The sequence below is a fragment of the Hominilimicola fabiformis genome, from assembly GCF_020687385.1.
GTDB lineage: Bacteria > Bacillota > Clostridia > UBA1381 > UBA1381 > Hominilimicola > Hominilimicola fabiformis.
Map to the genome: position 1 here is coordinate 57,672 of NZ_JAJEQM010000006.1, position 57,671 is coordinate 115,342.

51 protein-coding genes (2 of these 51 cut by a window edge) are annotated in these 57,671 nt (G+C 39.1%); 38 read left to right on the forward strand and 13 right to left on the reverse strand.

Annotated features, from left to right (window positions below; translation table 11 throughout):
- From LKE05_RS05615 to LKE05_RS05625, 3 genes are all read left to right on the forward strand, one after another.
- Positions 1–512, forward strand: partial view of an imidazoleglycerol-phosphate dehydratase gene (locus LKE05_RS05615; RefSeq protein ID WP_022229878.1) — the 3' portion only. 106 nt of this gene lie to the left of the window's left edge; only the last 512 of its 618 coding nucleotides appear in the window; the start codon falls outside the window, past its left edge; its stop codon occupies positions 510–512.
- An 88-nt stretch (positions 513–600) separates the two neighbouring features.
- Positions 601–1,635: an HAD family hydrolase gene (locus LKE05_RS05620; protein ID WP_308456203.1), complete on the forward strand. Its 1,035-nt coding sequence runs from the start codon at positions 601–603 to the stop codon at positions 1,633–1,635.
- Positions 1,636–2,187: a Fe-S-containing hydro-lyase gene (locus LKE05_RS05625; protein WP_308456204.1), complete on the forward strand. Its 552-nt coding sequence runs from the start codon at positions 1,636–1,638 to the stop codon at positions 2,185–2,187.
- A 91-nt stretch (positions 2,188–2,278) separates the two neighbouring features.
- Here LKE05_RS05625 and LKE05_RS05630 read toward each other — a convergent pair whose 3' ends face one another.
- A complete protein-coding gene (locus LKE05_RS05630) occupies positions 2,279–4,360 on the reverse strand; it encodes a glutamine synthetase III family protein (protein WP_308456205.1) in 2,082 nt (693 codons plus the stop codon).
- A 675-nt stretch (positions 4,361–5,035) separates the two neighbouring features.
- The gene (gene glmS, locus LKE05_RS05635; protein WP_022229331.1) at positions 5,036–6,862 is read right to left on the reverse strand and encodes a glutamine--fructose-6-phosphate transaminase (isomerizing); all 1,827 of its coding nucleotides are present in this window, start codon (positions 6,860–6,862) and stop codon (positions 5,036–5,038) included.
- 182 nt (positions 6,863–7,044) lie between these two features.
- On the opposite strand from glmS, the gene LKE05_RS05640 reads away from it, so the two are divergent.
- The 4 genes from LKE05_RS05640 to LKE05_RS05655 are packed head-to-tail and all read left to right on the forward strand — an operon-like array spanning position 7,045 to position 11,889.
- Positions 7,045–7,701 (forward strand): YesU family protein, encoded by a 657-nt coding sequence (locus LKE05_RS05640; protein ID WP_308456206.1) that lies wholly within the window; start codon positions 7,045–7,047, stop codon positions 7,699–7,701.
- A gap of 15 nt (positions 7,702–7,716) precedes the next feature.
- Positions 7,717–10,113, forward strand: coding sequence for an endonuclease MutS2 (locus LKE05_RS05645; RefSeq protein ID WP_308456207.1), 2,397 nt, complete (start codon positions 7,717–7,719; stop codon positions 10,111–10,113).
- Between the two features lie 10 nt (positions 10,114–10,123).
- Positions 10,124–10,615, forward strand: a complete 492-nt coding sequence (ybaK, locus tag LKE05_RS05650) for a Cys-tRNA(Pro) deacylase (protein ID WP_308456208.1) — start codon at positions 10,124–10,126, stop codon at positions 10,613–10,615.
- A 14-nt stretch (positions 10,616–10,629) separates the two neighbouring features.
- Positions 10,630–11,889, forward strand: a complete 1,260-nt coding sequence (locus tag LKE05_RS05655) for a DUF1015 domain-containing protein (protein WP_308456209.1) — start codon at positions 10,630–10,632, stop codon at positions 11,887–11,889.
- Between the two features lie 324 nt (positions 11,890–12,213).
- On the opposite strand, the gene LKE05_RS05660 is transcribed toward LKE05_RS05655, so the two are convergent.
- From LKE05_RS05660 to LKE05_RS05670, 3 genes are all read right to left on the reverse strand, one after another.
- On the reverse strand, positions 12,214–13,545 hold the full coding sequence (locus LKE05_RS05660; RefSeq protein WP_308456210.1) for an MATE family efflux transporter: 1,332 nt from the start codon (positions 13,543–13,545) through the stop codon (positions 12,214–12,216).
- Positions 13,546–13,686: 141 nt separating this feature from the next.
- Positions 13,687–14,529, reverse strand: a complete 843-nt coding sequence (locus LKE05_RS05665) for a fumarate hydratase (protein ID WP_022229337.1) — start codon at positions 14,527–14,529, stop codon at positions 13,687–13,689.
- A gap of 17 nt (positions 14,530–14,546) precedes the next feature.
- Complete coding sequence (locus LKE05_RS05670) at positions 14,547–17,708, reverse strand: glycosyltransferase family 39 protein (RefSeq protein WP_022229338.1); 3,162 nt, start codon at positions 17,706–17,708, stop codon at positions 14,547–14,549.
- 195 nt (positions 17,709–17,903) lie between these two features.
- On the opposite strand from LKE05_RS05670, the gene hpf reads away from it, so the two are divergent.
- On the forward strand, positions 17,904–18,443 hold the full coding sequence (gene hpf / locus LKE05_RS05675; protein WP_117964834.1) for a ribosome hibernation-promoting factor, HPF/YfiA family: 540 nt from the start codon (positions 17,904–17,906) through the stop codon (positions 18,441–18,443).
- A gap of 28 nt (positions 18,444–18,471) precedes the next feature.
- Here hpf and LKE05_RS05680 read toward each other — a convergent pair whose 3' ends face one another.
- Positions 18,472–19,950 carry an oligosaccharide flippase family protein gene (locus LKE05_RS05680; protein WP_308456211.1) on the reverse strand — a complete coding sequence of 493 codons (1,479 nt, stop codon included), beginning with the start codon at positions 19,948–19,950 and terminating at the stop codon, positions 18,472–18,474.
- Between the two features lie 9 nt (positions 19,951–19,959).
- Positions 19,960–21,003 carry a glycosyltransferase gene (locus LKE05_RS05685; RefSeq protein WP_308456212.1) on the reverse strand — a complete coding sequence of 348 codons (1,044 nt, stop codon included), beginning with the start codon at positions 21,001–21,003 and terminating at the stop codon, positions 19,960–19,962.
- A 153-nt stretch (positions 21,004–21,156) separates the two neighbouring features.
- Here LKE05_RS05685 and LKE05_RS05690 point away from each other — a divergent pair, with 153 nt between their 5' ends.
- The 13 genes from LKE05_RS05690 to araA all read left to right on the forward strand — a co-directional run bounded on the left by LKE05_RS05690 (position 21,157) and on the right by araA (position 32,341).
- Positions 21,157–22,137 (forward strand): glycosyltransferase family 2 protein, encoded by a 981-nt coding sequence (locus LKE05_RS05690; RefSeq protein ID WP_308456213.1) that lies wholly within the window; start codon positions 21,157–21,159, stop codon positions 22,135–22,137.
- Positions 22,138–22,140: 3 nt separating this feature from the next.
- Positions 22,141–23,124 (forward strand): polysaccharide pyruvyl transferase family protein, encoded by a 984-nt coding sequence (locus tag LKE05_RS05695; RefSeq protein WP_308456214.1) that lies wholly within the window; start codon positions 22,141–22,143, stop codon positions 23,122–23,124.
- A gap of 110 nt (positions 23,125–23,234) precedes the next feature.
- Complete coding sequence (nadA, locus tag LKE05_RS05700; RefSeq protein WP_022229344.1) at positions 23,235–24,143, forward strand: quinolinate synthase NadA; 909 nt, start codon at positions 23,235–23,237, stop codon at positions 24,141–24,143.
- 11 nt (positions 24,144–24,154) lie between these two features.
- Positions 24,155–25,426: an L-aspartate oxidase gene (locus LKE05_RS05705; protein WP_308456215.1), complete on the forward strand. Its 1,272-nt coding sequence runs from the start codon at positions 24,155–24,157 to the stop codon at positions 25,424–25,426.
- Entirely contained in the window at positions 25,419–26,270 is an 852-nt protein-coding gene (gene nadC / locus LKE05_RS05710; RefSeq protein ID WP_308456216.1) for a carboxylating nicotinate-nucleotide diphosphorylase, read from the forward strand. Before LKE05_RS05705 ends, nadC begins: the two co-directional genes overlap by 8 nt.
- Positions 26,271–26,291: 21 nt before the next feature.
- The gene (locus LKE05_RS05715) at positions 26,292–26,804 is read left to right on the forward strand and encodes a transcription repressor NadR (RefSeq protein ID WP_022229347.1); all 513 of its coding nucleotides are present in this window, start codon (positions 26,292–26,294) and stop codon (positions 26,802–26,804) included.
- Between the two features lie 276 nt (positions 26,805–27,080).
- A complete protein-coding gene (locus LKE05_RS05720) occupies positions 27,081–27,296 on the forward strand; it encodes a hypothetical protein (protein WP_022229348.1) in 216 nt (71 codons plus the stop codon).
- A gap of 137 nt (positions 27,297–27,433) precedes the next feature.
- Positions 27,434–27,625, forward strand: a complete 192-nt coding sequence (gene thiS / locus LKE05_RS05725) for a sulfur carrier protein ThiS (RefSeq protein WP_118446196.1) — start codon at positions 27,434–27,436, stop codon at positions 27,623–27,625.
- 3 nt (positions 27,626–27,628) lie between these two features.
- A complete protein-coding gene (gene thiF / locus LKE05_RS05730) occupies positions 27,629–28,261 on the forward strand; it encodes a sulfur carrier protein ThiS adenylyltransferase ThiF (RefSeq protein ID WP_308456217.1) in 633 nt (210 codons plus the stop codon).
- A gap of 3 nt (positions 28,262–28,264) precedes the next feature.
- The gene (locus tag LKE05_RS05735) at positions 28,265–29,038 is read left to right on the forward strand and encodes a thiazole synthase (protein ID WP_117966978.1); all 774 of its coding nucleotides are present in this window, start codon (positions 28,265–28,267) and stop codon (positions 29,036–29,038) included.
- 18 nt (positions 29,039–29,056) lie between these two features.
- Positions 29,057–30,208: a 2-iminoacetate synthase ThiH gene (thiH, locus tag LKE05_RS05740; protein ID WP_022229351.1), complete on the forward strand. Its 1,152-nt coding sequence runs from the start codon at positions 29,057–29,059 to the stop codon at positions 30,206–30,208.
- Entirely contained in the window at positions 30,201–30,782 is a 582-nt protein-coding gene (locus LKE05_RS05745; protein WP_308456218.1) for a thiamine phosphate synthase, read from the forward strand. Before thiH ends, LKE05_RS05745 begins: the two co-directional genes overlap by 8 nt.
- A gap of 80 nt (positions 30,783–30,862) precedes the next feature.
- Positions 30,863–32,341: an L-arabinose isomerase gene (araA, locus tag LKE05_RS05750; RefSeq protein WP_117966968.1), complete on the forward strand. Its 1,479-nt coding sequence runs from the start codon at positions 30,863–30,865 to the stop codon at positions 32,339–32,341.
- 142 nt (positions 32,342–32,483) lie between these two features.
- Here the strand turns inward: araA and LKE05_RS05755 are convergent, their stop codons facing one another.
- The 3 genes from LKE05_RS05755 to LKE05_RS05765 are packed head-to-tail and all read right to left on the reverse strand — an operon-like array spanning position 32,484 to position 35,327.
- The gene (locus tag LKE05_RS05755; protein ID WP_308456219.1) at positions 32,484–33,815 is read right to left on the reverse strand and encodes a glutathionylspermidine synthase family protein; all 1,332 of its coding nucleotides are present in this window, start codon (positions 33,813–33,815) and stop codon (positions 32,484–32,486) included.
- Positions 33,790–35,016, reverse strand: coding sequence for a glutamate-cysteine ligase family protein (locus LKE05_RS05760; RefSeq protein WP_308456220.1), 1,227 nt, complete (start codon positions 35,014–35,016; stop codon positions 33,790–33,792). The genes LKE05_RS05755 and LKE05_RS05760 overlap by 26 nt, the downstream gene beginning before the upstream one ends.
- 11 nt (positions 35,017–35,027) lie before the next feature.
- Positions 35,028–35,327, reverse strand: coding sequence for a putative quinol monooxygenase (locus LKE05_RS05765; protein WP_022229355.1), 300 nt, complete (start codon positions 35,325–35,327; stop codon positions 35,028–35,030).
- 146 nt (positions 35,328–35,473) lie between these two features.
- Here LKE05_RS05765 and LKE05_RS05770 point away from each other — a divergent pair, with 146 nt between their 5' ends.
- The 11 genes from LKE05_RS05770 (at position 35,474) to LKE05_RS05820 (ending at position 45,348) form a co-directional block, all read left to right on the forward strand.
- Entirely contained in the window at positions 35,474–36,754 is a 1,281-nt protein-coding gene (locus LKE05_RS05770; RefSeq protein WP_308456221.1) for a methionine gamma-lyase family protein, read from the forward strand.
- Positions 36,755–36,758: 4 nt separating this feature from the next.
- Positions 36,759–37,424 carry a CpXC domain-containing protein gene (locus LKE05_RS05775; protein ID WP_022229357.1) on the forward strand — a complete coding sequence of 222 codons (666 nt, stop codon included), beginning with the start codon at positions 36,759–36,761 and terminating at the stop codon, positions 37,422–37,424.
- Positions 37,424–38,317: an RluA family pseudouridine synthase gene (locus tag LKE05_RS05780; protein WP_308456222.1), complete on the forward strand. Its 894-nt coding sequence runs from the start codon at positions 37,424–37,426 to the stop codon at positions 38,315–38,317. The genes LKE05_RS05775 and LKE05_RS05780 overlap by 1 nt, the downstream gene beginning before the upstream one ends.
- 88 nt (positions 38,318–38,405) lie before the next feature.
- Positions 38,406–39,257, forward strand: a complete 852-nt coding sequence (locus tag LKE05_RS05785) for a sulfide/dihydroorotate dehydrogenase-like FAD/NAD-binding protein (protein ID WP_117966948.1) — start codon at positions 38,406–38,408, stop codon at positions 39,255–39,257.
- Between the two features lie 19 nt (positions 39,258–39,276).
- The gene (gene gltA / locus LKE05_RS05790) at positions 39,277–40,668 is read left to right on the forward strand and encodes an NADPH-dependent glutamate synthase (RefSeq protein ID WP_308456223.1); all 1,392 of its coding nucleotides are present in this window, start codon (positions 39,277–39,279) and stop codon (positions 40,666–40,668) included.
- 146 nt (positions 40,669–40,814) lie between these two features.
- On the forward strand, positions 40,815–41,399 hold the full coding sequence (locus LKE05_RS05795; protein WP_308456224.1) for an XTP/dITP diphosphatase: 585 nt from the start codon (positions 40,815–40,817) through the stop codon (positions 41,397–41,399).
- 28 nt (positions 41,400–41,427) lie between these two features.
- Complete coding sequence (locus LKE05_RS05800) at positions 41,428–41,994, forward strand: DUF6106 family protein (protein WP_308456225.1); 567 nt, start codon at positions 41,428–41,430, stop codon at positions 41,992–41,994.
- A gap of 3 nt (positions 41,995–41,997) precedes the next feature.
- Positions 41,998–43,542, forward strand: a complete 1,545-nt coding sequence (locus tag LKE05_RS05805) for an NAD(P)H-hydrate dehydratase (RefSeq protein WP_308456226.1) — start codon at positions 41,998–42,000, stop codon at positions 43,540–43,542.
- A gap of 88 nt (positions 43,543–43,630) precedes the next feature.
- Positions 43,631–44,788, forward strand: coding sequence for an alanine racemase (gene alr / locus LKE05_RS05810; RefSeq protein ID WP_308456227.1), 1,158 nt, complete (start codon positions 43,631–43,633; stop codon positions 44,786–44,788).
- A 46-nt stretch (positions 44,789–44,834) separates the two neighbouring features.
- On the forward strand, positions 44,835–44,996 hold the full coding sequence (locus LKE05_RS05815; protein ID WP_308456228.1) for a hypothetical protein: 162 nt from the start codon (positions 44,835–44,837) through the stop codon (positions 44,994–44,996).
- Position 44,997: 1 nt separating this feature from the next.
- Positions 44,998–45,348, forward strand: coding sequence for a type II toxin-antitoxin system PemK/MazF family toxin (locus LKE05_RS05820; protein WP_022230485.1), 351 nt, complete (start codon positions 44,998–45,000; stop codon positions 45,346–45,348).
- A gap of 201 nt (positions 45,349–45,549) precedes the next feature.
- Here the strand turns inward: LKE05_RS05820 and LKE05_RS05825 are convergent, their stop codons facing one another.
- Entirely contained in the window at positions 45,550–48,189 is a 2,640-nt protein-coding gene (locus LKE05_RS05825; protein ID WP_308456229.1) for a transglycosylase domain-containing protein, read from the reverse strand.
- A 236-nt stretch (positions 48,190–48,425) separates the two neighbouring features.
- On the opposite strand from LKE05_RS05825, the gene LKE05_RS05830 reads away from it, so the two are divergent.
- The 3 genes from LKE05_RS05830 to groL all read left to right on the forward strand — a co-directional run bounded on the left by LKE05_RS05830 (position 48,426) and on the right by groL (position 50,933).
- Entirely contained in the window at positions 48,426–48,788 is a 363-nt protein-coding gene (locus LKE05_RS05830; protein WP_118446186.1) for a hypothetical protein, read from the forward strand.
- A gap of 217 nt (positions 48,789–49,005) precedes the next feature.
- Positions 49,006–49,290: a co-chaperone GroES gene (locus LKE05_RS05835; RefSeq protein WP_022230488.1), complete on the forward strand. Its 285-nt coding sequence runs from the start codon at positions 49,006–49,008 to the stop codon at positions 49,288–49,290.
- 20 nt (positions 49,291–49,310) lie between these two features.
- Entirely contained in the window at positions 49,311–50,933 is a 1,623-nt protein-coding gene (gene groL / locus LKE05_RS05840) for a chaperonin GroEL (protein WP_308456230.1), read from the forward strand.
- Positions 50,934–51,070: 137 nt separating this feature from the next.
- On the opposite strand, the gene LKE05_RS05845 is transcribed toward groL, so the two are convergent.
- Both LKE05_RS05845 and ptsP read right to left on the reverse strand, forming a co-directional pair.
- Positions 51,071–51,199 carry a hypothetical protein gene (locus LKE05_RS05845; protein ID WP_308456231.1) on the reverse strand — a complete coding sequence of 43 codons (129 nt, stop codon included), beginning with the start codon at positions 51,197–51,199 and terminating at the stop codon, positions 51,071–51,073.
- 228 nt (positions 51,200–51,427) lie between these two features.
- Positions 51,428–53,092, reverse strand: a complete 1,665-nt coding sequence (gene ptsP, locus LKE05_RS05850) for a phosphoenolpyruvate--protein phosphotransferase (protein WP_308456232.1) — start codon at positions 53,090–53,092, stop codon at positions 51,428–51,430.
- A 273-nt stretch (positions 53,093–53,365) separates the two neighbouring features.
- On the opposite strand from ptsP, the gene LKE05_RS05855 reads away from it, so the two are divergent.
- From LKE05_RS05855 to LKE05_RS05865, 3 genes are all read left to right on the forward strand, one after another.
- Complete coding sequence (locus tag LKE05_RS05855; RefSeq protein WP_022230491.1) at positions 53,366–54,538, forward strand: NAD(P)-dependent malic enzyme; 1,173 nt, start codon at positions 53,366–53,368, stop codon at positions 54,536–54,538.
- A 13-nt stretch (positions 54,539–54,551) separates the two neighbouring features.
- Positions 54,552–57,161, forward strand: coding sequence for an exo-rhamnogalacturonan lyase family protein (locus tag LKE05_RS05860; RefSeq protein ID WP_308456233.1), 2,610 nt, complete (start codon positions 54,552–54,554; stop codon positions 57,159–57,161).
- Between the two features lie 127 nt (positions 57,162–57,288).
- On the forward strand, positions 57,289–57,671 hold the beginning of the coding sequence (locus LKE05_RS05865; protein WP_308456234.1) for an S-layer homology domain-containing protein. Its footprint extends 1,774 nt past the window's final position; the window shows 383 of its 2,157 coding nt (coding positions 1–383); its start codon is at positions 57,289–57,291; its stop codon lies beyond the right edge, outside the window.

The following is a 57,671-nucleotide window of genomic DNA, read 5'->3' on the forward strand; positions in this document are numbered from 1 at the left end:
TACCGTTTTTAAATCATATGATTGAGCATATTGCATGGCGCGGTGAGGTCAATATTGATGTTGACTTAAAGCTTGATGAATTTGTTTTGACACACGTTATATGTGAAGATTTAGGTATTGCACTTGGTAAGGCGGCAAAGGAATATATCGACCGTACAGACGGTGCGAGAGGTTTCGGTGACGCAGTCGGTATTATAGATGAGGCAAAAGCGGAATGTGCGTTGAGCTTTGAATCAAGAGCATATTGCGATATTGATTATCACGGTATTGAGCTTAGTGAAAAAGTCGAGGGAATGGATACGGAGGATTTGGAAACATTCCTTGAAGGCTTTGCACAGGGGGCTATGTGTACACTTCATATTGACCTTGTAAAAGGTCATAACGGACATCATATTTGGGAGGCAATATACCGTAGTTTCGGAAGTGCTTTGAATAAGGTATTTGAAGTGTCTGAAAGCCGCAAGGGCAAAACAAGCGGTGTAGCCGGAAAAATTGATTGGGTAATAGAATAATATTAGGGACACTAAATAGGGACACTAAAATTTAGTGTCCCTATTTCTGAAAACAGATAAAATCTGAAAGGAACAAAGTATTAAAAATATGAAACTCGCAAAATTTCTTGATAAATACGATACCGTTATATTTGATATGGACGGTGTTATAACAAGTGAACAGAATTATTGGAATTGTGCGGCACTCACTGTCTGGGAATATCTGAATTACAACAGCGGTCAAAAAATTAATGCCACAGAGTGTATGCAAAATATTTCAAAAATCCGAAGCCACGTTTTTTCAGACGATGAGCTGATAAGCGTTTTAAAAGGCAAGGGTGTTAATTCAAATTGGGATTTGGGTTATGTGACGGTGCTTATAGCATGGATATGCAACGGAAAAAATGATTGGAATTATTTTGACAAAGTGCTTGAATATGCAAGGTCATTGTCAGACAATATTATTGATGAATACGATAATCTTGCAATTAAATGTGCCGAAAAAACAGGTTTTGATTATGAATGGCTGAAACGCAACGGAACTATGTGGACGACTATGCGAGATATATTTCAGACGTGGTTTCTTGGTGATGAACTGTTTAAAAAGACTTTTGGCTATATACCGATTAATACGGGCAAAACGGGGCTTTTATATAAGGAAGAACCGATTGTCGATAAGAATAAGCTTATTGCAATAATGAGTCTTTTAAGCCAAAATAAACGCGTGTGTACAGGTACGGGCAGACCGTATATAGAAATGCTGCCGCCGATTGAAAATTGGGGGATAAAGCAGTATTTTGCACAAAACGGACTTTGCAATTATGATAATGTTGTCGAGGCTGAAAAAGAGCTTAACAACAATGCACTTACAAAGCCGCATCCATATATGTTCCTAAAGGCGCTTTACGGCACTGATTACAGCAATAAACGCATTGTTGACGGCGATTATGATAAAGCGAAAATAAAGACTACACTTGTTGTCGGCGACGCAGGTGCGGATATTCTGGCGGCACAGACGATGGGTGCTGACTTTTGTGCGGTGCTTACGGGAATACAAGGCGAGAGAGCAAGAGGTTATTTTGAAAAACTTGGGGCGAACTATATTTTAAAAAGTGTAGAAGATTTTTTAGTGGAGGGAGAATAAATGGAAAAACGACTCACAACACCATTTACAAAGGATAAAATTAAAGACCTGAAAGCAGGCGACAGCGTGCTTATAACAGGAACAATATACACAGCGCGTGACGCGGCACACGAAAGAATGACGACAAATTTCAAAAACGGAATACCGTTCCCGATAGATTTGACCGACAACGTGATTTATTATGCAGGTCCATGTCCTGCTAAACCCGGCGAAGTTATAGGCTCTTGCGGACCGACTACAGCCGGCAGAATGGACGCGTATACGCCAATGCTTTTAGATAACGGACTTGGCTGTATGATAGGCAAGGGTGCAAGAAGCAAAGAAGTTGTTGACGTAATGAAACGTAATACAGTTGTGTATCTTGGCGCAATCGGCGGTGCGGGTGCATTGATTGCACAATCGATAAAAAAAGCCGAAGTTGTCGCATATGACGATTTGGGTACGGAGGCAATCAGAAAACTTGAAGTTGAAGATTTCCCGGCAGTCGTGCTTATAGATTGCGAGGGTAACGACCTTTACGAAATAGGTCAGGCAAAGTACAGAGAAATATAAAATATATATAAATATCAAAAAATCCGATGGTTTGTTCCATCGGATTTTTTGTTGCTACTATATTTATAACAAAGAAAGAAGTTTCTTTAGATTATACAAGATAAAGTAAATCTGTGTATGTTGGGAACGGCCAGTATTCTTTTGCAACGATTGTTTCAAGAGTATCGGCTGTTTCACGAAGTGCGTCCATAGCAGGAAGAACAGTATCCTTATAATACATACCCACTGCGTATACGTCAACGTCAGGAACGTCTGTAGCGGCGTCAAGAGTATCAATCTTAATCATAAGATCCTCTGTAAGCTCTGTAAGTCTTTGAGCCTTTTCAAGTTCCTTAGGAGCGTTAAGACCAAGTGCTTTCTTTGAAGCAATATCGTCTGTAACGAACTTTGTATATTTTAGGCAAGCAGGAAGAATTTCCTGTTTAGCCATTTCAAGCATTGTAAGCATTTCAAAATGAAGTGTATTGTTGTAATCCTCCATCATGATTTCGCCTCTTGTCTTAACTTCTACATCAGTAAATACTTCTTGCTTTGTGAACAAGTCGATTGACTTCTGAGTTACGAAGTAAGGCATAGCGTCAGGAGTTGTCTTTAAGTTGTACAGACCTCTCTTTTCAGCTTCTGCAACCCATTCATCACTGTAACCGTTACCGTTGAAGATAATTCTTTCGTGATCTTTGAAAATCTTGATTGCAAGTTCAAGAGCATCTTTTGAAATGTCCTTGCTACCATCAAGTTGATCTGCGATTTCTGTAAGTGTTTCGGAAACGATTGCATTGATAACGATATTAATACCTGCGATTGACTGCCTTGAACCCGGAGCACGGAATTCAAATCTGTTACCTGTAAATGCAAATGGGGAAGTTCTGTTTCTGTCTGTTGTGTCTTTTTCAATATCAGGAAGTGATTCAACACCTGTTTCGATTAGCTTACCTGCCTCATACTTAACACCCTTACCGCTCTTTAGCTGGTCAACAACTGCTGCAAGTTGGTCGCCAAGATACATTGAAATAATAGCAGGAGGTGCCTCGTTTGCACCAAGTCTGTGGTCATTACCTGCTGTTGCAACAGATACTCTAAGTAAATCTGCATAATCGTCAACAGCCTTGATAACTGCTGCAAGGAACAATAGGAACTGAACGTTTTCTTCAGGTTTTTTACCCGGCTTTAGAAGAAGTTCGCCGTCTGATGTACCGATTGACCAGTTATTGTGTTTACCTGAACCGTTGATACCTTCATATGGCTTTTCGTGTAGTAGGCAGTATAGACCGTGATGGTCGGCAACTTTCTTCAGAACTTCCATAGTAAGCTGGTTGTGATCTGAAGAAATGTTTGTTGTTGAGAAAATAGGTGCGATTTCGTGCTGAGCAGGAGCAACTTCATTATGCTTTGTCTTAGCAAGTACGCCAAGTTTCCAAAGTTCTTCGTCAACTTCCTGCATGAAAGCTGCAACTCTTTCTTTAATTTGACCGAAATAGTGATCGTCCATTTCCTGACCCTTTGCAGGCTTTGCACCAAATAGAGTTCTGCCTGTTAAAAGTAAGTCCTTACGCTTATTTCTAAGCTTTTTGTCAACAAGGAAATATTCCTGTTCAGGACCGACATATGAAACAACTCTCTTAGGAAATTTACCGAATAGAGCCAAAACTCTTCTTGCGGCCTTGTCGATTGCAGCCTCACTGCGAAGTAGAGGAGTTTTCTTATCAAGAACTTCACCTGTATACGAAACGAATGATGTAGGAATGTACAATGAGTGATCCTTAATGAATGCAAATGATGTCGGGTCCCAAGCTGTATAACCTCTTGCCTCAAATGTTGCTCTAAGTCCGCCTGATGGGAAAGAAGATGCATCCGGCTCACCCATAACAAGCTCTTTGCCTGAGAATTCCATAATGACAGTTCTGTCATCTGTAGGCTGAATGAAAGAGTCATGCTTTTCGGCTGTAAGACCTGTCATTGGCTGGAACCAGTGAGTGTAGTGAGTACAACCGTTTTCAAGTGCCCAGTCCTTCATTGCATTTGCAACAACTTCCGCAACGGATATATCAAGTTTTGAACCGTCATTGATAGTCTTTAGCAATGATTTGTAAATATCCTTAGGCAATCTTGCCTTCATAGTAGGAAGATTAAAAACCTTCTCACCGAAAATTTCTGCTACATTTCCGTTTTCCATAATAATACCTCCTGAAATTATTGATGCACATATATAATAAAAGTACAATCAAAATGTTTTGCTGAGCTAACAATAAGTATCTTACGAAAAAAGGGCATTTTATATTTAAAAATATAAAACACCCTTGTCTTATCTTCGCTCAATCTATGGGGTTAGTTGTCTTAACTAACTGTTTTCTATGCTTTAATTATACCACTAAATAAAGTTTTGTCAATATGCAACTTGCAAAATTTAGAATAGAATAACTTTTTTTTATTTATGCAAAATGATGAGTGACTACCACTACAATGGCGCCCCTTGAGGGGAGCTGTCGTGAAACGACTGAGGGGTGGTAAGTAAAATACGAATTAAGGGGCGACCAATGATCGCCCCTACGAAGAAAGTATGTGTGGTGTCATAGCATATTTGTAATGGTGGGAAGAATAGAGAAAGTAGGGGACGGCGCCTCGACGTCCCGCAAAACTGTGGATAAATGTTGCGATAAGCGTTATTGCAGGCACAATTAATGTGACTGTGAGCGACTGTATTAACAGCGTCATAAAAAAGATTATTTCTGTTCGGCATAAAACCGTCCCATCAAATTAAATATAAATAAAAAAACAGAGTGTCTGACATTCAAAGCCTGTCAGGCACTCTATCAATATTATTATACCACAAAAAATATTTCTGTCAGGATTATTCAACAGTAACCGACTTTGCAAGGTTTCTCGGCTTATCAATGTCACAGCCCTTTAATGATGCAACATAGTAACCGAATAACTGCAACGGAATAACTGTAAGTGACGGAAGTAACATTTCGTGCGTTGCAGGGATTTTTACAGTATAGTCAGCAACGTCGTCCATATGTTCATGTTCTTCGGTTGTTACGCCCATAACAACCGCACCTCTTGCTTTAACTTCCTTAACATTTGAAACTGTTTTATCAAACAAATTCTTGCCTGTTGCAAGCGCTACAACAAGTGTACCGTCCTCGATAAGTGAGATTGTACCGTGCTTTAATTCACCTGCGGCATATGCTTCACTGTGAATATATGATATTTCCTTTAGCTTTAGTGAGCCTTCAAGAGATACTGCATAGTCAAGGTTTCTGCCGATAAAGAATATTGAATGGCAATTATAGAACTTTGAGGCAAGATACTGAACATCTTCTTTAGATTTAAGAATTTCAGCAACCTTATCCGGAAGTGACTCAATTTCTTTAATAAAGTCTGCATATTCTTCTTTAGAAATTTTACCTAATTTATCAGCCATATATGCGGCGATAAGGTATATAACAGTAAGTTGTGTACTGTAGGCCTTAGTTGTCGCAACGGCGATTTCAGGGCCTGCCCATGTATAAATAACATCATCAGACGCTTTTGCAATGGCACTGCCGACAACGTTTACGATTGAAAGCACTCTTGCGCCGCGAGCTTTCGCCTCCTCAAGAGCGGCTTTTGTATCGGCTGTTTCGCCTGACTGGCTGATTACGATTACAAGATCGTCTTTGCCAACGATAGGGTCGCAGTAACGGAACTCTGACGCAACCTGTACTTCAACAGGAATACGGCACATCTTTTCGATTACATACTTGCCTACAACGCCTACATGGTATGCACTGCCGCATGCGACGATATAAATTTTATTGATATTCTTAATATCTTCTTCTGTAAGAGAAATATCGTCAAGAACGATTTTGCCGTCCTTAATTCTCGGACTGATGGTATCTCTGATAGCTTTTGGCTGTTCTTCGATTTCTTTCATCATAAAGTGTTCATAGCCGCCTTTTTCAGCCGCACTTACGTCCCAATCAACCGTGAACTTTTCTTTTTTAACTTCTTCTTTATCTGTATTGTAAACCTTTACGCTGTCCTTTTTAAGTACAACGATTTCGTTATCTTCAAGGTAGTAAATATCTCTTGTGTGCTTTAAAATTGCAGTAACGTCCGATGCGATAAAGTTTTCTTCGTCACCAAGACCGACAATCATGGGACTTGCTTTTCTTACTGCGATAAATTGGTCAGGGTAGTCAACGCAAAGTACGCCAAGAGCATATGAACCCTCAACTCTGTTGATAACCTTAATCATTGTATCCATTATGTCACCTTTGTAGTAATATTCAAAAAGGTGAGCGATAACTTCTGTATCTGTTTCAGAAATAAATTCAAAACCTTTGCTTTCAAGTTTTTTCTTTAATGAAATGTAGTTTTCGATAATACCGTTATGAACAACGGCAAAACGGCCTGATTGTGAAAGATGAGGGTGAGCATTTACGTCTGACGGCTCGCCGTGAGTAGCCCAACGTGTATGACCGATACCCATATTACCGCCAAGTTTTTTACCGCCGTCAATTTTTTCTGAAAGAACCGCTAATTTTCCCTTTGACTTAGCAACTTCCAATTCATTATTATTGTAAACAGCAATACCTGCACTGTCATATCCTCTGTATTCAAGTTTTGACAGCCCTTCAAGCAAAATAGGAGCTGCTTGATTTTTACCTATATATCCTACTATACCGCACATATTATAATGTACCTCCTTATCGTCCACTCGCAATATTATATTGCTTTACATAAAAATATATATACCATTCTATACTATTCTCACAGATTTTTCAATCCTTTTTTTTGATTTCGTGTTGTATTTAGTAAATATTGCTGATATAATATAGGTTAAGATGAGTTTTTTGTGGAGGATTAAAAACAATGAAGTTAGTTTATGAAAACAAATTGTCCTGCGAGAATGACGTAAAAGATTTCGTTCTTGAGGGCAGTGCCGAGATATATTTTGAAAACGGTAAAATGCGTATGAAAAATGCGTTGTCTGCCGATTTGGGACAAAAGTCAAACTTTGTGTATTGGTGCAACGAGGACTTCCCGTCAGATGTGCAGATAGAGTGGGACTTCAGACCGATTGAAGAGCCGGGATTGGCGATTTTGTTCTTTTCGGCAAAGGGTGTGAACGGTGAAGATTTGTTTGATCCGTCATTACAGGAAAGGGACGGACAGTATAATTTGTATCATTCGGGTGATATAAATGCGTACCATGTTTCATATTTCCGCAGAAAGTGGGACGAGGAAAGAGGTTTTCATACCTGCAATTTAAGAAAAAGCAAGGGCTTTCATCTTGTTGTACAAGGTGCAGACCCTATTCCGAATTGCGAGGACGCATTTGAAAGCTATCATATAAAGCTTGTAAAAAAAGACGGTAAGATTGATTTTATAATTGACGATTTGCCTGTATTTTCATGGCAAGACGACGGAAAGGAATATGGTCCTGTTTTAGGCGGCGGAAAAATAGGTTTCAGACAAATGGCGCCTATGATTGGTGAGTATTCTAATCTAAAAGTATATTCTATATAAAATAGGAGAGGTAAAATGGATAAACAGAATAAAGCGTTCAAGGTGCTTGAATTTGACAAGATACTTGAACGGCTTTCATCATATACGGAGAGCAAAGACGTAAAAAAACGCATTGAAGAAATAGTTCCGTATACGGAATTAGAGGACGCAAGGGCGGCACAGAAAGAAACGACAGAGGCAATGTCAACCTTATTAAAGCTCGGCTCACCGCCGGTAAATCTGTCTGTTGAAAATGTGCTTGGAGCAGTAAAAAGAACAGAGCGTGACGGTGTACTTCATACAAAGGAACTTATGAACATATCAAGACTTTTGTATGTAGCAAGACGTATGAAGTCGTATATAGACGAATCAGCCGAAGAATGTACAATTCTTCACGGTATAGAGGAGGCTATCATAACGGCAAAACAACTTGAGGACAAAATTAATTCGTGTATCGTTTCTGAAAATGAAATTGCCGACGATGCGTCACCTGAACTTAACACAATCAGAAGAAAAATAAGAAATCTAAACGGCAAGATTAAGGAAAATCTTAATTCTATGATTCACTCAACGCATTACAAAAAGTTTTTGCAAGACCCTATTGTAACAATGCGTTCGGACAGATACGTTATACCCGTAAAGAGTGAATACAGAGGTGAAGTAAACGGTATTGTACACGATACGTCCGCGAGCGGTGCAACTCTGTTTATCGAGCCTATGAGCGTTGTAAACAACAACAACGAAATCCGTGATTTGCATACAAAAGAGCAACAGGAAATTGAGCGAATACTTGCGGAACTTTCGGCACTTGTTGCAGAAAACAGTCATACAATTTTTGTGGATTATAAGTATGTCACGGAGCTTGATTTTATGTTCTGTAAGGGCAGACTGTCGCTTGATATGAACGCAAATGAGCCTGTACTGAACGACAAGGGTATCATACGATATAAAAAAGCACGTCATCCGCTTATCGACAAAGAGAAGGTCGTGGCAAATGACATAATGCTTGGCGGCGAATATGATACGCTTGTCATAACAGGTCCGAATACGGGCGGTAAAACAGTAACGCTTAAAACTATCGGATTGTTTTCGATTATGGCGGCGGCAGGACTTCATATTCCGGCACAGGATAACAGTGAAGCGGCTGTGTTCCATCATATTTTTGCGGATATAGGTGACGAACAGTCAATAGAACAGAGCCTTTCGACATTCTCGTCACATATGGTCAATACGGTGAGCATACTTGAAAATATTGATTTTAATTCACTTGCACTGTTTGACGAATTGGGTGCGGGAACTGACCCGACAGAAGGTGCGGCACTTGCTATATCAATATTGGAATTTCTTCGTGCAAGAAAGGCTACAACCGTTGCGACAACTCATTACAGTGAATTGAAATTATTCGCGCTTTCGACTGACGGTGTGGAAAATGCATCATGCGAATTTGACGTTGCGACACTTCAGCCGACTTACAAACTTCTTATCGGTGTACCGGGTAAGTCAAACGCGTTTGCAATTTCACGCAGACTCGGACTTGACGAAAGAATAATTGACAGAGCAAACGATATATTGTCTGATGAGGATATAAAATTTGAGGACGTCATAACAGACCTTGAACAAAACCGTGCAAAGGCGAGAAAAGAGGCTGACGAGGCGGCAAGAATGAAGCGTGAACTTACCGATCTCAGAAAGCAGATTGAAAATGACAGAATAAAGCTTAAAGAAAATAAATCAAGAATACTTGATGAGGCAAGACGTGAGGCGAAAATACTTGTAATGGACGCAAAGGATGAGGCGAACAGCATTATTCGCGACCTTGAAAAAATGCGTCAGCAAGGTATTTCAAACGGCGGCAATCTTGACAAAAAGACTTCCGCAATGCGTGACAAGCTGAAAAAGAAAGAAGATACGATTGATAAGGCAATGGCGCGTGCGGCAAAGCCGAAGAAAACATATGTCGAACCGCCTAAAAATCTTAAACCGGGTGCAACTGTTAAAATCGTTGATATGAATCAAGAGGCGACAGTTTTAAAAGAACCTGATAAAAACGGCAATGTTCGTGTTCAGGCGGGTATTATAAAAATGGACGTGCATATAACGAACTTGCGTAAGGTTGAAGAAAAGAAGTCAAAGGAATTGGCTGAAAAGTACGTCAGAAGTACGAGGGCTTTTGAATCAAAGTCAAAGAACGTTTCAACGGAAGTTGACGTCAGAGGACAAAATCTTGAAGAAGCGTGGATGAATGTTGAAAAATTCCTTGACGATTGCTACCTTGCGGGAATTTCGCCTGTAAGCATTATTCACGGTAAAGGTACGGGCATTTTGCGTAAAGGCTTGCAGGGATATATGAAAAAACACAGATACGTCAAATCGTTCAGAAACGGCAGATACGGCGAGGGCGAAGACGGTGTAACGATAGTAGAATTAAAATAAGGTGATATAAATGGCAAAGGACAAAAAGACTGTAACAAATGCAATGCGTTTGCTTAATGCGTCAAAGATAAAATATGAAACGGTTGAATATGAAGCTGATGAAGTCGGCGAGCATTTCGGTGAGGCTATCGCCGAAATGACAGGTATTCCGCCTGAAAAATCATTTAAAACTCTTGTCGCAAGAGGTGACAAAACGGGTATAATGGTTAGCTGTATAGCGGTAAATCACGAAGTGGATTTAAAAAAACTTGCAAAGGTTTCGGGTAACAAAAAGGTTGAGATGATACACGTCAAAGAACTTTTGGGACTTACGGGGTATATCAGAGGCGGAGTATCGCCTGTCGGAATGAAGAAGAAATATCCGACATATATAAACGAAACGGCACAAAACTTTGAAACAATCGCAATCAGCGGCGGAAGATGCGGTACAACGCTTATCCTTTCGCCGAATGATGTGCAAAAAGCAACAGACTGCGTATTCGCAGACATAACGAAAGAATAACGGAGGGCAGAACTATGGCAATTTTTAAACCGGCGGACATACTTATTCCGCAAAATGTTGATTTCACAAAGTGGAGCGTTGTGGCGTGTGACCAATACACGTCTGAAAGAGAATATTGGGAAGATGTAAAAAATATTGTCGGCGACAGTCCGTCAACATTGAATATTATTTTCCCTGAGGTTTATCTTGAGGACGGTGACGGAGACGAACGTATCAAGAAGATAAACAGCACAATGGAGGAGTATATAAATAAGGGTATTTTCAGAGAATTAAAGGACACGTTTATATATGTAAAACGTACTCAGCCGAACGGAAAAACACGTCACGGTATTGTCGGAATGCTTGATCTTGAAGAATACGATTTTTCAAAAGGCTCACAGTCAAAAGTTCGTGCAACTGAGGGTACAATTATCGAACGTATTCCGCCAAGACAGCGTATAAGAAAAAATGCACCGCTTGAGGCACCGCATATCCTGATACTTATTGATGACAGAGAAAAAGCGGTTGTTGAACCGCTTGAAAATCAGATAAATGATTTTGAAAAGATTTATGATTTTGACCTTATGAAAAATTCGGGACATATCGTGGGTTATAATGTAAATGAAAGTGCAAAGAAGAATATACTTGATGCAATAGAAAAACTCGGCGATAAGGCTGATTTTGAGGCGAAATACGGTGTTAAGGATAAGGGCGTGTTGATGTTCGCGGCAGGTGACGGAAATCATTCTCTTGCAACCGCAAAGACTTGTTGGGAAGAAATTAAAAAGGAACTTTCAGAGGAAGAAATTAAAACTCACCCTGCACGTTTTGCGTTGGTTGAGCTTATGAATATCCACGACGAAACACTTGAATTTGAACCTATTCAACGTGTAATATTTGAAACAGAGCCGAAGAAATTGCTTGATGAACTTGTTGCGTTTTACGGTGCGGAATATGAAGATAACGGCGGTCAGCGTATTGATTATACATACGGCGGTAATGAGGGCAGTATCTATATTAAGAATACAGACTCAAATCTTCCTGTCGGAACACTTCAAAAATTTCTTGATAAGTACCTTGCCGAAAACGGCGGTAAAATTGATTATATCCACGGAAACGACGTTGTAAGAAATCTTGCAAAGGCAGATAATACAATCGGTTTTATGGTTGATTCAATGGAGAAGAACGACTTGTTCACAACAGTTATAAAGGACGGCTCACTTCCGAGAAAAACTTTCTCAATGGGTGAGGCGGCAGATAAGAGATTTTATCTTGAATGTAAGAAAATCAGATAATAAAAAAGTGCGGTCAAATAAAATGACCGCACTTTTCAAAAAAGTAGACAAAACCTTTATGGTTTTGTCTACTTTATTTTGGGGAGTTTGAGGTGCTTTTTCAGTAGTTTTGCCTGTGGCAAAACCGCTCTACGAGCGTCGGATGTCTTTCCGATACGACCTCATTAAAAATCATTTCTGGCGACATGTGCGGCAGAAATGGCTTAAAATCTAAAGTTTCGACTTTGGAGGAACTTTATGATTTTTTCTCTGACAATACTCAAAAATTACATCGTATGATGTGATTTTTGGAGCTGTCGACATTTTGGCGACAGGCTCTGGTCTTTATATTCTCTTGCTTGCTTTATGATAAATAAAATACGCAAAAACGGCTGTGACAAATTCGGCGAACGGAAAGCTTATCCATACGCCTACTGCACCGAAAAATCTACTGAAAACGAAAGCAGCTGGAATTATGATTATTATATATCTAAAAAGCGAAATCCACAATGACGGCATACCTTTTCCAAGCCCCTCCAAAGCACCGGAGGACGTTACGGATACAGCTGATACGATAAATCCTATACTGATAATGTTAAGTGCCGTAACGCCTAATTTAAGCGTGGCAGGGTTTGCAGTAAACATTCCGAACAGTGTAGACGGCATAATCCACGAAAGTGCAGTACCCAAAGCCATAATTATTGCCGACAGCAAAAGTGCGGTGTTATATATTTGCTTAACACGTTTGTGTTCACCTGCACCGTAGTTATAGCCTATGATAGGTCTGATACCTTGAATAAGACCGTTGGCGGTTAGGTATATAAATGTTTGAAGTTTGTAGTATACACCGAGTACAAGAACATATGAGCCTGAAAATTCGGAAAGTATTCCGTTAAGTGCCGTTATAAGCAATGACGGAAGTGCCATATTAAGCATAGCCGGTACACCGATTGAGTATAACCTTTTCAGAAGTCGTTTGCCGGATTTGAGCAGACTTATTCTGAATTTTGCCTGAATAGGACTTGCAAAGTAGAATATGAAGTAAATGATAAGCGTTATAGTCTGTCCTATACCTGTGGCAAGTGCCGCACCTTGAATACCCATAGCGGGAAAAGGTCCTAAGCCGAATATCATTAACGGGTCAAGAATAATGTTTGTGACACAACCGCATATCATACTTATCATTGATACGTTCATTCTGCCGACTGCTTGGAAAATCTTTTCAAATGCTATGCCGACATTTACTATTGTTGAAAATGAAAACACGATAGTTGAGTACATTACGGCAAGATTGATAACATCTGTATCGGTTGTGAACATTTTTACGAAGTACGGCATACCGAATATTGAAAAGAAGGTAAGTATAAGTCCGTGTATAAAGCTTAGAAACAATCCGTAAGTTGTTGCTCTGTCTGCGTTCTGCATTTCGCCCGCACCGAGATGGAATGCAACTACCGCATTTATGCCTACACCAAATCCGACTGCGATAGAATTGACAAGATTTTGAATTGGGTAGACAAGCGAAAGTGCGGTCATTGCGTTTTCGCTCACTTTTGCGACAAAAAAACTGTCGATGATATTGTACAGTGAATTTACCGCCATAGATATTATCATAGGTAAAGCCATTGAAAGCACAAGCGGCAATATCTTTTTTTCTTTCATAAACGTTTGATCCATAAATAATTCTCCTTATATTTATTCCGAAAAAAAACTATAGGGTTAATACTGTTTGACTCAAAAACAGAAAACCCTATAGTCTCATTATAATCCGGACAAGATTATTCAATTTTATATCAACCTGTCGGACAGGCTCAAATTTTATATAATTTCCACAGTATGTCTTGTTGCGTGACAGTTTACGTTTACTGCAACCGGCAAGCCTGCAATGTGGGTAGGGAATGTTTCCACATTTACGGCAAGGGCGGTTGTTGTACCACCCATACCCTGAGGACCTATTCCCAGTTTATTTATTCTTTCTAAAAGCGTTTTTTCAAGCTCTGCATAAAAAGGATTGGCATTTGGAACGTCAATATCTCTTGTAAGAGCCTTTTTAGCAATTTGTGCCGCTTTATCCATAGTACCGCCGATACCTACGCCGATTATCATAGGCGGACAAGGGTTTGCACCGGCTTTTTTGACTGTTTCGATAACGAAGTCAATAACTCCGTTTATGCCGTCTGACGGATTAAGCATTTTAAGTCTGCTTTTATTTTCACTGCCGAAGCCCTTCGGTGCAAATGTGATTTTAATTTTATCGCCTTTAACGAAGTCATAGTAAATAACAGCCGGAGTATTATCCTTTGTATTCACTCTGTCAAGCGGATCGCGGACAACCGACTTTCTTAAATATCCGTCTGTATATCCCATTGAAACACCCTTGTTTACGGCGTCTGTTATTGTGTCACCCTCAACAAAAACTTCATTGCCGATTTCGATAAAGAACACCGCCATACCGGTATCCTGACAAATAGGAACTTCTTTGCTGTCGGCAATTTCGGCATTCTTCAAAAGGTTTTCTATAACACCTTTTGAAATATCCGATTTTTCGGTTTTGACACTGTTGCTAAGTGCAGATTTGATGTCTTTGTTTATATGACAATTTGCTTTGATACACATACCCTTAACAACTTCTGCAATGTCATTTGAATTTATAATACGCATAAATTTTTCTCCTTATCTTATATCAATACCCATGAGTCAAACCATTTCAAGAAGTGGTCAACGTAGTCTACACTGCACGGATGACCCGAAAGAATAGGGTAGAACATTGCAAACAATACGATTGCAAGTCCTGCATATACAAATGCACCGTACATAACCGCCTTTTTATTCTTCGCCTCGTTATAGATGTTGAGGATTGAATAACCGAGCATAAGCACGATAAACGGTACGCAAGGGAAGTAGTGGTATATAAACGTAAGTCTTGTAACAGGTATCCACGATACAAGCTGTGCAAGGTAAGCGATTACAAGGAATAATGCGTTTTTATCTCTGTTCTTGAAAATCAAATATACCATATAGAAGAATGCCGGAATACCAATCCACCATACAAGCGGATTACCGAACGAGCTGATACCCTCTTTAACCTCCGATGTAATTGTTCCCGAATAGTACCATATAGGACGTTTCATAATAATCCATTCATACCAACGTGACGAGAACGGATGCTCTGAGCCGAGAACGGTCTTTGAATGGTAAGTAAGCATTGAACTTTGGTTATCAATAATAGTCTTGAAACCTTGCGAATTCGGTGCTTGCAAGTACGGAATATATGCAAGACAGTATATAATAAGCGGTACTATTACGAAGAATATACAGCACCATAAAATTGTTTTTATCATATACGGCTTAAAGTTGTCAATTATAAATTTGTGACTTATTCCGTTTGTTTCGCCGTTTGGTGTTTTAACTGCGACACGGTACTCACTGTAACGCTTGTAAAGTGTTATGAAGAACAGTACCGCAAGTCCCGCGCCTGCATATATACCTGTCCATTTACTTGCTATGCCGAGTCCCATACTGATTCCGCACAATGCAAGTGTGATAAGTCCTTTTTTGAATGACGAATCATAGAAACTTGTGCTGTAATACTTATACATAAAGTAGTACATCAGCATTACAAAGAATGTGATATATACGTCTATTGTTGCAATTCTTGTCTGTGCGAAGTGCATAAAGTCGAATGTGAGCAAAAGGCAAGTAACTATTGCAAGCCAAGATTTCTTTAGCAATTTCTTTGCAAAAAGGTATATAAGCGGTAACATAAATATACCGAATACAGTACCGACAATTCTCCAGCCGAACGGACACATTCCGAATATTCTTATACCGATTGAAATAAATACTTTACCAAGCGGTGGGTGAGTCCATTCGTATACGTTTAGATGATGTACAAATTCATAGCCTGTACGTCCGTGATAAATTTCGTCAAAGTATGTGCCGTTTCTGAATGATGAACGCTCCGGAACTTCCTGCTGTTCGTCAAACAAAGCCTGTCCCTCTGACGGTGTTGCCGAAACGGGCTCTATAAGGTTGCCCGAAGAATCAAGCAAGGCAAATTCTTTCATTGAAAGCTCTGTGCCGTTTGTTGAAAGTGTAACATATCTTGCTGTAACGCTCTTTGTTTTTTCTTCCCAATGGAATACAGAACCCTCTGTAAGTGTTTCCGTAGCGGTTGTATTGTTTGATGAGTCCGCAAAAGTGATTGTTAAATTGCGGTTGTCCTCAAGTTCATATGAACCAAGGAAGAATTTATATTGGCTGATGTTGCAGTCCTTACCCAAATCAAGCGTTACAGGTGCGTCTGAAATCATATATTCCGTTTCTGCCGCGTGCATATCGCCGAGGTCGTAAAGTGCGATACATGAATATACAACGACTATAGCCGCCATTGCAATAACGTCTACACGGGTTATTTTAGGAAATATTTCGCTTACGGTGAATTTAGCCTGTTTCTTAACAGGAGTATTTGAGAATGTTTTTGAACTTTTTGTATTCTTTTGATATGCTTGTTTTGAATTTTTCGTACTCTTAACTTCTTCTTTTACCGTATCTTTAAGTTCGTTGCCTGCATAAAGTTTTTGCGTCAAGTAAACTACAAATATCATAAGTGCGACATTTATTAAAGACGCAATCAAAACAGGTGCGGAACGGAAGTAGTCGTTCGGACTTTTTTCGTATACAAACAGTACCCATGCAGTGTTAAAGAACTGCGAAAGTGTAACAAGTGCATACATAATAAAGTTTTTGAAATCAGTCACTGAAACAAATGCCAAAAGCAAAAGCCCCATTGCAGGGAATGCGTAACGGTCGTGCATTTTTGTTGAAAGCATATATGTCATAAACGCAAGCAATGCACCGACAAAGTAATACTTCGCATTGTTTTTGCTCTTGAAGAATACATATACCGAATATGCGACAATGGCAATAAGGAATACATAACCGATAACAGTTGTGAACGATGAAAGACCTTCCCAGTTTTTACCCAATGCACCCCACAAGTTAAACGCATTGACCGTTAGGTAAGGATATGACGCCATAGTCGTGGTGTATTGGTCGATTACATTTGATATTCCGAACGGAAGTGCAAGCAACACCATAAGGATTATTGCACTGACACCAAATCCTAAATTCTTTAACAGCTTTTCTTTGCTGAAATCTTTTATAAATACATTTTCGATTATACCGAATATAAGTATAGGCGTAAATATAAATGCCTGCGGTTTTATGAATATACATATTGCGAACATAAAATATGAATAAATCATTTTCTTTTCGCTTATGAAGTATATCATAAGAAGTATAAACAATGTATATACCGAATCAACTTGTCCCCAAAGAGAACAGTTTACTACAGTTGCGGGATTGAAAAGGTATAGCGACGCGAACACGGTTGAAAGTCCATCTGAAAACTTTTTCTTTGCAACTTTATATATAAGTACACCGGCGAGAATATCGCATACAATAGCCGGAAGTTTTACAAGTGCGTATTGCGCACCGTCGGAGAAACCGAACAGTTTTTCAATCGCACCGACTATATAGAGGACATACATATATCCCGGCGGATAGTCGTGAAACATATCGAGTGTGTAAAACTTACCGAAACCGTTTTCAAAAACGGCGTTTGACCAGCCTATGAAACAACTCATATCAGTGTTGTGTCCTCTGTAGACCGCTCCGAGGATTAAACGAAGTATAAATGCCACTGCCGCGGCGGCAATAATATACATTGCGTTGTTATCCTTTTTCACATTGCTTTTTAGTGCCGGATTGATGTAATATGACCATACAGCAAAAGCGGCAAGTGCCGAGAAAAGCACTGTTAATGAAATTCCAAGCATATTTTCACCTCATATTTTAATAATTATTATCTCAACTTATTATTCTACTATATATTCCTATATAATGCAAGCATAAAAAAATATAAAAATTTTTTCAAAAAAAATGTTTGAACTTGTAATATGGTGGTATATATATAGTAACAAAGATAATTTATTAAAAATAATCTTTGGCTAAACACAAAAGGAGTGAGTTTTATGAAGTTCAAAATTATTGGCAGAAGATACGATGTGACAGATAAGATCAGAGATTATGTTGAAAAGAAATTGGGAAAGCTTGATAAGTTTTTCAAAGATGAATCTGAGGCAAGAGTCGTAATCGGAACGATTAAAGATAATGATTATATTGAAGCTACAATTTATGCGGCAGGTATGATGTACAGAGCAGAGGCATCGGATAAAGAAATCCTTGCCGCAATCGATAAGATTGTAGACGTTATCGAAAGACAAATCAGAAAGAATAAGACACGTCTTTCAAAGAAGATAAAGAGAGATGCTACTCTTGACGCAAAACTAATCAGCGGTGCGACTTATACAGAGGGTGAAGAAACAAAAGAATTTGAAGTTGTTAAGACAAAGAGATTTACCGTTAAGCCTATGAGTGTTGAGGAGGCTATTCTTCAAATGAATTTGTTGGGTCACACATTCTTCGTATTCAAAAATCAGGAAACTGATGAAATGAATGTTGTATATAAGAGAAAAGACGGCAAATATGCTGTTATTGAATCAATAGAATAATATGTAGTGATGCACCTTTCGAGGTGCATCATTTTTTATATAAATTTTTTTCGTTTTGGTTAAGTCCTAAAAACCACATTGACACTGCATAAAAGATGGTGAAGATAATACCGCACAAAGCTATTGAGAACAAATTATCCGAAACAAAATGACGGATTACGATTATCGTCAAAATCGGAATAATTAAAGACGGAATAAATTTAAAAATCTCTTTCCAAAAATATTTAATATCAAGTCCGACGCGTTTATGATAATATATATTCATTATAATTATATTCCCGACAACAAGGCTTAAAGACGTACCGAATGCACAGCCAAGCTCGCCGAATTTTATACACAGGGGAATACTTACGGCAATATTAATTGCGGCGATTGCAAAGTACAAAACCGAGCGGAATTTGTGCATATCTTTTGCACGCTGAATTTCAATACCGATAGATTGAATTGAAGTTACAAGCAGCGGCGAAATAAGCAGTAATGCGGTATAGTAGGGGATATTGCTGTCAATCCCCGACCAAAGTTTGATAAAAGGTTTGCCTACTGCGATTATCATAAGATAAATATAAGCCATAACGACAAACTGCACTCTGCCGAATGACGCAAAAAATTTGCTTGTTTCTCTGTTGTCGGCATGGTTTGCGATAAGCGTATGTGCCTTTGGCGTCATAAGTGACGAAAGTGCATAGGAAAATGTAAGGAAATATCCGTTGAATTGAGAACCTACTGAATAAACGGCTACATTTTTTGCGCCGCTGAAAATTCCGAGCAGAATTTTATCGACATTCCAATTAATTTGGTCACTTATAATATTCAAAAACACAAAAAAAGAAAATACCGAAAGCTGTTTGAAAACATTTTTATCAAATGCAAAGCAAAATCGCATATTAAGTTTTTTTATACAATACACCATACCGCAAAGCAGTTTTATAACGGTAATTGCCGTTATACAAATCGCAACGGAAATCGCACCTTGTCCCATAATCAGCAAAGGAAAAGTCAGCATGGGATTTAAAAGTGACGATATTATAATCAGAATTTTCTGAAATGAAAAACGCTCTTGTGCGATTATGTACGAATCGGATATACTGCACGGAAATGTAAACGCAAGGTTTACGGTCATTATGCCGAGCAATGTTTTCAGTAATTTTATCTCGCTTGCGGTCATTGATTTGCCGAACAGAGTTGATGTGTTCATCGTTATAAAACCGCCGACGATAAGCGACAAAATTGAAACGGAAATAAATATTATCGTAAACATACCGTTCAGAACCGATATTGCGTTATTGTCATTGTCGGCTTTGTATTGTGAATAAAACCGCATATACGAACTTCCGAAACCGAAGCTTAAAATGCTGAGACTTGACATTGTGGAGACGGCAAGCTGAAGAAGCCCGTAATTGCTTTCACCCAAAAGTCTAAGCATAACGGGAGTGTATAAAATGCTGATTATGCTTTGTATAAAAATGGATATATATGAAAGTATAAATCCTGATTTTAAATTTCTCATATTACTACCTCATCTGAAAAATCTTTGCCAAAATCTCACAATGTTTATACAGACGGTAAGCAAAAAAGGTCTGTTTCTTTTTATAAGTTTGAAGTACATACGGTGGAAAAACGGCAAGGAGGAAATATCTATTTTATCGATAAAACCTTTTTTATCGGCAAATGTACATATTTCTCTGATGTGATTTAGCTTTGTCTTAATCGGAACTGAATTTGCTTTTTTCAGTTCGTTGCTTATTGCGGTTTTCGTCAGATAAGAATAGTAGTATTCAAGTTGATTTGAATACGGTGAATTTGCGATTGATGAATTTGACAAAAATTCATACAGTGATTTGAAACAGTCAAAATATGAACTGTCATAACTTACTGTCATTTGAGTGCGGGAACGTCTGTAATGATACAAAGACAGGTTTTCCAAGAAATACAGACTGTCACATTCAAGCAAATACGGATATACACAAGCCGCATCCTCACCGGTGCGAATATCGTCATCAACCGCCATTTGATGTTTAATGAGTTTTTCTCTTTTGTAGAGCTTATTCCATATGACAGGGTATATTCCGAACTTATAAAACACACCCGTATAAATCATTTTAGGAAACACGTTATTTTCAAGCTGTTCACGATTATAGTAACCGCCGCTTATATTGATATGAGTGCTGCCGGAAGAAAGCGGAACGGACTTGTTTTCGTGTTCAACGTCACACATAACCATATCGCAATTATATTTTTCCATTGCATTAATCATATGTTCGTACATATGCTCGTCAATCCAATCGTCACCGTCAACATAGCCTGCATATTTGCCGACCGCAACGGAAAGCCCTGCTTTTCTTGCACTGACAACGCCGCCGTTTTCTTTATGAATAACTCGTACACGACTGTCTTTTTTTGCGGCGGTGTCACATATTTCGACGCTGTTGTCCGTTGAACCATCATCTATAAGTATAAGTTCAAAATCTGTAAAGGTTTGTGAAATAATGCTGTTGATACATTTAGGCAGAAAAGAACCTACATTGTAGACAGGTACGATAATACTAAGTAATATACTCATTCACGTTCTCCTTTACATATGATTTTGCTGTTGACAGTTTGTGTCAACACTTTATTAAGTATATCATTTTTAACGGTTACAGTCAATCATAAGTATTTACAAAAAAATATGTTTATGATATTATTAATAGAACAAACGGGAACGGAGGAAAGTATGGAAACAGCAGTTAGTGTGATAATACCTGTATATAATTGTGAAAAAACAGTAGGAAGATGTATAAACAGCGTGCTTAATCAAACGCTTGCCGATATCGAAGTGATAGCGGTAAATGACGGCTCGGACGACAGCACTTTGAAGGTATTAAAAGGTATAAATGACGATAGATTAAAAATTATTTCTCACCTTAATTACGGTCAAGGATATGCAAGAAACAATGGAATGTCTGTTGCAAACGGTAAATATATTGCATTTATTGACGCTGACGACACAATAGAGGAATGTATGCTTGAAAAAATGTATGAAAAAGCCGAAAAGGAAAATGCGGATATGGTGCAGTGTAATTTATATGACATATATCCTGACAGAACAAGAAAAATTCAGCTTAAACCGTTGGACAAGACAGTTATTGTTGAGGATAAAGGCGAGTATGCCGATAAATATTTTTCAACGTGCTATCACAGTTATGAAATTTGTAATAAACTTATACGAAGAAACTTTCTTGAGGAAAACAACTTGAAATTCTGCGATACAAAGAAATATTTTTCAGAAGATTTAATGTTTAATTTAAAAATGCTTAGCTGTTTAAAAAAAGTTTGCTTTATTTCCGAACCTTATTATAATTACTATCAGTATGAAACAAGTCATTTTCATAATGTAAGCAACGGCGAGCGAAGATTGGCGGCGATATGCGATTTGTTCATTGACTATATGGCAGAGGCAGAGCCTGAAATGAAAAAGGCGGTGTCATTTACCGCGTCAATGATTGTTACATATAATATAGGACGATGTGCAAAATTATCATATGAATCGGCATACAGAGTTATGACAAGCCATGTTTACAGAAAATATTTAAAGTCCGCGCTTACACGAAAATGCAGTATCAAACATAAGGCGTTTTTCCTTGCATTGCTGATTTTTCCTCTAAGATGGCGAATGAAAGTTGCGTCTTTGTATGCGTGGAGATGGGAAGTTTAAGGAATGAGTAAAAGATTGAGGATTTTGCTTGACGGATATATTGACGGTAATTTCGGCGACGACCTTATGCTGTATCTTGCGGCTAACGGACTTAAAGAACACAAGCTGTATATAACATCTCCCAAACTTGATATTGCCGAATATACTGAAGAAAAAATAGGTTTTGACCGGTATTTAAAAGTGACAGGCTCGGGATTTTTGATACACAACAACAAAGGTATAGCTTATCGTATGCGTGATATGTACCGCGAAAAACGGTATTCAAAAAACAGAGCCGTTATAAACTGCAATATAAGCGGTTTTGTTAATCGCGTTGCCGAAAAAGTTATACAAAAGCAAATCAGCGGATATGACTTTGTGACGGTGCGTGACAGATATTCGTATAAATATATAACGAAGAATATACCTAATGTAAAATGTGAAAAATATCCCGATATGGTGCTGTCGTTAAGTGATAAAATGATACCGAATGTGCATAGTGAAAATGCACTTGGGATAAGTGTGCATAAGAGTGCGGATATAAATTTGTTGGCAGAGATTGCGGACAGATTTATTAACGAAACAGGCAGAAATGTTTGTCTTTTGTGTTTTAATACAGGCTTGGAAGATGATGTTTCGGTGGCAAATCAAGTTTACGGTATTATGAAAAATAAACATATGACCGAAATTATACGATACACAGATATAAATGATATGTTGAAAAATATCAAGCGTTGCGGAGCAATTTTGGGAATACGTTTTCATTCTGCTATGCTTGCGCTAAGAATGGGCATACCCGTTGTGCCGATTGCGTATTCTGATAAGACAAAAAATGCACTTGACGAAATAGGTTACAGCGGTAAAATATATGATGTGAACAATATTGATACGGACGAAGTTTTGAAAAGTATTTTAAATGCAGTACCTTATAAATTAGACGGTAATATAATAAAATCAGCCGAAAATCATATAAAAAGATTTGACGAATACATCAAACGACAGTGTTAAAAGCTGTCGCTTTTTTGTATGTTTTTCACATTGTTTATACAGGTGTCTTTACAGGTGTAATGATAAGTGCTATACTGTTAAAAATAAATTATATAAGGGGTTTATATGTTATGAATGAACTTGTAAAAGAAATCGAGCAACTGAAGAAAGAGAAAAATGCTGTAATTCTTGCTCATTATTATGTTAATGATGAAGTGCAGGAAATAGCTGATTATATCGGTGACTCTTACTATTTGGCAAAAGTGGCAAGAGAGGTTGACGCAAAGACTATCGTTTTCTGCGGTGTGTCATTTATGGGCGAAAGCGCGAAAATTCTTAACCCGAACAAAACTGTTTTAATGCCGGATATGTCGGCAGATTGTCCTATGGCACATATGGCACAAGTTGAGAAAATCGAAGAAATGCGTGGAAAGTATGACGACCTTGCGGTTGTATGCTACATAAATTCAACCGCCGAATTAAAGTGTCACAGCGATGTTTGCGTAACTTCATCAAATGCGGTTAAGATTGTAAAATCATTGCCGAATAAAAACATCTTCTTTATTCCTGACGAAAATCTCGGCAGACACGTTGCAAAGCAGATACCTGAAAAGAACATTATATTAAACAAAGGTTTTTGCCACGTTCATGTTTCAATGACAGCAGACAATCTAAAGGCTATAAAGGAAAAATATCCGAAGGCACTTGTGCTTGCACATCCGGAATGTAAACAGGAAGTGCTTGACCTTGCAGACTACATAGGAAGTACATCGGGTATCATAAATTACGCAACTGAAAGCGACAACGAAGAATTTATAATCTGTACAGAAAGCGGAGTGGGCTATGAGCTTAGAACAAAAAATCCGAATAAGAAATTCTACTTTGCAGGTACAAAACATTTTTGCCCTAATATGAAACTAAACACAGTCGAAAAAGTCTGTCACGTTTTAAAAACAGGTGAAAACGAAGTGCATGTAAGCGACGAAACAAGATTAAAGTCACTTGTGCCGCTTGACAAAATGCTTGAAATGGCAAAATAAGGAGAATACATATGAAAACAGATATAGTCATCGTAGGAACAGGCGTTAGCGGACTTTATTGTGCGCTTAATCTTCCTCGTGATAAAAAAATAGTAATGGTGACAAAGGCTGACGATGATAAAAGCGATTCGTTTTTGGCACAGGGCGGAATATGCGTTTTGAAAGACGAAAACGATTATGACAGTTATTTTGAGGACACAATGCGTGCCGGTCACTATGAGAACAACAAAGAATCGGTTGATATAATGATTCGTTCATCGAGGGACGTTATAAATGACCTTGTAGGATACGGAGTGCGTTTTGAAAAGGAAAACGGTGAATTTGCGTACACAAAAGAGGGCGCACACTCTACGTCAAGAATACTGTTCCACGAAGATATAACAGGTAAGGAAATTACATCACATCTTTTGACGGCGGTAAAGGAGCTTGACAACGTAACGATTATCGAAAACTTCACAATGGTTGATATAATCGAAGAAAATAATGAATGTTTCGGTATAATCGGTTACGGCAAGGACGGCAAATATATTGATATTCAAGCTGATTTTACAGTGTTTGCAACAGGCGGTATCGGCGGTCTTTACAAGCACTCGACAAATTACAGACACCTTACGGGTGATTCGCTTGCGATAGCACTTAACCACAATATAAAACTTCAAAATATTGATTACATTCAAATACACCCGACAACACTTTATTCAACAAAGAAAGGCAGAAGATTTCTTATTTCCGAATCTGTCAGAGGTGAGGGAGCGGTGCTTTTTAACTCACATATGGAACGATTTGTTGATGAACTTTTACCTCGTGACGTTGTCGCAAAGGCGATACAAGAGGAAATGAAAAAAGATAATAAGCCGTATGTATGGCTTTCTATGAAGCCTATTCCTACCGAAATGATAAAAAATCATTTTCCGAACATATACAAGCATTGTCTTGAAGAAGGTTATGACGTTACAAAAGAATGTATTCCCGTTGTGCCGTCACAGCATTATTTTATGGGTGGTATCGACGTTGATAAATACAGCAAGACGTCAATGGACAGATTGTACGCAGTCGGTGAAACGGCGTGCAACGGTGTTCACGGCAAAAATCGTCTTGCAAGCAATTCACTTCTCGAAAGTCTTGTTTTTGCAAAACGTGCGGCAAAACGTATGATTGAAACATACAGTAAGACAAGTGACAGAGAAGTTACGATAGATAAGGATTTATATAAGAATTACGAAGACAAGTACAAAGATGAAATTCTTGATGAGATAGAAAGGGAGAGAAAGAAACATGAATAATATAACAATGGCGCTTAATGCGGACGAGCTTATTTTGAGTGCGTTAAGAGAGGATATTACAAGTGAAGATATTACAACAAATTCGGTAATGCGTGAATATCAGCTTGGTGAAGTTGAGCTTATTTGTAAGCAAGACGGCGTTATCGCAGGACTTGACGTTTTTAAGAGAACATTTGAATTGCTTGACAGCAAAACGGAAGTTACTTTTACAAAAAAAGACGGAGATACCGTAAAGAACGGCGATAAAATCGGTGTTGTAAGAGGTGATATACGCGTGCTTCTTTCGGGCGAAAGAACGGCACTTAACTATCTCCAAAGAATGAGCGGTATTGCGACATATACACGTTCAATAGCCGATCTTTTAAAAAGCAGTAAAACAAAACTTCTTGATACAAGAAAAACCACACCGAATATGCGTGTATTTGAAAAATACGCGGTAAAAGTAGGCGGCGGATATAACCACAGATATAATCTGAGTGACGGAATACTTTTAAAGGACAATCATATCGGTGCCGCAGGCGGAGTTAAAGAGGCTGTACAAATGGCAAAGGAATATGCACCGTTTGTAAGAAAGATTGAAATTGAAGTTGAAAATCTTGATATGCTTAAAGAGGCGCTTGACGCAGGTGCGGATATAATAATGCTTGATAATATGAGCGTTGAAGATATGAAAGAGGCTGTTAAACTTGTCAGCGGAAAAGCTGAAACGGAGTGCAGCGGCAACGTGACAAAAGAAAATGTTGAAAGACTTGTTGATATAGGAGTTGACTATATTTCAAGCGGTGCGCTTACTCATTCGTCACCGATTCTTGATTTGTCATTAAAAAATCTTCACGCAATTTAAAGAAAGGTTGTGGGAATTAATATGAACGCAGTCGAAAGACGACAGGAGATTGTAAGACTTATAACCACAAACGATGAAGCAATGTCAGGAAGTATGCTTGCAAAAGAACTTGACGTTTCAAGACAGGTTATCGTACAGGATATAGCACTTTTAAAGGCGGCAGGATATGAAATTTTATCTACCAACAAGGGATATGTGATAAATGATGTGGCGGCACATACGAGAGTGTTTAAGGTATATCATACGAACGACCAAACGGAAGATGAACTTACAACGATTGTCGATATAGGCGGAACGGTTGTTGATGTGTTTGTGTGGCACAGAGTTTACGGAAAAATCGAGGCTAAACTTAACGTCGCGTCAAGAAGAAATGTTCAGCAATGTATAGACGGACTTGTCAGCGGTAAATCATCGGCACTTATGAATATAACGTCGGGGTATCACTATCATACAGTAAAAGCCGACAGTGAGGAAACGCTTGACCTTATTGAAAAGGCGCTTGCAAAGAAGAATTATCTTGCACCGGAAATATAAGATGTGAGCCTGTCGACAAAATGTCGACAGATCCAAAAATCACATCTTGCGATGTAATTTTTGAGTGTTTTCAGAGAAAAAATTGTAAAGTTCCTCCAAAGTCGAAACTTTAGATTTTAAGCCATTTCTGCCGCACATGTCGGCAGAAATGATTTTTAATGAGGTTAGAACCTCAAACTCCCAAGAACAAAGTAGACAAAACCGTAACGGTTTTGTCTTAAAATATTTCTTTTTCGGTTATAATAAACTATAATGTAATCGAAAGGAGATAAAATTATGTGTCACAGACAGATTAAAATAACAACGTATGACAGATTATTAAGGGCGTGGGAAAATTCTATGGAGGCGGTAAGAGATTTTCAGAGCTATGCCGATTTGACGGAGGACAACGACAAAGCGAAACAGGCTTTTTATGATTTTGCGGAAAACAGTGCAAAGCAAGCGGCAAAACTTCGTAATTTACTGCTTGAATACAAGAAAAGTAATGCTTGACAATATCATTGATTTGTGCTAAAATATCAAACAAAGTGAAACCTAAGGTTACACAAAGGGGTACACCACCTTACAGGGTGTAGTACTTCTTTGTGTAACCTTTTTTGTTTTTAAAATTAAAAAGGAGGTTGTTCTTTATGATTAATGTGAACGGTAAAGAAACGGAAAACTGCAAAAGTCTTAGCGTCTTGCTTGAAAACGGCGGTTTCAGACGTGACAGAATAGCGGTTGAAATTAACGGCGAAATAATCAAAAAGTCTGATTATGATAAAACCGTTTTGAATGACGGCGATAAAATTGAAGTTGTGAGCTTTGTGGGAGGCGGTTGATTTATGATTACTTTTGAAGAATACGAAAATGCCTTAAAACAGCGTCACGGCGAAAGAATACACAATATATTAAGTCATTCGTCTGTTGCAATAGCCGGTCTTGGCGGACTCGGCTCAAATATTGCAATGTATCTTGCAAGAGCAGGTGTGGGACATTTGCACCTTGTGGATTTTGACAAAGTGGATATTACAAACCTGAACAGGCAACAGTACGATATAGCAGATTTGGGAACACTGAAAACAGACGCACTTACAAAGAATATTAAAAGGTTTAATCCGTTTATCGAAATAACGTCACAATGCGTTAAAGTAAACGAAGATAATGCCGCTGAAATATTCGGCGGATATAAAATAGTGTGCGAGGCTTTTGATAAGGCTGAAAACAAAGCAATGCTTGTAAACAGTATTTTGTCTGAATGTGGGGACACTAAAATTGTATCGGGTTCCGGCATGGCGGGTTTCGGCAGTTCAAACACGATTATCACGCGAAAAATAAACGACAGATTTTATTTGTGCGGGGACACTAAAAGTGATATGAATGACGGACTTGCACTTGCCGCACCGAGAGTGGCAATATGTGCCGCACATGAGGCAAATATGATTTTAAGACTTTTAATAGGAGAGAAAGAGGTTTAATAAATGAACAAAGAAGATAAATTAATTTTAAACGGACACGAATTCACATCACGATTTATTTTGGGTTCGGGAAAGTATTCGCTTGAACTTATAAAAGCGGCGGTTGAAAATGCCGGAGCGGAGATTATAACTCTTGCCCTAAGACGTGCCGCAGGCGGTGACGTTGCAAATATACTTGATTACATACCAAAGGGCGTAACGCTTTTGCCGAATACCTCCGGTGCGAGAAATGCCGATGAGGCAGTAAGAATTGCAAGACTTGCAAGAGAAACAGGCTGCGGAGACTTTATAAAAATCGAGGCGATAAGGGACACTAAATATCTTTTGCCTGACAATTACGAAACTTTGAAAGCGACTGAAATTCTTGCGAAAGAAGGATTTGTTGTAATGCCGTATATGTATCCAGATTTGAATTTTGCGAGAGATTTACAAAATGCGGGTGCGGCTTGTATAATGCCGTTAGGCTCACCGATAGGGTCAAACAAAGGACTTTGCACAAAGGAATTTATAAAAATTCTTATTGACGAAATCGATTTGCCGATTATTGTTGATGCAGGTATAGGCAGACCGTCACAGGCTTGTGAGGCAATGGAAATGGGCGCGGCGGCAGTTATGGCAAATACGGCGATTGCGACAGCCGGTGACGTGCCGAAAATGGCACAGGCATTCAAAAAAGCAATAGAGGCAGGACGTGAATCGTATCTTGCAGGCTTTGGTGATGTGGTTGAAAAGGGTGCGAGAGCGTCATCGCCGCTTACGGGATTTTTACACGATTAATTTTGAAAGGTTACGAAAATGAAAGAAAGAACAAATCATATGGAATATATGGAGGGTATGGAGGTTATCGACTCTACTCTGCTTGATGAAGTCATATCGGCTATGGACGCGTATGACTATGATAAATATACGGATAAAGACGTGGAAAATGCACTTTCTCACGATGTACTTACAACGGAAGACTTCGCGGCACTTCTTTCACCGGCGGCACTTAACCACCTTGAAGAAATGGCACAAAGAGCACAAATTGAAACAAGAAAGCATTTCGGAAATTCCGTTTCGATGTTTACGCCTTTGTACATAGCAAATTACTGTGAAAACTATTGTATTTACTGCGGTTTTAACTGCTATAACAAAATTCGCCGAGCAAAACTTTCGGAAGAAGAAATTAAAAAGGAAATGCAGGAAATCGCGAAAACAGGCTTACAGGAAATTTTACTTTTGACAGGTGAAAGCCGAAAAATGTCAGACGTCGAATATATCGGCAATGCTTGTAAAATAGCGAAGAAATATTTTAAGGTTGTCGGTGTTGAGGTTTATCCGATGAACTCTGACGAATACGCACATCTGCACAAGTGCGGTGCAGATTTTGTGACGGTATTCCAAGAAACGTATAACAGCGACAAATACGAAACATTGCACCTTGAGGGACACAAAAGAATATTCCCGTATCGTTTCTACGCACAGGAAAGAGCGATACTCGGCGGTATGCGCGGTGTGGGATTTGCGGCACTTTTGGGATTGGACGATTTCAGAAAAGACGCTTTCGCAACTGGTATGCACGCATATTTGTTGCAGAAGAAATATCCGTATGCGGAAATTGCGTTTTCGTGTCCGCGTTTAAGACCGATTATAAATAACGACAAAATCAATCCGAAAGACGTACACGAACCACAGCTTTTGCAGGTAATATGTGCGTACAGAATATTTATGCCGTTTGCGAGCATAACAATTTCAACGCGTGAATGTGAGCGATTCAGAAATAATATTATTAATATTGCCGCTACAAAAATAAGTGCCGGAGTTGACGTTGGTATCGGCGGTCATTCGGGAGAGCAAAAGGGTGATGAACAATTTGAAATTTCAGACCCGAGAAACGTTGAAGAAGTGTATAAAGCGATTGAGGAGCAGGGCTTACAGCCGGTAATGAGTGATTATATCTATGTTTAATATTGTATGCGTGACGCACAGAAAACTTTGCGACAACTTTTTGGAACGAGTGGGGGAGCTTTATGAAAACAATGTTCCTGTAATACTCAGAGAAAAAGACTTGTCGGAAAGTGAATATGAAGAACTGGCGAAAAAAGTTGTTGAAATTTGTCCGAACGTGATACTTCATTCATATATTAACGTTGCAAAAAAAATCGGTGTAAAGAGAATACATTTACCTTTGCGTTTGATGAACGAAAATGCAGAGAAAGAATTTGAAACGGTCGGTGTATCTGTTCATTCGGCAGATGAAGCAGTGCTTGCAGAAAAAATGGGTGCAACGTATGTGACGGCAGGTCATATTTTTGCGACAGACTGCAAAAAAGGTCTTGAGCCGCGCGGCATAGAATTTTTGAAAAATGCAGTATCGTCCGTCGATATTGATGTTTACGGTATCGGCGGTATTTCGCCTGAAAATATCGGCAAAATACAGAATACCGGCGCAAAGGGCGCTTGTATAATGTCGGGGTTTATGAAGTGCGATAATGTGAAAAAATATTTGGACGAAACATACAAAAACCTATTGAAAAAATAAACCGATTAATATATAATAAATATATAGTGTGAAATTTATACACAAAACAGAGTATTATGTATTTAAGGAGAGAAAAACCAATGAAATCAATTAAAGAATATGAATTTTGGTTTGTAACAGGAAGTCAACACCTTTACGGCCCTGAAACTTTGGAACAGGTTGCAAAGGATTCACAGGCTATGGTGGACGGTCTTAACGCGTCAGGCAAAATGCCTTGTAAGATTGTGTACAAGCCGACAGTGAAAACTCCTGCTGAAATTAAAAAAGTTTTCAAAGAGGCATCATATGATGATAAATGTGCCGGCGTAATTGCTTGGATGCACACATTCAGTCCGTCAAAGATGTGGATAAACGGTCTAAAGGACTTCAAAAAGCCTTACTGTCATTTCCATACACAGTTTAATCGTGAAATTCCTTGGAATGAAATCGATATGGACTTTATGAACCTTAACCAGTCTGCACACGGTGACAGAGAACACGGATTTATCGGTTCAAGACTTAGAATGGCGAGAAAGGTTATCGTAGGTTATTGGGAGGACGAAGAACCTCAGACAAAGCTTGCAAATTGGATGAGAAGTGCTTGCGGTTATGCAATCAGCCAAGAACTTAAAATGGTACGTTTCAGCGATAATATGCGCCAAGTTGCCGTTACAGAGGGTGATAAGGTTGAGGCTGAAATCAAGTTCGGTTGGGACGTTGAATACAGACCAATCGGCGATATTGTTGACATTTTGAATGAAGTTACAGAGGCTGAAATCGATGCAAAAATGGCTGAATATGAAAGCCGTTATACAATGGATACGGATAATATTGACGCTGTTCGTTATCAGGCGAAAGAAGAAATCGCTATAAGAAAAATGTGTGAACAGTTTGATTACAGTGCATTCGTTACTCATTTTGATACATTGCACGGTCTTGACCAACTTCCGGGTCTTGCCGCACAGAATATGATGGCAGACGGTTACGGTTTCGGTGCTGAGGGTGACTGGAAAGTTGCTGCTATGGACGTTATAATGAAGTCAATGGCTGAGGGTATGACAGGCGGTACTGCATTTATGGAGGACTATACATACCATCTTGAAAAAGGTAATGAACATATTTTGGGTGCGCATATGCTTGAAGTTTGCCCGCTTGTTGCGGCAGATAAGCCGAAAATTCAGGTACATCCTCTTGGTATCGGCGGTAAGAGCGATCCTGCAAGACTTGTATTTGACTCAAAGAACGGTGACGCAATCGTTGCTTCGCTTGTTGATATGGGCGGCAGAATGCGTTTAATCGTAAATGATATTAAGGCTTGTAATCCGTTAAAGCCAATGCCTAAATTGCCTGTTGCGGGTGTAATGTGGAAACCGCTTCCGTCACTTGCTGTTTCGGCTGAATGTTGGATTAAAGCCGGCGGTGCTCATCACAGCGTTCTTTCATATGATGTTACTGCTGAAATGATGAAAGACTGGGCTGAAATGATGGGTATTGAATTCCTGCATATCGGTGAAAATACAACAGTTGAAGATTTTGAAAAAGAAATTTTCTGGAACGATATTGCTTATAAATTAAAGTAAATAACATTATAAAAAGGCGAGCCGTTCGGCTCGCCTCAGAATGTCGACAAATTGTCCGGAACTTTTTATATTTTAAAGTTTAATTTATAGCTATAAAAAATGCACAGGCAAGCCGTAGGCTTGCCTGTGCATTTTTTGTGTGCTATTTTTCACTTACCACAATCGTCGGAAGTGACATTTCACTGTATTGAGTTGAAATAATGCTGTTTTTGGCAATTCTTGAATACAGACCGGCAAGTTTGCCGTTATACACGTACATACCCGTTATATTACTGTACTTTTTATATTTTGCATTTTCATCGTGGGTGATGTCGATATTCCAAGTTGCATATGGGGTACAGTATTCTTGAAGTAAGTAGTGATTATCAACGTTACTCAAAACTTCTTCTTTCCACGCGTGGTCACTCATACCCTCAACACCTGCATACACGCCTTTTGACGCATACGAATCTTCAGGTTTTATGACCCACTTATCCTTTGTATTAAGAACATCGTGTTTATCGATTTCTTCTTGTGTAAGTGACGCGGTGTACGGAATGTGATCTTTGACGTACTGCTTTTCTTCGTCGGTAAGGAATGCGGAAGTCATATCATCGTGAAGTATCTTAAACACGATTTTATTATGAATAACCTGTGTTTTAAAATCACCGATAAGGCATACATCATTATTTTCGGCAGCCTTTATAAACGGCTGAACTTTATCGTAATTACGCATAATATCGCAAGTCACCGCACGGCGGTAGATTGCATTGATTTGCTTGCCGCTTGGCGAAAGAAGTTTGCCGTTTTCGTATGAAAGGTCGGTTATTTCGCATATTTCACACGTTAAACCGCTGTCCTCAAATGCCTTTTGAAATGCGGTAAATTCACGGCTTATGTCACCGCCGAAAAAGTCGACTATTGCAATATGCGGATTTTCTACCGCTCTGTCGTATGTACGGTAAATATCCATAAATGCTTTAACCCATGAATTAAACAATTCATATGTTCTCACATTGTATTTTTCGGTAAACTTATCAAAAGTGCTTGTAAGACGAATGGCTTGATTAAGCTCCTTATCCTCATTCATTGCACTTGAGCCGTCCGCGTTAAATTCGCAGAACTTAAACGAAAAATCGTCCTCATTAAAAAATATATCTATTCTTGCGATAGGCAAGGCACATTCATAGTGATTTGGACGAAGAATTAGCTTTTCCAATTTTTCGTCAAAACCGAAAAGCTTTCTGTATTCGGCATTAGTTTGATATTCATGAATAACTTTTTCAAGTATTTTGTACATACTTTCGGCGGCTTTTTTGAAGTATGCCGCCATTTCTTCCGTAAACATTTTCGGCATATAAAGCGTGTGTACAAAATAGCCGTGATAACGTGCCGTTGAAGTTTTGATATATTCCTGTTGCTTTTTTGCGCTTTGCAGACTTTCCGCGAAATTATCGTCTACAAGTTTTTTATAAAATTCCTCTGCCTTTTGCAAGGTTAATCGTCTCCTTTAATGTTTGTTTGTTGTCTATAAGCTGTTTAAGCGGAAGAAGATATTCTCTGTCGCTTGAATCAAGTGCGTTATATGCCGCACTGCACAATTTCATAGCCAACGTATGTGCGTCAGTTCCGTAAACTTCGGCATTATAACCCTTTAATATTATATTGTTCTTTGCCTGAGCAATGGCACTTAGTGAAACATCAAGTGAAAAATCAGACATAAAAATACCTTTGATAAGCGTTGCATAAGCTAAAACATACTTAATCGGCATACTGTCGGCAGGTCTGATTTCAATATACTTTTTAAGTCTTACGTCAGGGAAGAACATAGAAAGAAGATGCTCCGCTATGCTTTCGTCAATAGGAGTATCTTTGTAAATATCGCATATTTTTTTATCGGCGGTAAATTCTATATCGTCACCGTTTACAGTGAGTATAGCCGGTGAATTGTAAATGTATTCGGCATATTTCTTGAATGAAAAATCACTGTCAAGCACTGTCGGAACAATACCGCAACGGTCATTGTCAACATCATTCCAAATATATGTTCTCAACGTATTTCCCAAAAACGGCTTGCCCTCAAAAACAGGTGCGTTGTCGCATATAAGTGAAAGAATAGGGCTTATTATGTTTGCTTTTTTAAATTTTTGAACGCAGTCTTTTTCATCGGCGAAGTCAATAGATACCTGTGCAGACGCGGTACCGCGCATCATATTTATTCCGCGTGTGCCAACCGATTTAAAGTATTTGTTCATATATTCATAACGTTTTTTCGGGATAAGCGATATATCCTTTGCTTTGTTTTTAGGCATATAACCGAGTGTTGTAAGTCTGTATGAATATTTATCAAGTATGGGATTTATCACCGATAAAAATTCGCCGTAAATATTTTCAATCTCACAAATGTTTTCAGTCGGTTTTATACTGATTTCAATTTGTGCGCCCGGTTCAAGAGTGATGTTGTATTTATCACACGAAAGACCGATAAGAAAACCCTCGCTGTAAACGTGTTTGGGGAAGTTTTGAGCAAGCTGTTCGATTATATTTTCAACACCGTTGATATACGGTACACAATCGCCGTTTTTGTCAATTACAAAATGCTCAAGCTCAACTCCGACTGCATTTGAATTACAGCCTTTTGAGCCATCGGCTATATAATTTGTAAGTACATTAATGTTATTATCGTAAATATCCATAAATCCCTCAATCAGCAAAATACAGACGGTACTTTTGTAAGCTGTTCGATTTGAACGTCACCATCTGTAAGCGGTTTGATGTCCTCAAGAAATTGAAGAAAATGCTTTGCATTGTTGTGCTGCTCTATTGCAGTGTCGTTAAGCCATTCTTCGATGAATGTAAATTTTGTTGCATCTTCTCTGCTTTGGTATATCTTGTACGCAAGATTGCCTTTTTCCTTGCGTGTATCACGCACTACATTGACAGCACATTTTTTGAATTCGTCAACACTGCCGTTAAGTACATTGAATTTTGCTATTATAGTAATCATATTAATTTCAACTCCTTAATATAGATATTTTTATTATACCATATTAGTGCAATTTTTACAAGACCAATAAATAATGATTGACGGAAAAAATTATAAGTGATATAATTAATAGGTTAGTATAAAGCTTTGAAAGGACATATTTACTTATGGATAAGAATAAATTTATAAAAGATAATTTCGGTATATCGGACAAGACGCTTAAATTGGTAAGTGAGGCGGAGGAGAGTATCAAGGAGCAGTTTAAGCATATAGAGAATATTTGTGAAATAAATCAGCTTAGAGTTATGAAAGCATTTGCGGATAATCGTGTATCTGACAGTCACTTTGTTGCTACGACAGGCTACGGTTATGACGATTTGGGCAGAGATACGCTTGACAGAGTATATGCGGATATTATGGGTGCGGAGGACGCACTTGTACGTCACAATTTCATATCTGGTACGCATACCATCTCAACCGCACTTTTTGCTGTTTTAAGACCGAATGATATACTTGTTTCGATAACGGGCAAGCCGTATGACACGCTTGAAGAAGTAATCGGAATACAAGGTGAGGCGGGTAACGGCTCACTTAAAGATTTCGGCGTAAAATATGTTCAGATTGATTTAAAGCATGACGGAACACCTGACCTTGAACAGATTAAATTTACTCTTACACATATGAATGTAAAAGCCATTACAATACAGCGTTCAAAGGGTTACGGCTGGCGTCCGACATACAGTGCAAAGGATATAGGCGCACTTATAGAATTTGTAAAGGAAATTTCGCCTGAAACTATTTGTATAGTTGACAACTGTTACGGTGAATTTGTCGAAACGGAAGAGCCTACCGCATACGGTGCAGACCTTATAGCAGGCTCACTTATAAAAAATCCGGGCGGCGGACTTGCTCCGACCGGCGGATATATTGCAGGTAAACAGAAGTATGTAGAGCTTTGTGCATACCGTCTTACTTCTGTCGGAATCGGCAAGGAGGCAGGTGCGTCACTCGGTTTTAACAGACAGATGTATCAAGGCTTGTTTATGGCACCGCACGTTGTGTCACAGGCTTTAAAAGCCGCAGTACTTTGCTCGGCGGTATTTGAGAAACTCGGCTTTGAGGTTGACCCAAAACCTAACGAAATCAGACACGATATAATTCAATCAATAAAATTCGGTGATCCCGATAAAGTTACAGCATTTTGTCAGGGAATACAAAAAGGTGCACCGGTGGACAGCTTTGTTACACCTGAACCTTGGGATATGCCGGGATATTCGTCACAGGTAATTATGGCGGCAGGTGCGTTTGTACAGGGTGCGTCGATAGAATTATCGGCTGACGCACCTATAAAACCGCCGTACATTGCATATATGCAAGGCGGTTTGACATACGAAAGCGCAAAACTCGGAATAATGGTTGCTGCTGATAAAATGCTTAGAAAGGAATAAAAATATGAGTCTTAATTTAAAGCAAAATGTAAAATGCCCAAAGTGCAGTCAAATGAGTGAAGTTACTGTATGGAATTCGATTACGGTTAAGGACAGTGAAGATTTAAAGCATGACTTGCTTACGGGTAAGGTGAATATGTTCCGTTGTCCGTCTTGTTCGTACTCGGCACTTATGCCTACACCTATGCTTTATCACGATGAAGATAAGCGTCTTATGATTTCATTTTCACCGTGTGACGATGTTGTTTTGAAAAGTCAGCTTTTTGACAATGTTCAGAAATCGTCAAAAGAATCGGGCGAACTTGACAAACTTGAGGGGTATAATTTACGTTTTGTAACCGATTATAATGAATTGCTTGAAAAAATTCTTATCTTTGATAACGATATGAACGACAAGACTATGGAGGTTATAAAACTTATGGTATTGTCGCAGGACTTGGAAAAGGCGGAGCAGAGAGTTTGCCGTTTCGGAAAGTGTCAGGATGAAGTGATAGAATTTATGATATACGACACAATCGAAAATCAAACATACACATCAAAAGTGCCTAAAGAAACATATGACACAATTCATAAACAACTTCTTGAATCGGGTATGAAACCGTACAGTTTCGGTTGGGAAATGGTTGACGCATCATATGCGACAAGACTTTTAAACGGGTTTAACAACTGATGGACAGAGTACTTGAATATGAAATTCCGTCAGAATATGACGGAGCGAATATAACGACTGTTTTAAAACGGCATTTTAAAATTTCAACCAATCTGATTAAGGACTTGAAGAAATACAAAGAGGGAATACAGGTAAACGGCGAACACAGACGTGTTGTGGATTTTGTGGCAAAGGGCGATATTTTAAAAATAACAATTCGTGATACTGCGTCCGAAAATATTGTGCCTACCGATATTCCGCTTGATATTGTGTATGAAGACGAGGACGTGCTTGTTATAAACAAACCGCCGAATATGCCGACTCATCCGTCAATGGGAAATTACGAAAATTCGCTTGCAAACGGTGTGATGTATTATTACAAAAGCAAGGGCGAGGAAAGAGTTTTTCGTGCGGTAAACCGTCTTGATAAAGATACTTCGGGACTTATGGCTGTTGCAAAAAATTCGTACATACACGCAAGATTGGGTGAAGAAATACAGAAAAAAGAATTGAAACGAAAATATATGTGTATCGTGTGCGGTGATGTAGAACATGACGGGACGGTTGACGCACCGATCAGACGTGCCGACGGAAGTGTTATAAACAGAATTGTGGCACCTGACGGACAGAGAGCCGTAACACATTACAGAGTTATAAAACGTTACAGAGAGTATACATTGCTTGAAATGGAGCTTGAAACGGGGCGTACGCATCAAATTCGTGTGCATATGGCATATATCGGTCATCCGCTTGTAGGCGACTGGCTTTACGGAACGGAGAACCATAATATTGCCAAAAGGCAGATGTTACATTCGTGCTATCTTTGCTTTACGCATCCGATTACAGGTCAAATAATGGAGTTTAAAGACGAAATGGCAGAAGATATGAGGGCTTTTATCGAAAAACTTTCGTAAAATCATTGAAAAAACAGTAAAGTTATGATATGATAACATATATGTATTAATATTTTAATGTATTGAACTAAATTTAAGAGGTGATATAATGGCTTACAAAGTAGTTAAAAAGAATGTGCTTAATCCGCAAATCTTTTTAATGGAGGTTGAAGCTCCATTGGTTGCGAAGAAAGCAGAGCCGGGACAGTTCATCATTTTGAGAATTGATGAATACGGCGAAAGAGTTCCGTTTACAATCGCAGATTTTGACAGAGAAAAGGGAACAGTTACAATTATCGTACAAATCGTAGGTAAGACAACAAAGGACCTTGCACAGGTTGAAGAAGGAGAAGAAATTCTTGACTTTGCCGGACCTTTGGGAACACCTACACCGCTTGAAGGTCTAAAGAAAGTTGCGGTTATCGGCGGCGGTCTTGGCACAGCTATAGCTTATCCGCAGGCTAAGAAACTTCATAATCTTGGTGCCGACGTAACGGTTATCACAGGTTTTCGAAACAAGGATTTAGTTATTCTTGAAGATGAACTAAAGAAAGTTTCAAACAAACTTATCGTTGCAACAGACGACGGTTCAAACGGAAATCAAGGCTTTGTTACAGATATGCTTAAAAAAGAAATCGAAGCAGGCGAAAAGTTTGACGAAGTAATCGCAATCGGTCCGCTTGTAATGATGAAATTTGTCTGTAAGCTGACAGAACAATACAACATTCCTACAACAGTTTCAATGAACCCTGTTATGATTGACGGTACAGGTATGTGCGGCGGCTGCCGTGTAATAGTCGGCGGAGAAACAAAGTTCGCTTGCGTGGACGGTCCTGACTTTGACGGTCACAAGATTGACTGGGATACTGCTATGAAACGTGGCAGAATGTTTAAGGATTACGAAGAAAAATCATGTAAAGAAGGTCACTGCAGAATAGGCAGAACCAATCATCAAGACTGATTAAGGGAGGATTTTTAATATGCCAAATATGAGAATGGACAAAAATCCGATGCCGGAGCAATGTCCTAATGTAAGAAACAAGAATTTCCTTGAAGTAACAACAGGTTATACAGAGGAAATGGCAATAGACGAGGCACAGAGATGTCTTAACTGTAAACATAAGCCTTGTATGCAAGGCTGTCCTGTAAGCGTTAAAATTCCTGAATTTATCGCGTTTGTTGCAAAGGGTGAATTTGAAAACGCTTATAAGAAGATTAAGGAAACAAATGCACTTCCTGCTGTTTGCGGCAGAGTATGTCCGCAGGAAAAGCAGTGTGAATCAAAGTGTGTAAGAGGTATCAAGGGCGAAAGCGTCGGTATCGGCAGACTTGAAAGATTTGTTGCCGACTGGCATATGAAGAATGTCAAGGAAGAAATTGAAAAGCCTGTTTCAAACGGTAAGAGAGTTGCAGTTGTAGGAAGCGGTCCTTCAGGACTTACAGTTGCGGGCGACCTTGCTAAAAAGGGTTACGAAGTAACAATTTACGAGGCATTCCATACAGCAGGCGGCGTTTTGATGTACGGTATTCCTGAATTCAGACTTCCAAAGGATATTGTGCAAAAGGAAATCTCTAACCTAAAGGAAATGGGTGTTGACATCGAAACTAACGTAGTTATCGGTAAGACACTTACTGTTGACGAATTGTTTGACGAAATGAATTTTGATGCGGTATATATCGGCTCAGGTGCAGGTCTGCCTCACTTTATGGGTATCGAGGGCGAAAGCCTTAACGGTGTATACAGTGCAAATGAATTCTTAACAAGAATTAATCTTATGAAGGGCTATAAGTTCCCTGAATATGATACACCTGTATATGTAGGTAAAAATGTTGCGGTTCTTGGCGGCGGTAACGTTGCTATGGACGCTGCAAGATCGGCAAAGCGTCTTGGCGCTGAAAACGTATATATCGTTTACAGACGTGGTAAGGAAGAACTTCCTGCAAGAGCGGAAGAAGTATTCCACGCAGAAGAAGAAGGTATCGAATTTAAACTTCTTCAAAATCCTACAAAGATTCTTGGCAACGAGGACGGTTGGGTAAGCGGTATGGAAGTTATCAAGATGGAACTTGGCGAGCCTGACGACAGTGGCAGAAGACGTCCTGTTCCTATCGAGGGCAGTGAAGAAGTTATTGACGTAGATACAGTAGTTGTAGCTATCGGTCAAACTCCGAACCCGCTTATCAGAAAGACAACAAAAGGTCTTGATACAAATAAGAGGGGTTGTATCATTGCTGATGAGGACACAGGTAAAACTTCAAAAGACCATGTATATGCCGGCGGTGACGTTGTAACAGGTGCCGCAACAGTTATTCTTGCAATGGGTGCGGGTAAAGCCGCAGCTGCTGCAATAGATGAAGAACTAAGCAAATAAAAATAACGGCGACAGTCGTGAAAATGCACTCTTTACGGAGTGCATTTTTTGTACTTAAATTGTGTAATTTTCTATTTAGACCTTGAAAAAAAACGCTATATGTAGTAGAATATTTAGAGAAATAATTAAATTACGGAGGCAGTCTTATGAAGGTAATAGCTGCAACAAAAAACAAAGGAAAAATAAGAGAAATGCAAGAAATTCTTGCACCGCTTGACATTGGAATCGTATCACAACAAGAGCTTGGATTTGATGTTGATGCGGAAGAAACAGGCGACACGTTTGTAAAAAACGCACTTATTAAGGCAAGAGCGGTTGCTATGGTTTGCGATTATCCTATCCTTGCGGACGATTCGGGCATATGCGTTGAGGCACTCGGCGGTGCACCGGGTGTCAGAAGTGCAAGATACGCCGGTGACAATGCAACGGACGAGGACAGAATTAACAAACTTTTAACGGAACTCGGCGACAACGAAAACCGCAGAGCAAAGTTTGTGATGTCGGTAGCGTTTATAATGCCTGACGGTACGGAAATAACCGCTGAGGGTGAAGTAAAAGGCACGATAACAAAAGAGCCTAAGGGTGAAAACGGATTTGGATATGATCCGATATTTTTGTCTGACGAACTCGGTAAAACGTTTGCCGAAAGCAGTGACGAAGAAAAAAATTCAATCAGTCATCGCGGACGTGCATTGAAAAATCTGTATGATAAGTTGAAGAAAATGAATTAAATAAATATAAGAAAGGTAACAGATTGCTATGATGAATGATATATATTTGGAATACATACTAAAGAAGAAAAAAACAGGCGGACAAAAGGCGATTATCGCAGTTATAATTTTTGCGGCGATTATTGTATCGCTGGCTTTGCTATTACTTATTTTTGCAACGGCTACTGCACTTTCGGGCACTCAATTCGGTTCATTTTCATTTAGTATCGGACTTGTGCTTATAGCATTTGCGTGGTACGGTGCGTATTTGCTTATGAGTATGCAAAATATTGAGTACGAATATATACTTACAAACAGCGAAATTGATATTGATAAGATTATGTCAAAGAAAGCAAGAAAAAGAATTGCGAGTTTTGACTTTAAAGAAATAAATATTTGTGCGAATATCGATGACAACGAGCATAATCACGACTATAAAAATGTAACAGTAAGCAAAACTTTTGACGTTACGGGTGATAAGTCGAGAGGTAATGTTTACTTTGTTGATTACAGCCAAGACAGTGAAAATTACAGAGTATTGTTCCAGCCTACATCAAAGATGATTGAATCAATCAAGAGATTTAATCCGAGAAATGTATTTGTAATGGAGGACTAAAATATGAAAGCGTGTTTTGCCTCTGAAATGAGAGGTGTGGACAAGGCGGCAAGTGAAATCGGCGGAATACCGAGTATTGTGCTTATGGAAAATGCCGCTATGGCTTGTGTGGAAGAACTAAAAAACGACTTTGCAAACCTTTCGGAAAAATCGGTCGCGGTATTTTGCGGAAAAGGCAATAACGGCGGTGACGGTTTCGCAATCGCAAGACATCTGTACAATATGGGCATTGATGTGGCGGTTTATTTGGTATGCGGAAATGAATTTAAAGGCGACGCAAAAATTAATTTTGATATAATCAAGAGAATGAATATCAACATTGATGTCATTTCCGATATAGAGGATTTGAAATATATAGTGCGTTCGTATGACATAATTGTTGACGCAATTTTCGGAACAGGCATAAGTGGAACTGTACGCGGAATAAGTTATGACGTTATAAGTGAAATTAACGATAACGCAAAGTATATAGTGGCGGTTGACGTTCCGAGCGGAATTAATTCCGACAGCGGCGAAATTTGCGGCGTATGTATAAAGGCTGACAAAACAGTGACCTTTGCGGCTTACAAAGTCGGTATGCTTATGTTCCCCGCGGCTGATTATGTGGGGAAGGTAACGGTTAAGAATATTTCAATTCCGGACTATATAATTGACGTACAGAATTTGAAGATTAACGTAATTGACGATAAATTTGTGCGTTCAAATTTTCCTAAACGTGAAAACAATTCGCAGAAAGGAGATTACGGTAAGGTACTTGTTATAGCAGGTTCTGCCGGAATGACAGGCGCGGCATATTTGTCATCACAAACTGCCGTTACAACAGGCAGCGGACTTGTTACTCTTGCAGTACCGAGCAGTCTTAACAGTGCCATGGAGGCAAAAACGACAGAAGTTATGACAGTGCCTTTAAGCGACAGAAACGGACGTATTTCTGCCGGGGCGATTGATGAAATTTTAAAACGAGTGGATAAGGCTGATACGGTGCTTATAGGTCCGGGGTTGGGAAGATGTGACGATGTTTCGGAAGTTGTTGAAAGTGTGCTTGAATATTCAAAAGTTCCCGTTATAATCGATGCAGACGGAATAAATGCCGTAGCGGAAAATATGAAGGCTTTAAGCAGTTGCACTTGCCCTGTGATATTTACACCGCATACGGTTGAAATGTCACGTTTAACGGGACTTGAGAGGGAATATATTGAGGATAACAGACTTGTTACCGCAAAGGAGTTTGCGGAGGAAAACGGAGTCACTTTGATTTTAAAAGGACATCATACGATTGTAACAGGTCAGGACGGAGAACAATATATTAATATTACAGGCAATTCAGGTCTTGCAACAGGCGGCAGCGGTGATGTGCTTGCCGGAACGGTTGCGTCACTTGTATCAAGAGGTATAAACGAAACCGTTGCGTCAGCTATGGCGGTGTACATACATGGTTTGGCGGGTGATATTGCCAAAGATAAGTATGGAATCGAGTCCGTAACCGCGTCTAAAGTTATGGAGTGTATTCCGTGTGCTTTAAGACAAATATTACAAGTAGAAAATTAAATGGCTATATGCTATAATTAATAAGAACTGAATTAAATCTCTCACAGCAATGTGGACGATTTTCATTCGGAAAAGGAGTAGTATAACAATGGATAAAAGAACTTGGGCAGAGGTTGATCTTGACGCAATAGCTCATAACATAAAGGAAATAAGAAAGATAACAAATCCGAATGCAAAAATAATGGCGGTAGTAAAAGCCGATGCATACGGTCACGGATTTTTGGAGGTTGCAAAAACGCTCCTTGAAAACGGCGCAGACCGTCTTGCCGTAGCGGTTTTGCAGGAGGGTAAACAGCTTAGAAGCCGTGGCGTAACCGTGCCGATTTTGATACTTGGTGCAAGCGGTGAAGAAGCTGTTGAAGATTTAATCAATTTTGATATAACACCGAGTGTATTCACATATGAATTTGCAAAAGCACTTTCTTATGAGGCTGAAAGAAAAGAAAAGGTTACGAAAATTCATATCAAAATTGATACAGGAATGAGCCGTATAGGTTTTCTTGCCGGAGAAAATAATGAAGAAATTGTAGACGAAATTATAAAAATATCAAAACTGCCTTATATTGAAATTGAAGGTATATTCTCACATTTTGCAACATCTGACGAGTACGATAAATCGTATACACTTTTGCAATACGGACGTTTTATGGATGTTTGCAACAGACTTGAAGAAAAAGGACTTAATATTCCGATTAAGCATATTTGCAACAGTGCCGGAATAATGATGTACCCTGAAATGCACCTTGATATGGTGCGTCCGGGTGTTATTTTGTACGGAATGTATCCGTCTGACGAAGTGGATAAGTCAAGACTTGACCTAATTCCCGCAATGACGCTAAAATCAACAATAACACATATAAAAGAAGTTGAACCGGGCAGAGGGGTAAGTTATGGAAAAGAGTACATAACCGATAAGAAAACCAAAATTGCAACAGTACCTATCGGTTATGCTGACGGATATTTAAGAAAGCTTGCAAAGCATGGTAAGATGATTGTTGACGGCGTAAAAGTTCCTATCATCGGAAGAATTTGCATGGACCAATGTATGATTGATGTTACAAATGTCCATAATATTGATAAAGGCGATGAAGTAATCATATTCGGACGTGAAGGAGTAACCGTTGACGATTTGGCCGAGTGGCTTGAAACAATAAACTACGAGGTGTCATGCGTAATAGGTAAGCGTATCCCGAGAATTTATACAAAAGACGGAAAGGCGGTGAAGGTATTAAACTACCTTATGTAGTTGATAAACGGTTATCTTGAAAACTGAAAAAGGGGGCCTGATTGCTTTGTCACAAATCAAAAAATCCGATAAAAATAAACTTGTAGCCGAACTTGAAAAAGGTTATAAGGAAATGGCGGATATAAATCTTGAACTGGCACAAATGTGTTTGGAGGCGGATAACGAAAGTCTTTCGCTGTGTGAGGAAAAACTGACGGAGTGTGAGTAAATTGATTGTGAAAAGAGGAGATATTTATTACGCCGATTTAAGCCCGGTTGTCGGAAGTGAGCAAGGCGGTATAAGACCTGTACTTGTTATACAGAACGACATAGGTAATAAATACAGTCCTACGGTGATTGCGGCGGCTATAACAAGCCAAATTAATAAGGCGAAAATGCCTACGCATATCGAACTTGCTGCAAAGGATTACGGACTTAATAAGGATTCTGTGATATTGCTTGAGCAAATCAGGACGATTGATAAAAGAAGATTACGAGAGAAAATAGGCCGTATAGATGACGGACTTATGGCAAGTGTTAATAATGCATTGTCAATAAGTTTCGGACTCGGCGGATTTTAAAAACCTCTTAATTATCGAAATATGGGAGGTTTTAATATGGATAGAAAAATAACGTGTTATGTAGCATAGACGGCTACATATAAAAAGGGTTATCGGCATTTTAGCCGATAACCCTTTTTTTTTGTGTAGGGGTATATTTGTTTATAAAATCTGAATCAGTAACAAAAAATGAGGCTTTGAAAAAGCCTCATTTTTGCTGTCTTATTCTTCCGATGAAGTATCTTCTTCTGCTCCGCCTGCTGTATTTTCGCTTTCAGATGAGCCTGTATTGCCTTGTTCGTAATCAGTTCCGCCTGAATTTGACGAAGTACTGCTGCCCGAATTTGTATCATAAGAACCACTGTTAGTACCCGAATTTGTACTTGACGAAGAACCGCTGTTAGTACTTGACGAAGAACCCGAATTTATACCTGAAGATGCATTTGAATTATTGCCGTTTTGATTTTCGTGCGTTTCCGAAGTCGCAGGATTTACTGTAGGCATAACGCTTGGAGTATTAACCGGTGCAACCGTTGATAGAGGTGTTTGCGTTGGTTTATTACGTCTGCTTGCGTGTGATGCGTCACAATATGCCTTTGGCTGTGTTCCTTCAACGAAGTAAGCGGTTGTGGTAGGGCAGGTGTCAGTTGCAAGCATACCGGAGTATTCGCATACCTGTGCCTCAACAACATTACTTGGTTTTGTGATTTCTTTAGGGTTAAGCGATTCGTGAATTTTTTCCATTACAAGATTCCATGCGGTAACTGTCGGATTGCCCGAAACACCTGCCGCTGAAATTGATGCAGGATTATCGAAACCGTACCAACAAGCACCTACATAATACGGTGTGAAACCAACAAACCACTTATCGCAGTCATCGTCTGTTGTACCTGTTTTACCGTATGTTGAAATACCGCAGTCAAGCTTTGCACCTTTACCTGTACCGACGCTGCTGTTTACAACGCCCGAAAGTAAATCAGCTGTAATGTATGCTGCCGCAGGACTGATAGCCTGACTTGTGCTTGATGTGTTTTCAAGAATAACTTGACCTGTTGAATCAAGTACTCTTGTGTAAGTATACGGCTTAATATATTTACCGCTGTTCACGAATGTACAGTACGCTCCCGCCATTTCTTCAACGGTTACACCTTGTGTAAGACCGCCGAGTGCAAGAGAACTGTAGTTTTTATCTTTTTCTTCAAGTGTTGTGATGTGGAATTTGTTTTGTAGGTAGTTGAATGAGTTTGTAAGGTTGACCATATCCAATACCTTTACGGCAGGAATGTTTGCCGAACGTGCAACCGCCTCTTTAATTGTCATATCGCCTAAGAAGTCGTTGTATGAGTTCTTTGGTTTCCACTTGTCGTTGCCGATTGTTATTTCTTCGTCTGTTACGGTATCGACTTCTGTGATTTTACCCATATCAACCGCCGGTGCGTAAACCGAAAGCGGTTTGATTGATGAACCCGGTTGACGTTTTGATTGAGTGGCTCTGTTCCAACCGCGAATATCAGTCTTTTCGCCAAGACCGCCTATAAGACCGCGGATTTTACCTGTGTAAGGGTCAATTATAATCATTGCCGATTGAGCACCCTTGCCTGTATAAGGGAAGTTAGACGTATTGGTAAATATGCCTTCCATTATATTTTGAATGTCGGGATCCATTGTTGAATAAATTTTCAAACCGCCGTTGTATACCTGTTGGGTTGCGAAATCTTCCGAGTAACCTTTTTGAGTCATAAGGTCGGCGATAACGTCATTTACAACTTGGTCAACAAAGTATGAAGTAATACGTCCTTGATTTTGCCTGTAAGCGTTGCTTACAACAAGGTCACTGCCTGATGCCTCTGCATATTCAGCGTCTGTGATATAACCGAGTTCACGCATTTTGCCGAGTACAAGATTACGTTTTTCGATATTCTTATCCGGATGTACAAACGGATCGTATTCTGACGGGAACTGTGTTATACCTGCGATTGATGCCGCTTCGGCAAGGGTAAGGTCGCTTGCGTCTTTGTTAAAGTAAGTGTTTGCGGCAGCCTCAACACCGTTACAGTTGTTAGCGAAATATACGATATTCAGATACATTGTAAGTATTTCGTCTTTTGTAAGCTGTTTTTCAAGTGCAACCGCACGCATCATTTCTTTGACCTTACGCGAAGGTGTATTTTCTTTTTCATTGGTTATATTTTTTATAACCTGTTGAGTAATCGTACTACCGCCATAGTTTGACGAGCCGATACCGACTTTTGAAAGTACCCATTTACCCGTTGCACCGAGTGTACGTTTTATATCAACACCGTGGTGCTTGTAGAAACGTTCATCCTCGATTGAAACGATAGCGTCTTTCATAACTTGAGGTATTTGCGACGAATCTACCCATATACGGTTAAAATCGGATTGTATTTGTTCAAGTTCCTGCGGATTGCCGGCGGCATCTTCGTAATATATAAATGAAGAATAATTCAAAGCAAGAGTTTGAATATTCATATCTTTAATTTCACGTGATACTGCGGCATACATTCCTATGCCCATACCGGATACAATTACAACTACCACAAAAATCGCAACAAAGAATGTAAGCCGTAAGCGTTTCCTGAATTGAATCTGTTTCGGAGTAAGCTGCTTTTTTTGCTTTTTCTTACTGCGGGAAGTTGTTTGAGTTCGGCGCCTTGACGGTACTTCTCTGTATGATGAAGAACTTGCCTGCGGTGATCTTGTAGGTTTTGTGGATGCCGCCTGTCTGCGACGTCTCGGAGCGCCTGAAGCTGACGAAGTTTTCATATCATACTCTTCCCAGTTGAAATTATCATTTGAGCCATATCCGGAGCTTGGTCTGTTTCTTCTGTTATTATCAGCCATAATATTTTCTCCTATCTTTTTTATTAAGATTGTAGACAAAATGTGAGAGTATGTCTACTTTGATTTCGGGGCTGTTAAAAGCCTCAATCTTTCTTTAAAGATAATTGCATACTTTAATTATATCCTAAATTGCATAAATTTGCAACATTTATTTTTCAAAGTCTTATGCAAAGTATAAAAATGGGACAAAAGGGAATAATTTAAGAAAAAATATTAAAAGAAATGAGGAATAAATTATGAAAATTTTAAAGAATACACTTATTGTTTCGTCATATGTATTACTTGTAGCGTTGTTTTTCGGAGGCGGATACGCTATCGGCAGAATAGGTGTGTCCGACAGTGTGCCGACTCCTATGCCTACGGTTGCGGCGGTTGAAGAGGTGAATGCAAATGATGTAAAAACTACAGTATATGAAGTTAAGGTTGAGAACGGTTTACTTCAAATTAATAAATGTGTAGGGGATAATAAAACGGCAATTTTGAGTGAAGAAATAAGCGAAAATGTATTTCCGAGCGAGGATATTGATGAACTCAAAAAAGGTGTTGAATTTGATAATCTTGATGAGGCACAACAGATGTTTGAAAACTTCGTAAGTTAAAGCAGTATTAAGTTTATGAACAATTTGTTAAAACACCAAAAGGGAGATATTGAGCGTAACAAAAAGAAAAATAAAGAAAATAAGAGTAAATATAGCAATAAATTAAAAAAACGGACTTTGCTAAATAGAGCAAAAAAGAACATAATAGCATTGTTAGCACTCAAGAAGTGTGAGTGCTAACAATGAACTTGATTAAAATTTTAGGAGGTAATATATAATGAACATCAAACCATTGGCAGACAGAGTTGTTATAAAAATGCTTGAAGCAGAGGAAACGACAAAGAGCGGAATTATCCTTACTTCAAAGGCACAGGAAAAGCCACAGGTGGCTGAAATCGTTGCAGTAGGTCCCGGCGGTGTTGTAGACGGAAAGGAAGTTAAGATGGAAGTTTCCGTTGGTGATAAGGTACTTACTTCAAAATATGCAGGTACAGAAGTCAAGGTTGACGGTGAGGAATATACAATTCTTCGTCAAAGCGACATACTTGCAATAGTAGACTAATATATTAGGAGGTTATTATTATGGCTAAACAAATTAAATACGGACAGGACGCAAGACACGCTCTTGAAAGCGGTATCAACCAACTTGCAAATACAGTTAAAATCACACTTGGCCCGAAGGGCAGAAATGTTGTTCTTGATAAGAAATTCGGTGCACCGCTAATCACAAATGACGGTGTTACAATCGCAAAGGAAATTGAACTTGAAGATCCGTTTGAAAATATGGGCGCTCAGCTTGTAAAAGAAGTTGCAACAAAGACAAATGACGTTGCCGGTGACGGTACAACAACAGCTACACTTCTTGCACAGGCACTTGTTCGTGAAGGACTAAAGAATGTTGCGGCAGGCGCTAACCCTATGATCGTAAGAAAGGGTATCCAAAAGGCTGTTGACGCGGCAGTTGAAAAGTTGCTTTCTACAGCAAAGAAAGTTCAGGGTAAGGAAGATATTGCAAGAGTTGCGTCGGTTTCAGCCGCTAATGAAGAAATCGGTCAGCTAATTGCAGAGGCAATGGAAAAAGTAACAGCAGACGGCGTTATCACAGTTGAAGAATCAAAGACTGCCGAAACATATTCTGAAATTGTTGAAGGTATGCAATTCGACAGAGGTTATATCACACCTTATATGGTAACTGATACAGAAAAAATGGAGGCAGTTCTTGACGACCCATACATTCTTATTACAGATAAGAAGATTTCAAATATTCAAGAAATTTTACCGCTTCTTGAACAAGTTATGCAAGCAGGCAGAAAGATGGTTATTATTGCTGAAGATGTTGAGGGTGAGGCTCTTTCAACGCTTATCGTTAATAAACTTCGCGGTACATTCGTATGCGTACCTGTAAAAGCTCCGGGCTTTGGTGACAGACGTAAGGAAATGTTGCAAGACATTGCAATCTTGACAGGCGGTCAGGTAATCAGTGAAGAACTTGGCTTTGATTTAAAGGATACACAAATTTCACAACTTGGTACAGCAAAGCAAGTTAAGATTCAAAAGGAACTTACAATTATTGTTGACGGTGCAGGCGATAAGAATGCAATCGCAGACAGAGTTGCACAAATCAGACGTGAACTTGAGGCATCAACATCTGAATTTGATAAGGAAAAGCTACAAGAAAGACTTGCTAAGCTTGCAGGCGGTGTTGCTGTAATTAAAGTCGGTGCGGCAACAGAAACAGAAATGAAAGAAATGAAACTAAGAATTGAAGATGCTCTTGCAGCTACTAAAGCGGCTGTTGAAGAAGGTATCGTTGCAGGCGGCGGAACAAGCTATATTGATGTTATTCCGACAGTTGCGGCTTTACTTGAAAAAACCGAAGGCGATGAAAAGACAGGTGTTCAAATCGTACTTAAAGCACTTGAAGAACCGGCTTGGCAAATTGCAAAGAATGCTGGTCTTGAAGGCAGCGTAATCGTGGATAAGGTTAAGGCTTGTGAAACAGGTAAGGGATTTAATGCACTTGTTGAAGAATATGTTGATATGATTTCGGCAGGTATCGTTGACCCGGTTAAGGTTACAAGAAGTGCACTTCAAAATGCAGCATCTGTTGCGTCTATGGTACTTACAACAGAAAGTCTTGTAACAGACATTCCTGAACCGGCAGCTCCTGCTGCTCCGATGGATCCAGGTATGGGAATGTATTAATTTGAATAATATTAAACACAGATTGCAAAATGCAATCTGTGTTTTGCATTATGTGTTGACAAAATTAATTTATAGTTATATAATAAAAATAGAAAAAGGCAAACCTCAAGCGGTTATGCCCAAAAAGAACTATTTATTCAATAGCCGTTCCTGGGTGAGAGGGCGGCTATTGTGCTTTTATGGTAAAAATTATCAATATAGCGATAATTATCAAAACTGCAAATAGCAATTTCTTTGCCATATGTAACAATATGCTTACTTTTCATAAGCATACCCCCTTTCATAAACTCGGCATAAAGCCTGTGAATATAAAAGTGGGCATAACCGCCGGTTAAAAACCGTTAATGAAGTTTGCCTTTAATATCGGATTAATCCGACAAAAGTATTATATATCAACAAATTACAAAATTCAACAAAGTATATAAAAAGACATATAAATGTAAATAGCACATAAAAAAGCAGACAAAGAATTTTTTTCTTTGTCTGCTTTTAAATTAGTTCAAATATTTGTCTAAAACACTTTCTTTAATTTCAGAAACATTGGTTTCAATAACCTTTTTACGAATAGGTAAGATAGCACTTGGAGTGACGGAAAGTTCGTCAACGCCGATAGCAAGAAATGCTTCGGTAAGTTCAAGGTCTGCACCGAGTTCGCCGCAAATTCCAACCCATGTACCGTTTTTATGAGCGTTTTGTACTATCATATTAATAAGTCTTAAAATTGCAACATGATGTGTGTCACAGAATTTGCCTATGTCGGGATTTTGTCTGTCAGCGGCAAGAGTATATTGAGTAAGGTCATTTGTACCGATTGAGAAGAAGTCCAGGTGCTTTGAAAGAATATCACTGATTACCGCTGCGGCAGGTGTTTCAATCATACAACCAAGTTCAACATTCTTTGAATAAGCGATGCCCTCACTGTCAAGTTCTGCTTTAACTTCATCAATTATTTCGAGTATTTTTACGATTTCCCATTCCGAAGCAATCATAGGGAACATAATAGCAAGTTTACCGAATACCGATGCACGATATAGAGCACGAAGCTGAGTCTTGAATATATCCGGTCTTTGAAGGCAAATTCTTATTGCACGAATACCCATAGCCGGATTTTCTTCTTTCGGCATATTAAAGTAATCAACCTGCTTGTCTGCGCCGATGTCAAGTGTACGAACGATTACACGTTTATTAACCATTTTTGAAAGTACATCTTTATATGCGGCAAACTGAACATCTTCAGAAGGATAATCGTTGCTTTCAAGATATAAAAATTCACTTCTGAAAAGTCCGATACCCTCGGCATCGTTTTTCAAAACATTGCCGACATCAAGAACACTTCCGATATTTGCACAAAGTTCAATCTTTTGACCGTCTTTTGTTACGCTCTCACGGCCTTTTAATTGTTGAAGAAGTTTGTTTTGCTTATCAATTTCTTCTTTTTTCTTAGTCATTTCGTTGATTGTAGCTTCGTCGGGATCAATATAAATCGTACCCGTAAAACCGTCAACAATGGCATTTTTGCCGTTTGCATCGGCAGATAAAACGCCTTTTGCACCAATCATTGCGGGAATATTCATCATTCTTGCAAGAATTGATGTATGAGAATTTGTAGAGCCACCCTCTGTTACAAAAGCGAGAATTTTGCTCTTGTCGAACTGAACCGTTTCGCTCGGTGCAAGGTCATCGGAAATGATTATAACAGGTTCGTCCGTAACAAGACCGTCCTTGTCCTTACCTGAAAGAATTTTTATAAGTCTTTCCGAAACGTCTTTGACATCCGCACTTCTTTCACGCATATACGGATCGTCCATTGCACGGAACATTTGCACAAAATTGTCGCAAGTTTGTGCAACAGCGGTTTCGGCATTTATAAGCTGGTCGGTAATTATATTTTTGATTGATTCGATATAATCAAGGTCGTCAAGCATCATCTGATGAATTTGGAAAATCATTGCGTTAGCCTCGCCGACTTCGGCAAGAGCCTTATCATAAAGCATACCAAGTTCACTGATTGTCTGCTGACGTGCTGATTCAAAACGAGCGATTTCATCATCACTGCTTTCGATATGATGTCTTTTAATTGTGCTTTCCTCACGGCTGAAAACAAACACAGGCCCAAATGCAATACCGCTGCATACTGGTTTTCCGGTAATAGTAATCATAATAATCTTCTCCTTTGAAATTTGGAAATTTATATATATAGATATAATATTCTCATACTATGTCATATATATTATACAATATTTTTTACAAAAAGAAAAGAACTATTTTGTTAATTGTTGTGCATATTTTTGCTAAAAACAGTAAGGTTCGTTTGGTGAGATTGTATAAATAAGAAAATAAATGAATTAAGTAATGCAAACGTATTGAATGTACGAGTGAGTTGTGATAAAATGAAAGTAATTGTACACAGTGATAGAATAGGAGAGAAACTAATGGATAAGAAAGAATTTGCACTAAAACAACACGAGGACTGGCACGGTAAAATTGAAGTTGTGTCAAGAGCAAAGGTTACAAACAGAGAAGAACTTTCTGTTGCATACACACCGGGTGTTGCAGAGCCTTGTCTTGAAATTTCAAAGGACGTGGATTTGTCATATAAATACACAAGACGTTCAAATCTTGTTGCCGTTATAACGGACGGTACAGCTGTACTCGGACTTGGCGATATAGGTCCGGAGGCAGGTATGCCTGTAATGGAGGGTAAATGTGCATTGTTCAAGGTGTTTGCAGATGTTGACGCATTTCCGCTTTGCGTTCGTTCAAAGGACGTTGACGAAATTGTAAATACGGTTAAAATGATTGCCGGTTCATTCGGCGGTGTTAATCTTGAGGATATATCCGCTCCGAGATGTATTGAGATTGAAAGAAGATTGAGAGAAGAATGTGATATTCCTGTATTCCACGATGACCAACACGGTACAGCCGTTGTTGTACTTGCGTCGGTGCTTAACGCTCTAAAGGTAGTCGGCAAGGATATTACGGAAATTAAAGCCGTTGTAAACGGTGCAGGCTCGGCAGGTATGGCGATAACAAGACTGCTTGTTTCAAGAGGTTTGAAAAATGTAATTATGTGCGACAAGTACGGCTCACTTTACAGAGGAAACCCTGAAATGAACAGCGAACAGGCAAAGCTTGCCGAACTTACAAATCCGGACAATCTTGATGTAAAGCTTGATGAGGCAATCGTAGACGCAGATTTATTTATAGGTGTTTCCGCACCTGGTATTCTTACGGAAGAAATGGTTGCAAAAATGGCTAAAGATCCAATCGTGTTTGCTATGGCAAATCCTGTTCCGGAAATTATGCCTGACGTTGCAAAGAAGGCAGGCGTAAGAGTTATAGGTACGGGAAGAAGTGATTTTCCTAATCAAATCAACAATGTGCTTGCATTCCCGGGTATATTCAGAGGTGCACTTGACGTAAGAGCAAGCGATATTAATGATGAAATGAAAATGGCAGCCGCACAGGCGATTGCCGATATTATTAAAGACGATGAACTTAATGATGAATATATTATTCCTGACGCATTCGATAAGCGTGTAGCGGAAAACGTTGCAAAGGCTGTTGCAAAAGCAGCAAGAGAATCGGGCGTTGCAAGAATATAAGGAGATGTGAAAAATGAGCAGCATAAAATTACATTGGCTTGAAAACCGTTCAAAAGGCGGATATGTTACATTCGGTGTGCCTTGGAAAAAAGGCGAAGTTACAAAAGAAACAGTATTTTCAGTAAATGACGAAAACGGAAACGCTATTGCATATCAGGAAAAGCCGATTGCATATTATCCCGACGGCTCAACAAAATGGACTTCGTACACAATCAAAACAGACAGTGAAACTGTTGAAATAAACAAAGCGGATAAATATGACGGTTTTGACGGAATAAAGACAAATGAAACAGAAAACGAGATAACTGTTGATAACGGCAAATTTAAAGCGGTATTCCCAAAACAAGGTTCGGTCTTGATGAAAACTCCTTACGGTGATGTAACATTAAAAGCCGTAAAAGAACTTCGCAGTAAAGACGGTGACGTTGAAATAAGAAAAAGCATACCGTATATCGGAGAAATCAATACTGTCGAAATTGAAGATTGCGGTAATTTGAAAACAACGGTAAAAGTTACGGGTGAACACAAAAACAGTGACGGCAGTGAATTTTTGCGTTACATAATCAGATTTTCTGTATTCTATGATGAAAATGAAATCAAGATTATCCATACATTCTTGTATGACGGCGATGAAAAGACCGATTTTATAAAAGGTGTCGGCGTTCAGCTTACAAGAAAAATGGAAGGTGAACTTTATAACAGACGTATAAAGATAACAGGTGACTGCGGTGTCATGCACGAAACAATGCAGCTTTTAAATTTGTGGCGACCGCGTCTTGGACCGTCAATCGGTATTCAGCCGATTTATTCAAAACAGCTTGCGGGCGAAAAAGTAAGCCTTTCGGAAATGGTTGACTTGAGAAACGGTAATGCGGTTACAAAAGAGGAAATTGATAATGTAACAAAGTGGGACAGCTATCGTTTGCAACAGGTTACGGCAGACAGTTTTGAAGTAAAGAAACGCACAGGACACGAAGAATGTACATTTATAAAGGCAAATTGGGGCAAACGCTCAAAAGGTCTTATGTACATTGCGGACGAAATAAAAGGTACGGCATTCTGTATGCACAACTTCTGGGAGAAGTATCCTACATCAATTTATGCTGACGGACTTTGTACGGATAACGCAAGCCTTACCGCGTGGATGGTTCCGCCGGACGCAGAAGCACAGGATATGCGTCACTATGACACCGTTGCACATGACCAAACATATTATGAGGGATTCCCTGAAATAGGCTCGTCGGCATACGGAATTGCGAATACAAACGAAATGTCACTGTTTTTATATGATACAGTGCCGTCGGACGATGAACTTATGAAACAAGCCGAAACTGTACAGAAACCGTCTGTACTTGTTGCAACTCCTGAATATTATCACGAAGTTAAAGCTATGGGTGAATGGAGCTTGCCGTCAAAGGATACACCGCTTAAAAAGTGGCTTGAAGAAGAACTTGACAAAGCATTTGCATTTTATAAGAACGAAGTCGAACAAAGACATTGGTACGGTCTTTGGGATTACGGCGATATAATGCACACATATGACGCACAACGTCATTGTTGGAGATATGATATGGGCGGTTACGCTTGGCAGAATACCGAACTTATACCGACATTATGGTTGTGGCTTGCATTTATGCGTTCGGGCAGAGAAGATATTTTCACTATGGCGGAGGCAATGAGCCGTCACAGTGCAGATGTTGATATATACCATTTCGGTGATTTGAAAGGTCTTGGCAGCCGTCATAATGTTGTGCATTGGGGCGATTCCTGTAAAGAACCGCGTATCGCTATGGCAGGACATCACAGAGCATTGTATTATTTGATGGGCGGTGATCCGAGAATAGGTGACGCAATGGACGATGTTAAGGATGCTGACTATGCAACGCTTAATATGGATCCGCTTAGATATTTCTATAAGAAAGAAGAAATGAAACTTCCTACTCATGCAAGAAGCGGTCCGGACTGGTCAACATATTGCTCAAACTGGTATACGGCTTGGGAGAGAGATAACGATAATCATTATAGAGATAAGATTGTTACGGGTATCAATGATTTGAAAAAGTCGCCTATGCGTATGATTTCGGGTTCAAACTATGAATATGATCCCGAAACGGGCCATTTGGGATATATCGGAGAAAGTGCCGCAGGCGGTGCACACCTTGCCGTTTGTATGGGCGGTCCCGAAACTTGGTTTGAACTTGCTGAACTTTTAGATGATGAAGTATTTAAGGATATGCTTGTTCAGTACGGCGAATTTTACTTCTTACCGGTTGAGGAAAAAAAGAAAATTTCAAACGGTCTTTTGACCGGCAACGGATTTGTTTATCCGTATATGGCATCGGCTTTGTGCGGATATGCGGCAAGAGAAACGGATAATGCCGAGCTTGCATATCAAGTATGGCAAGTGCTTATTCATTCTTTGGCAGGCAAGGACAAGAAAGATAATTTCGATATAGGAATTTACAAGAATTACTTTAATAATGAAAATCTCGAAGAAATGTTCTGGATAAGTACAAACTTTACTTCACAGTGGTGTCTGAATGTAATTGTTGCACTGGAACTTACCAAGGATTACATCAAAGATTCAATCAACGACTACGAATGGGCTGACTGGGTGAAATAAGGATAATTTATGTTATAAAATTTTCCTGAAGATATTGACAAATATAGATGTTGAGTGGTATTATATGTATATACAATTAATATAACTATATATTGATAGTATAATAACTGGAGAGAGGGAGAGGTTTATGAACATGAAAAAAATGGTTTCCTGCTTGGTTGCAGGATCAATGCTTACAATGGCAGTGTCTGCTTTTGCTCAGATTCCGGAAACACAGGTTTCTACAATCAACAATGCGGCTGTTGTAGCATTTGACGGGGTAAACGCACATCAATCAATGAATATTGAGGGTGACGTGTATGCAGGCGGACAGGTTAAGTTTGACAATGCTGGTGAAAACTATCTTGACGGTGATATAATTTCATCACAAGAAGTAAGCTATCAAGACGAATATTCTGCAATCCTTAAAGACACAAACAGAAAAGGTGTGGATAAGGTTGAAGAAAATATGTCAAAGTATCTTGATGCATATTATCCCGATACCTATCTTACAGATGATTCTGTAAAACC

Coding starts and splice junctions, on each gene's coding strand:
- LKE05_RS05620 (WP_308456203.1), top strand. CDS start 601: ATGAAACTCGCAAAATTTCTTGATAAATACGATACCGTTATATTTGAT.
- LKE05_RS05625 (WP_308456204.1), top strand. CDS start 1,636: ATGGAAAAACGACTCACAACACCATTTACAAAGGATAAAATTAAAGAC.
- LKE05_RS05630 (WP_308456205.1), bottom strand. CDS start 4,360: ATGGAAAACGGAAATGTAGCAGAAATTTTCGGTGAGAAGGTTTTTAAT.
- glmS (WP_022229331.1), bottom strand. CDS start 6,862: ATGTGCGGTATAGTAGGATATATAGGTAAAAATCAAGCAGCTCCTATT.
- LKE05_RS05640 (WP_308456206.1), top strand. CDS start 7,045: ATGAAGTTAGTTTATGAAAACAAATTGTCCTGCGAGAATGACGTAAAA.
- LKE05_RS05645 (WP_308456207.1), top strand. CDS start 7,717: ATGGATAAACAGAATAAAGCGTTCAAGGTGCTTGAATTTGACAAGATA.
- ybaK (WP_308456208.1), top strand. CDS start 10,124: ATGGCAAAGGACAAAAAGACTGTAACAAATGCAATGCGTTTGCTTAAT.
- LKE05_RS05655 (WP_308456209.1), top strand. CDS start 10,630: ATGGCAATTTTTAAACCGGCGGACATACTTATTCCGCAAAATGTTGAT.
- LKE05_RS05660 (WP_308456210.1), bottom strand. CDS start 13,545: ATGGATCAAACGTTTATGAAAGAAAAAAAGATATTGCCGCTTGTGCTT.
- LKE05_RS05665 (WP_022229337.1), bottom strand. CDS start 14,529: ATGCGTATTATAAATTCAAATGACATTGCAGAAGTTGTTAAGGGTATG.
- LKE05_RS05670 (WP_022229338.1), bottom strand. CDS start 17,708: ATGCTTGGAATTTCATTAACAGTGCTTTTCTCGGCACTTGCCGCTTTT.
- hpf (WP_117964834.1), top strand. CDS start 17,904: ATGAAGTTCAAAATTATTGGCAGAAGATACGATGTGACAGATAAGATC.
- LKE05_RS05680 (WP_308456211.1), bottom strand. CDS start 19,950: ATGAGAAATTTAAAATCAGGATTTATACTTTCATATATATCCATTTTT.
- LKE05_RS05685 (WP_308456212.1), bottom strand. CDS start 21,003: ATGAGTATATTACTTAGTATTATCGTACCTGTCTACAATGTAGGTTCT.
- LKE05_RS05690 (WP_308456213.1), top strand. CDS start 21,157: ATGGAAACAGCAGTTAGTGTGATAATACCTGTATATAATTGTGAAAAA.
- LKE05_RS05695 (WP_308456214.1), top strand. CDS start 22,141: ATGAGTAAAAGATTGAGGATTTTGCTTGACGGATATATTGACGGTAAT.
- nadA (WP_022229344.1), top strand. CDS start 23,235: ATGAATGAACTTGTAAAAGAAATCGAGCAACTGAAGAAAGAGAAAAAT.
- LKE05_RS05705 (WP_308456215.1), top strand. CDS start 24,155: ATGAAAACAGATATAGTCATCGTAGGAACAGGCGTTAGCGGACTTTAT.
- nadC (WP_308456216.1), top strand. CDS start 25,419: ATGAATAATATAACAATGGCGCTTAATGCGGACGAGCTTATTTTGAGT.
- LKE05_RS05715 (WP_022229347.1), top strand. CDS start 26,292: ATGAACGCAGTCGAAAGACGACAGGAGATTGTAAGACTTATAACCACA.
- LKE05_RS05720 (WP_022229348.1), top strand. CDS start 27,081: ATGTGTCACAGACAGATTAAAATAACAACGTATGACAGATTATTAAGG.
- thiS (WP_118446196.1), top strand. CDS start 27,434: ATGATTAATGTGAACGGTAAAGAAACGGAAAACTGCAAAAGTCTTAGC.
- thiF (WP_308456217.1), top strand. CDS start 27,629: ATGATTACTTTTGAAGAATACGAAAATGCCTTAAAACAGCGTCACGGC.
- LKE05_RS05735 (WP_117966978.1), top strand. CDS start 28,265: ATGAACAAAGAAGATAAATTAATTTTAAACGGACACGAATTCACATCA.
- thiH (WP_022229351.1), top strand. CDS start 29,057: ATGAAAGAAAGAACAAATCATATGGAATATATGGAGGGTATGGAGGTT.
- LKE05_RS05745 (WP_308456218.1), top strand. CDS start 30,201: ATGTTTAATATTGTATGCGTGACGCACAGAAAACTTTGCGACAACTTT.
- araA (WP_117966968.1), top strand. CDS start 30,863: ATGAAATCAATTAAAGAATATGAATTTTGGTTTGTAACAGGAAGTCAA.
- LKE05_RS05760 (WP_308456220.1), bottom strand. CDS start 35,016: ATGGATATTTACGATAATAACATTAATGTACTTACAAATTATATAGCC.
- LKE05_RS05765 (WP_022229355.1), bottom strand. CDS start 35,327: ATGATTACTATAATAGCAAAATTCAATGTACTTAACGGCAGTGTTGAC.
- LKE05_RS05770 (WP_308456221.1), top strand. CDS start 35,474: ATGGATAAGAATAAATTTATAAAAGATAATTTCGGTATATCGGACAAG.
- LKE05_RS05775 (WP_022229357.1), top strand. CDS start 36,759: ATGAGTCTTAATTTAAAGCAAAATGTAAAATGCCCAAAGTGCAGTCAA.
- LKE05_RS05780 (WP_308456222.1), top strand. CDS start 37,424: ATGGACAGAGTACTTGAATATGAAATTCCGTCAGAATATGACGGAGCG.
- LKE05_RS05785 (WP_117966948.1), top strand. CDS start 38,406: ATGGCTTACAAAGTAGTTAAAAAGAATGTGCTTAATCCGCAAATCTTT.
- gltA (WP_308456223.1), top strand. CDS start 39,277: ATGCCAAATATGAGAATGGACAAAAATCCGATGCCGGAGCAATGTCCT.
- LKE05_RS05795 (WP_308456224.1), top strand. CDS start 40,815: ATGAAGGTAATAGCTGCAACAAAAAACAAAGGAAAAATAAGAGAAATG.
- LKE05_RS05800 (WP_308456225.1), top strand. CDS start 41,428: ATGATGAATGATATATATTTGGAATACATACTAAAGAAGAAAAAAACA.
- LKE05_RS05805 (WP_308456226.1), top strand. CDS start 41,998: ATGAAAGCGTGTTTTGCCTCTGAAATGAGAGGTGTGGACAAGGCGGCA.
- alr (WP_308456227.1), top strand. CDS start 43,631: ATGGATAAAAGAACTTGGGCAGAGGTTGATCTTGACGCAATAGCTCAT.
- LKE05_RS05825 (WP_308456229.1), bottom strand. CDS start 48,189: ATGGCTGATAATAACAGAAGAAACAGACCAAGCTCCGGATATGGCTCA.
- LKE05_RS05830 (WP_118446186.1), top strand. CDS start 48,426: ATGAAAATTTTAAAGAATACACTTATTGTTTCGTCATATGTATTACTT.
- LKE05_RS05835 (WP_022230488.1), top strand. CDS start 49,006: ATGAACATCAAACCATTGGCAGACAGAGTTGTTATAAAAATGCTTGAA.
- groL (WP_308456230.1), top strand. CDS start 49,311: ATGGCTAAACAAATTAAATACGGACAGGACGCAAGACACGCTCTTGAA.
- LKE05_RS05845 (WP_308456231.1), bottom strand. CDS start 51,199: ATGAAAAGTAAGCATATTGTTACATATGGCAAAGAAATTGCTATTTGC.
- ptsP (WP_308456232.1), bottom strand. CDS start 53,092: ATGATTACTATTACCGGAAAACCAGTATGCAGCGGTATTGCATTTGGG.
- LKE05_RS05855 (WP_022230491.1), top strand. CDS start 53,366: ATGGATAAGAAAGAATTTGCACTAAAACAACACGAGGACTGGCACGGT.
- LKE05_RS05860 (WP_308456233.1), top strand. CDS start 54,552: ATGAGCAGCATAAAATTACATTGGCTTGAAAACCGTTCAAAAGGCGGA.